At 34.0% G+C, this 57,671-nt stretch carries 38 protein-coding genes (1 of these 38 running past the window's edge); 12 read left to right on the forward strand and 26 right to left on the reverse strand.

Going from position 1 to position 57,671, the window contains the following annotated elements:
• On the forward strand, positions 1-137 hold a 137-nt coding region (locus E0F98_RS09505; RefSeq protein WP_165929304.1), incomplete at its 5' end, for an ATP-binding protein.
• Between the two features lie 108 nt (positions 138-245).
• On the opposite strand, the gene E0F98_RS09510 is transcribed toward E0F98_RS09505, so the two are convergent.
• The 9 genes from E0F98_RS09510 to E0F98_RS09545 form a co-directional block, all read right to left on the reverse strand.
• A complete protein-coding gene (locus E0F98_RS09510; protein ID WP_132110837.1) occupies positions 246-1,205 on the reverse strand; it encodes a hypothetical protein in 960 nt (319 codons plus the stop codon).
• Positions 1,198-1,413, reverse strand: coding sequence for a hypothetical protein (locus tag E0F98_RS09515; protein ID WP_132110839.1), 216 nt, complete (start codon positions 1,411-1,413; stop codon positions 1,198-1,200). The genes E0F98_RS09510 and E0F98_RS09515 overlap by 8 nt, the downstream gene beginning before the upstream one ends.
• Complete coding sequence (locus E0F98_RS09520) at positions 1,403-2,371, reverse strand: ATP-grasp domain-containing protein (RefSeq protein ID WP_132110841.1); 969 nt, start codon at positions 2,369-2,371, stop codon at positions 1,403-1,405. Before E0F98_RS09520 ends, E0F98_RS09515 begins: the two co-directional genes overlap by 11 nt.
• A gap of 2 nt (positions 2,372-2,373) precedes the next feature.
• Positions 2,374-2,547, reverse strand: a complete 174-nt coding sequence (locus tag E0F98_RS16030) for a hypothetical protein (protein ID WP_165929305.1) — start codon at positions 2,545-2,547, stop codon at positions 2,374-2,376.
• A 50-nt stretch (positions 2,548-2,597) separates the two neighbouring features.
• A complete protein-coding gene (locus E0F98_RS09525; protein WP_132110843.1) occupies positions 2,598-2,807 on the reverse strand; it encodes a hypothetical protein in 210 nt (69 codons plus the stop codon).
• 568 nt (positions 2,808-3,375) lie between these two features.
• The gene (locus E0F98_RS16035; RefSeq protein ID WP_165929306.1) at positions 3,376-3,516 is read right to left on the reverse strand and encodes a hypothetical protein; all 141 of its coding nucleotides are present in this window, start codon (positions 3,514-3,516) and stop codon (positions 3,376-3,378) included.
• Between the two features lie 142 nt (positions 3,517-3,658).
• Positions 3,659-6,055: an outer membrane beta-barrel family protein gene (locus E0F98_RS09530; RefSeq protein WP_132110845.1), complete on the reverse strand. Its 2,397-nt coding sequence runs from the start codon at positions 6,053-6,055 to the stop codon at positions 3,659-3,661.
• A gap of 1,703 nt (positions 6,056-7,758) precedes the next feature.
• Entirely contained in the window at positions 7,759-9,768 is a 2,010-nt protein-coding gene (locus E0F98_RS09540) for a tetratricopeptide repeat-containing sensor histidine kinase (protein WP_243699225.1), read from the reverse strand.
• Positions 9,769-9,877: 109 nt separating this feature from the next.
• Complete coding sequence (locus E0F98_RS09545; RefSeq protein WP_132110847.1) at positions 9,878-10,108, reverse strand: hypothetical protein; 231 nt, start codon at positions 10,106-10,108, stop codon at positions 9,878-9,880.
• A 110-nt stretch (positions 10,109-10,218) separates the two neighbouring features.
• Here E0F98_RS09545 and E0F98_RS09550 point away from each other — a divergent pair, with 110 nt between their 5' ends.
• Complete coding sequence (locus E0F98_RS09550; protein WP_243699226.1) at positions 10,219-10,893, forward strand: response regulator; 675 nt, start codon at positions 10,219-10,221, stop codon at positions 10,891-10,893.
• Between the two features lie 224 nt (positions 10,894-11,117).
• On the opposite strand, the gene E0F98_RS09555 is transcribed toward E0F98_RS09550, so the two are convergent.
• Complete coding sequence (locus E0F98_RS09555) at positions 11,118-11,417, reverse strand: transposase (protein WP_132110849.1); 300 nt, start codon at positions 11,415-11,417, stop codon at positions 11,118-11,120.
• A gap of 125 nt (positions 11,418-11,542) precedes the next feature.
• On the opposite strand from E0F98_RS09555, the gene E0F98_RS09560 reads away from it, so the two are divergent.
• From E0F98_RS09560 to E0F98_RS09565, 3 genes are all read left to right on the forward strand, one after another.
• Positions 11,543-11,860: a hypothetical protein gene (locus tag E0F98_RS09560; protein WP_132110851.1), complete on the forward strand. Its 318-nt coding sequence runs from the start codon at positions 11,543-11,545 to the stop codon at positions 11,858-11,860.
• A 1-nt stretch (position 11,861) separates the two neighbouring features.
• A complete protein-coding gene (locus E0F98_RS16040; protein WP_165929307.1) occupies positions 11,862-12,038 on the forward strand; it encodes a hypothetical protein in 177 nt (58 codons plus the stop codon).
• Between the two features lie 535 nt (positions 12,039-12,573).
• On the forward strand, positions 12,574-14,253 hold the full coding sequence (locus E0F98_RS09565; protein WP_132110853.1) for a T9SS type A sorting domain-containing protein: 1,680 nt from the start codon (positions 12,574-12,576) through the stop codon (positions 14,251-14,253).
• A 169-nt stretch (positions 14,254-14,422) separates the two neighbouring features.
• Here the strand turns inward: E0F98_RS09565 and E0F98_RS16255 are convergent, their stop codons facing one another.
• Complete coding sequence (locus E0F98_RS16255) at positions 14,423-14,551, reverse strand: hypothetical protein (protein WP_262708996.1); 129 nt, start codon at positions 14,549-14,551, stop codon at positions 14,423-14,425.
• A 53-nt stretch (positions 14,552-14,604) separates the two neighbouring features.
• On the opposite strand from E0F98_RS16255, the gene E0F98_RS09570 reads away from it, so the two are divergent.
• From E0F98_RS09570 to E0F98_RS09595, 7 genes are all read left to right on the forward strand, one after another.
• Positions 14,605-17,898 carry an RHS repeat protein gene (locus E0F98_RS09570; protein ID WP_132110855.1) on the forward strand — a complete coding sequence of 1,098 codons (3,294 nt, stop codon included), beginning with the start codon at positions 14,605-14,607 and terminating at the stop codon, positions 17,896-17,898.
• Positions 17,899-17,908: 10 nt separating this feature from the next.
• Complete coding sequence (locus E0F98_RS09575) at positions 17,909-23,782, forward strand: DUF6443 domain-containing protein (RefSeq protein WP_165929308.1); 5,874 nt, start codon at positions 17,909-17,911, stop codon at positions 23,780-23,782.
• Entirely contained in the window at positions 23,779-24,264 is a 486-nt protein-coding gene (locus tag E0F98_RS09580; RefSeq protein WP_132110859.1) for a hypothetical protein, read from the forward strand. Before E0F98_RS09575 ends, E0F98_RS09580 begins: the two co-directional genes overlap by 4 nt.
• Positions 24,265-24,427: 163 nt before the next feature.
• Positions 24,428-24,583: a hypothetical protein gene (locus E0F98_RS16045; protein WP_165929309.1), complete on the forward strand. Its 156-nt coding sequence runs from the start codon at positions 24,428-24,430 to the stop codon at positions 24,581-24,583.
• 887 nt (positions 24,584-25,470) lie between these two features.
• Positions 25,471-27,096, forward strand: coding sequence for a beta-N-acetylhexosaminidase (locus E0F98_RS09585; protein WP_132110861.1), 1,626 nt, complete (start codon positions 25,471-25,473; stop codon positions 27,094-27,096).
• Positions 27,097-27,131: 35 nt separating this feature from the next.
• Positions 27,132-29,426 carry a family 20 glycosylhydrolase gene (locus tag E0F98_RS09590; RefSeq protein ID WP_132110863.1) on the forward strand — a complete coding sequence of 765 codons (2,295 nt, stop codon included), beginning with the start codon at positions 27,132-27,134 and terminating at the stop codon, positions 29,424-29,426.
• 124 nt (positions 29,427-29,550) lie between these two features.
• Positions 29,551-31,317, forward strand: coding sequence for a DUF4091 domain-containing protein (locus E0F98_RS09595; RefSeq protein WP_132110865.1), 1,767 nt, complete (start codon positions 29,551-29,553; stop codon positions 31,315-31,317).
• 97 nt (positions 31,318-31,414) lie between these two features.
• Here E0F98_RS09595 and E0F98_RS09600 read toward each other — a convergent pair whose 3' ends face one another.
• The 15 genes from E0F98_RS09600 to E0F98_RS09670 all read right to left on the reverse strand — a co-directional run.
• Positions 31,415-33,019: a sulfatase family protein gene (locus tag E0F98_RS09600; protein ID WP_132110867.1), complete on the reverse strand. Its 1,605-nt coding sequence runs from the start codon at positions 33,017-33,019 to the stop codon at positions 31,415-31,417.
• Between the two features lie 6 nt (positions 33,020-33,025).
• Positions 33,026-35,464: a DUF4982 domain-containing protein gene (locus E0F98_RS09605; RefSeq protein WP_132110869.1), complete on the reverse strand. Its 2,439-nt coding sequence runs from the start codon at positions 35,462-35,464 to the stop codon at positions 33,026-33,028.
• 62 nt (positions 35,465-35,526) lie between these two features.
• Positions 35,527-36,774 carry a glycoside hydrolase family 27 protein gene (locus E0F98_RS09610; RefSeq protein WP_132110871.1) on the reverse strand — a complete coding sequence of 416 codons (1,248 nt, stop codon included), beginning with the start codon at positions 36,772-36,774 and terminating at the stop codon, positions 35,527-35,529.
• An 84-nt stretch (positions 36,775-36,858) separates the two neighbouring features.
• Positions 36,859-39,975: a glycoside hydrolase family 2 TIM barrel-domain containing protein gene (locus tag E0F98_RS09615; protein ID WP_132110873.1), complete on the reverse strand. Its 3,117-nt coding sequence runs from the start codon at positions 39,973-39,975 to the stop codon at positions 36,859-36,861.
• A 495-nt stretch (positions 39,976-40,470) separates the two neighbouring features.
• Positions 40,471-41,652, reverse strand: a complete 1,182-nt coding sequence (locus tag E0F98_RS09620; protein ID WP_132110875.1) for a PNGase F N-terminal domain-containing protein — start codon at positions 41,650-41,652, stop codon at positions 40,471-40,473.
• An 83-nt stretch (positions 41,653-41,735) separates the two neighbouring features.
• Entirely contained in the window at positions 41,736-43,961 is a 2,226-nt protein-coding gene (locus E0F98_RS09625) for a GH92 family glycosyl hydrolase (RefSeq protein WP_132110877.1), read from the reverse strand.
• 4 nt (positions 43,962-43,965) lie between these two features.
• Positions 43,966-46,221, reverse strand: coding sequence for a GH92 family glycosyl hydrolase (locus tag E0F98_RS09630; protein WP_243699229.1), 2,256 nt, complete (start codon positions 46,219-46,221; stop codon positions 43,966-43,968).
• 70 nt (positions 46,222-46,291) lie between these two features.
• A complete protein-coding gene (locus tag E0F98_RS09635; protein WP_132110881.1) occupies positions 46,292-47,641 on the reverse strand; it encodes an alpha-L-fucosidase in 1,350 nt (449 codons plus the stop codon).
• A 3-nt stretch (positions 47,642-47,644) separates the two neighbouring features.
• Complete coding sequence (locus E0F98_RS09640) at positions 47,645-49,975, reverse strand: glycoside hydrolase family 20 protein (protein ID WP_132110883.1); 2,331 nt, start codon at positions 49,973-49,975, stop codon at positions 47,645-47,647.
• An 88-nt stretch (positions 49,976-50,063) separates the two neighbouring features.
• A complete protein-coding gene (locus tag E0F98_RS09645) occupies positions 50,064-52,310 on the reverse strand; it encodes a GH92 family glycosyl hydrolase (RefSeq protein ID WP_132110885.1) in 2,247 nt (748 codons plus the stop codon).
• Between the two features lie 86 nt (positions 52,311-52,396).
• The gene (locus E0F98_RS09650) at positions 52,397-53,509 is read right to left on the reverse strand and encodes a putative glycoside hydrolase (RefSeq protein WP_132110887.1); all 1,113 of its coding nucleotides are present in this window, start codon (positions 53,507-53,509) and stop codon (positions 52,397-52,399) included.
• 24 nt (positions 53,510-53,533) lie between these two features.
• A complete protein-coding gene (locus E0F98_RS09655) occupies positions 53,534-54,655 on the reverse strand; it encodes a glycoside hydrolase family 18 protein (RefSeq protein ID WP_132110889.1) in 1,122 nt (373 codons plus the stop codon).
• 41 nt (positions 54,656-54,696) lie between these two features.
• Positions 54,697-55,770, reverse strand: coding sequence for a carbohydrate-binding family 9-like protein (locus tag E0F98_RS09660; RefSeq protein WP_132110891.1), 1,074 nt, complete (start codon positions 55,768-55,770; stop codon positions 54,697-54,699).
• 8 nt (positions 55,771-55,778) lie between these two features.
• The gene (locus E0F98_RS09665) at positions 55,779-56,744 is read right to left on the reverse strand and encodes a glycoside hydrolase family 130 protein (protein WP_132110893.1); all 966 of its coding nucleotides are present in this window, start codon (positions 56,742-56,744) and stop codon (positions 55,779-55,781) included.
• Positions 56,745-56,748: 4 nt separating this feature from the next.
• Positions 56,749-57,671: the 3' portion of a sodium:solute symporter family protein gene (locus E0F98_RS09670; protein WP_132110895.1), read on the reverse strand. 955 nt of this gene lie beyond the right edge of the window; 923 of the gene's 1,878 nt are visible here — the last part of the coding sequence; its start codon lies off the right edge, out of view — the gene reads right to left on this strand; the stop codon is at positions 56,749-56,751.

The following is a 57,671-nucleotide window of genomic DNA, read 5'->3' on the forward strand; positions in this document are numbered from 1 at the left end:
CGGTTCAAGGCTGGTACGACATTATTGGAGAGAAAACCATTGCCGATGCAATTCTGGACCGACTCATCCATAATTCACACAGAATTGAATTATCAGGGGAATCAATGCGTAAAAAAAGAAGTAAAAATATCGGATAAATTTTTAAGTATATTTGAATAAATTATAACATCAGAAAAAAGTAGTTTTTTAATGAAAATTAGGGTGGTCAATTTCAACTGGAATTGCATGGTCACTTTGAACTGGAATTAGGTGCTCACTTTAAACTGGAATGGGGTGGTCAATATAGCTGGAATTTGCACTAATCTGTTATATCTCATTTCGCTAGTACAAATTCCTGAGATTTTGTCATGTGATACGTACCATAACTCTTGAAATGATTTCGTTTCGACTATAGATAGCAATGACGATATATTTATATTTCCAAAAACAGCCTTGTTTTTTATACAATTTTTCACATTGCCTAAATAATTAATACTCACTTTTTTATTATAATATGGATTATGTTTTTGTGCTTCTAAATAATATTCTAAGTCAATTATTATATCTTTTTCATTAAAATTAGAAGTACGAATATCATCCATTATTTTTTTTACAAATACTGTATTATGAGTTTTATATGTCAACTTTTCTTTAGGGGAATTATAAAAAATGAATACTTCAACTTTTTTATATTCTTTAAATTTATGATAAATTTTCGTTACTGTTTTATTGTCAATGTAGGGTAAGAATAACCTCATAGAACGAAAACCGAAATTATTACAATGATTTAGTATTTTTTCTATTTGTAATAATTTTTCGTTATTATAATCTAAAAAACGTATTTCAACAAACTTGCAATTCAAATCATCTAACTGATCTAATACTTCTTCTATTTTATAATTTTCAAAATTATATTCAAGAATTGCATTATTTATAATTTCTGGAGAAACCCAATAATTCTCTATAGGAACAAAATTATCTCTTTCATCAGAAAAAAAAACAAATTTTTCTTTTATCAAAAAATCGACATAGCTTTTAAAGACACTCTTTTGATCATTAAATTCTTCTTTTACCTTTAAGTACTCATTTCCTTGAAGTTTTTTTATCACTTCAACCATAGAGTTAGGAATATATTTAATTGATAATTTTTGGAAATCACAAATTATACTTTGTTCAGTACCATCAACAATTTTGCAAAAAGCAAAAAGATTTAGAAATTTATTCATCTTTCTTAATGATATAGTTAGAAATTGGTTTTGATGAGATATACATTTTATAAGATTTTGAATAGTGCTTTTTACTGTTCGTGAAAACTGATTTTAAATACAATTCACCAACATTCTCTGTTTCCATTTCGTTCATTAATCTATAGGTAAGCGGTAACTCCTCCAATTCCTGTTTACTAAATATAGTTGTCTTCTTTTTATTTATCATTTTTTATTAACCAATTAGCTATTTTCTCTTCTATGTTATAATTACATCTATTACTTGGAGCACTATACTGACCGACTGGATTAATTTCTAGCAAAATATTTTCGTTGTCAGGTGTTAATATCACATCAAATGAACAAGTATTCAGATTAATACTTTGAAAAAAAGCATGCATCTCTTGTTCGTATTTTGTAGGTAACTTATATGGAATCCAATTAATGTCTTTTGATTCAAAACTTAATTTTATATCAGCTTCAGTATTATTATTATTATTATTTATAATTATTGCAGTTGCAAAAAATTCCCCGTCCAAATAAAATACACGTATTTCAAATTTTGATTTTACTTTTTCCTGGAATAATGTAGCTGTGAAATTTTCAGGTAAAGAATTTATGAATTTTTCATCAATTGAATTTGTATATATTGAATATGTATTTTTTTCTTTTATAAAATACCCGCTATGTCTTATTGGCTTTATTATAATTCCTGTTAATGAGTTTTTAAAAAAAGTAATTAAATCATTTTTGTTATTACAAACAACTGTAGTAGGAACTTTTATCTTTGCTTTATTTGCATAATATAAAACATCAAGCTTGTTGACATCTATACCTTTGTAATGAGGCATCCATTTTTTTTCTTTAAAACGAGAAAACAAGAATTTAGTTAATTCTCTAATCTCATGATCAACCTCAAATTCTGCCTGCTTTGATGGAAATTTATCAGATAAATTTAATCTTACATCATCTTCAAATCTTCTAAACCATATTACATTTATATCTTTGCTTATTTCTTTACCATTTATCCAAATTTCTCCAGTATTTATATTTATTTTGCAATTTTCTCTTTTATTCAAAAGGTCTTGAATAGTTATTTTTACAAAATTTGCTTTATGGTATATTAACCAATCAATGACTGGATCTGTGCCTTGCTCGTACCAATCATATGATAAAACTACAATCATTTTTATTTTTTAAAGGAATCATCTTTTTGTGTGTCAGTAGTATCGGAAGAAATGTCGTTTTTTATTGAATCTGAATTCTTCTTTTTCTTCTTTTTCTTTTTACTTTGCCCTCCATTTATTATTAGTAATAAATTATCTGATAATTGCTCTAAATGATTCAATTTTTCTAATTTCATTTTGTTCTTATTTTATTTTAATTACGGAAATCAATTATTGATTTCTGTAATTAAAATGGGTAATAAACTTTTCCCGTAGAATCATGAGAATGACTGTCGGTTGACTCACTATTGTCTCTTGTGTAACTATCTCCACTCGTTGTATTTACATCTGTATTGTCTGATATTATTAATAAAGTTGATGTTCCTGCTACAATCATTTCTAATTCTGAATTTTTTAACGCTACAATATTTAGTTTTGTTAATCTAATTTGTTTCATTTTTTATTAATTTAAATTTATAAATTTTAGTATGGAATTGGTGGTCTTCTAGTCTGTAGGTTCTTCGTAAATCATAAGCACAAGATTCTAATTGTACGTTGACATCAACCAATCGCACTAAATGCAACCATCATAGATTGGAACCACCTATAGTTAATTTATTTCACTTTAGAATTAAGTTCTTCTACAGTTTTTAATTTGATATTTAAACCCCTTGATAAGTATATACACTAGTAAATTCAACATCATCTTTTTAGACACATCGATTAGCAACCCTCTTTTGGTAATTTAATTGGTGTTTAGCTTTACTTATATTTGGAATTAAATTTTCATACTATTGCATATAATTAGTTAATTTTAATGACCTACCTGTAGGTTACAAAATCTACTCCAATAGAATCCGAATCAATTGAACTCACTTCTTTCTTTTGTGAATCTCATGTTAGGCCACCTTTAACTAATTCTAATTTCTTTGAAATCATTATTTTTACTGTTTTTTAAACTTGATAGTTTCTTATTTCTTTTATAAAAGCATACCATCAATTTGATGGTATGCTTAAATTAATAATTATTTATCGTCAGAATAAGAATCACCACTTGTAGAAACGATATCTTTCTTTTTTGAAGAGTCCTCTACTAATCCACCTGAAATTAATTCTACTGATTTAGAATTTAATACTTCTACTGTTTTTAAACTTGATAGTTTCATGTTTTTAAATTTAATTGTTAAAATAAAGTTTTTTTTCTGTACATTATTTAACCGTACGGATGCGGATTCGCTTGCAAGCATTTTATTTAGAATTCTTTATTTCTATATTGTACACTATAGAATTTTAAGAATGATAAATCTGTTAATTAGTTCTTCTTTTTTCTTCTTCGTTTCCAAAATTTCTTTTCTTCACATTAATTTTAGTACTTCCGAATTTGTAGGATAATGAAAGTCTAAAAGATCTAATATCATAATAGTTTTTATATTCTTGTTTGATGTTATTAGTATAAGATATATAAGTAAATCTATTGCTACTAAAAATATCATTTCCAACAACGCTTAATTGTAAATTTTTATTAAAGAAGAAAAATTTCATTGCTACATCTAATTGATTTGATTCAGTTATTTTGTCTAAACCATCCACTCCAGAGGGGCTTATCCAGAAATTTAGATTTAATACAATTGTTTTTTTCCTGTTTAAGTTAAAAGTATTGTTTGTAGAGAAGTAGTAATTAAAACCTTCTCTATTTTGATTAGTTATTAAAATTTTAGATGAAGATTTATTATAACTTAAATCCAAAGAATTTACGCTTTCCCACCACTTTATCTTATCATATATATAAGATTCTGATATGCCAATTATTTCTGTATCAAAAAAATTAATATATTTAGTAGCTTGAATATTTGTGTTTTCATCCAATGTAGTAAGCTGAGAAAATCCATTTTCGGTTTTACTATAATATATTTTATTTTCTAAATTTTGATTGTGAGTAAAACTAAGCTCTATATTATGTGAATAAGAAGGTTGTAAAAAAGGATTCCCTTCAGAATAAGAATAGGGATTGTCATACCATCTAAATGGATTTAAACTATTAAATGATGGTCTGTTTATGCGTTTGCTATAATTTAGAGAAAACGAATTATTATCACTATGATTATATATCAAATATAAAGTTGGGAAAAATTTAACATAATTATTGGTGTTTTTTTCGTTTAATGTTTTTGAAACTCCTACGGTATTAGTTGTTTCCATTCTTAAACCTAATTGTGTTTCCCATAGTTTTCCTATTTTTTTTGTGCCTGAAAAATATAATGCATTTAAATTTTCCTTATAACTAAATTGATTGCTTTGATTTGGGTCATAAATTGGACTACCATTTGTCATATTATAATAAGAAACAGAACTATTATTATTATTAAAAGACATTTTACCACCATAGGATATGGAAGCCCATTTTAAAGGCATTTCAACATCAATTTTCCCCGAAAAATTTGAAAAATCAGTTTTACTACCATTAGTTGCGGATATATGAGAATTCGGAATTGTACTACCATTTACATTTTCTGAATTAGAATCAAATGTTCTATTTTCATTTTTATTATATTTAAAATAATCAATATCAGTAAATATCTTTGTGCCTAATGTATCAACATTATATATTGTATGATAGTTAAATGATTGAGAACTATTTTTTCTTATATTATCTGCATTTGTTCTTATAAAAGAATTTATACTATTGGTATTATTATAAATTGTTGTTAAGTTTTTTTCTTCAATGTTTGGTTTTGAATTTCCACCGAGATATTGAATACCCATAACCAATTTATTCGTTATCTGATAGTCAATACCTATTCTACCTCCCATTAAATTAGTAAAATCCTTTCTTACACTATTGTTCGCCCAAAGTTGATTTGGATAATACATTTTTGATGTTTCAATAGGTGAAGATGTTCCTTTTGCTATGTTTGTACTTGAAAAAATAGAAATTTTATCTTTTTGATAATTAAAATTACCCCCTGAATTACCTGCAAGATAAGTGGCTTGTCTATAAGCAGTATTAACTGATGCATTCCAGCTATCTTTTTTAGCTTTTTTTAATTTGATATTAACCAACCCACTATTACCCTCGGCACTATATTTTGAAGGTGGAGTAGTAATAACTTCAATACTTTTTATATTTTCAGAAGAAAGTGTTCTTAAAAAACTCATTAAATCATCCCCTGAAAGTTGGATTAATCTATCGTCAATCATAACTACCATACCACTTTTGCCTATCATAGAAATAGCGTTATTTTGCACTCTAATTCCAGGTGTTATTTTTAATGCATCAATAGCATCTCCCCCACTTGCCCCAATAGAATTCTCAACATTGAATACTAATCGGTCTACTTTTCTTTCTATAAGTTTCTTTTTTGAAGTTACTACTACTTCGTTAAGTTGTTCTTGCTTTTCTGTTACTTGTATCACACCTAAATTTAAATCTTGCTTTGTGTCAATTTTTTGTTTGTATAAAATAGCTCCTACTTGTTCTACCAACAATAGGTATTCCCCTTTTTCCGCTAAAATCGTGAATTTACCATCGGCGGTAGTTAATCCACTATCTGTTATTGTAGAATCAATATTCTGTAAGTAAACCTCCATAAATTCAACTGGTTTGTTATTTTGATTTACAACTTGACCACTAATGCTTACTTGTGAAAAAACATTGCTTGAAATGAAAATAAATGTTATAAATAAAAAGAATTTTGTTTTAGTCATTTCGCTTTTATACATTAAAATATTTATATGCTTTACGCTTGTTTATTTCCCCTTTTAAATTTTCTTTTGCTGATAAAAACATTTAATAAATATATCAGCGATTGACTACAAAAAATAATAAGCTATTTCTTGGGTACTCTTTACAGTTATTTAATAAAAATTAGTCGAATCAATTTCATTGCCATTAGTCATCATTACATGATCATATACTAATTAATTTTCATGTAGACTCATCATTTTGTCAAAAGTAAGAACAACGTTCTTTTGAGAATTACGGTTTTTTTTTAAAAAAATTACGGACTTTTTTACTGAAATCTAAAATACTGTCTGTTTTAGGGTGTTCTGAAGTATAGTGAACACCTTACCTAGTTTTAAACTTAAAATAAACTACGTACTAAAACCGCTAGACATAATTACTTTCCATAACTTTAGTGTTGCATATTACAATGTATCACCAGTAATGTAAAAGTTCAGAAAATTCAAAAGCTTATTAAAGGAGTCAACTAACTTTTATACGAGGCCAGATATTCAAGTAGCCGGATCTACAGTTAAAATTACTTGTAGAAGAAGGATATCCTTATCTATATGTTCTCAAGGTATTTGGTTGACTAAGTCAAAAACGTCGACAATGTTGTAAAGCTAGAAAAGAGCTCTGATAGTGGTTCAATATCAAATGATAGTAATTCTTGTAAAGAGTATTTACAGCCTTCAAAAAACTGCATATAGGTGTTTATGGTATTATTGTGAGAAATACCTAATGTACTTCCTGTTTTACGATTGCTATGACCGCCCAAATGTAAAGTAATGTTTTTTTTAAGTCCATAGGATCAAGTTTATTAGCCATATCGTATTGTTTTTAGATAACAACAAGATAATAGCTGATTTTGATCTTTCAAAGTGGCACAAATCGAACCGGAATACTATGGCTTATTAACCCAAGTGGCACGGTCCGACCGAAATCACTGGCACAAATCGAACCGAAATATCCAATTGGGTATGTTGCTATTTGTTTTGGCCCCGATAAAACAATAAGTAATTTCATAGAATATCTATTTGAGATGGGAATCGACAATCGTTTGATCGCAACTGAAAAGGCAATAGTAAAGTATATTGAAAATCACAAACATCAACAGAAGAAGTATAAACCGAATAACTACATGGATTATTATTTTTTATTCTATTTTTCTTTTTAAAAACCCATAAAAAACAACTTCACTAAATAATTCTAAATAAACACATATGTTTATGCTGTTTCGGCTAAGTTACCTTTAGAAGCCTGAGGCAAGGTCTTTTGGATTTTAATAAGTTTGGAGCAAATACTAAAGCAAGTATGCAATCACAACTCGCTTTCCTTTGATGAATCGTAGCGGGGTCGTATAATGTGAATTTATTTGAATGTCTTTTTTGGAAGCTAACTCGAATGGATTGAAAAATTATATTAGTCACAAAAAAAGGAAACAAAATTATTTTTTCAAGAGTTCAGATCCTACTGATCTAACTGGAAAGAATAGTAAAAGTTGAATTTTTAAAGCCAGGATAAAGCATGCATCGGAAATACTATTTAAAAACAATTACATGAGATTAGAAAATGAAATTGAAAAACCGATTTGAAGTTTAAAATATCGAAAGAAATATCAATGAAGCGTAACTATTGTAAATTTCTAAAAACCAACTTCAATCTGATCATTTTTGAATAACCCTTTTTAAGATAATGTCTGAAAATTAAACATAACTTCAATTTTTGTTCCTTCTCCAATTTTTGATTCGATATTAAATTGACCTTTTAAAGAATTCGCTCTTTCTTTCATATTACTTAATCCAATACCATTATTTTTCTTTTTAAGATCAAATCCGTCTCCATCGTCGGTAATACTTAGTTTTAAAAGATTGTCTTTCTTTTTCTGAATTCTTATTTCACAATTTTTTGCATTGGCATATTTATTAATATTTAAAATTGCCTCTTGAATTATACGATATAAATTTATCTTGTATATATTTTGAATAGTTGCCCATGCAAACGTTTCATCATTTAGATATTTAAACTGAGTACTACTTATATCTTTTTGATTTTCAATTAAACTTGATAGTAATACATTAAAATCATTGCCTTCAAAGAAAGAACCTCGACTTAAGTCATGTGATATCGTCCTAATCTCATTTTCAATATTTTGCAATTCAAAAATATATTCCTTTCTTTTTTCAATTATTTTTGCGTCAATTTTAGAATTGAAAAAACCTAAATTCATTCGAACACCATAAATTTTATTCATTACGCCATCATGCAATTCTTTTGCTATTTTAGCTTTCTCATTCTCTTTTGCAACATTTATTTTTTCATGTTGCTCAGTTAACAGTTGGTATATTTCTTCATTAGCTTCTTGCTGTTTCTTTAAAAACTGTAACTTTTTATTTTTATATTTTAAATATCGCATAACAATAATTGTTACCAATAATAAAATTAATCCAAATGATATAATTAAAATGTAAAAGTTCTTTTTTGTCAAAACTTTATTTTCATCCTCTATCCTTGAAGTTTCATATTCAATTCTGGCATACTTATTATGAGTATTTTTTTGAACTATATTAATACTATCACTTACTTTAATATATTCATTTGTATAAAACAAACTTTTCTTTTTATCTATTTTGGAAAGTAATTTTAATGAAGTTAAAATTTCATTACTGCTTTTAATTTTAATTGCTAATTGATTCGCTTCTTTTAAACTTTCAATTGATTTTATAGTATCCTTCTGAGTTAAAAAATATTCTCCAATATGTATCTTTTTGTATAAAATATCAGGCTCTATTCCAATACTATCAACAATTTTTAAGGATTCAAAAAACATTGACTCTACATTTTCATAGTCTCCATTTCTCATCTTGGAATAAGCCAAATTGCTTAAAACATTGGCATATAATCTAGTCCATTTTTTTTTTAACTCTTCTGAGAGCAAAGCTTGCAATTTTTTTATAGACTTCGGAAATTCGCCTTTTAAATCATGTAAATTACAAATATTAATAATAGAAGTTACATTATAATTATTTATTTCATTTTTATCATTATCATTAATTTTCATTTTTTCTAAATCACTTAATGCCATCTTGTGATACCATAATGCCTTATCGTAATTAACCAATTTCTCTAAACAATTACCCATTAATGTATTACAAGAATAAATCAACTGGTGATTTGTAGATTTTTTTAAATACTGCAATGCTTTAGAAATTTCAACTTCGCATTCTACATAATTTCCATCATAAAATAAAACATATGCTTTATTGAATAGCATTCTACCAACATTATCATTGTCCTGAATTTTTTCGTATACTTTTTGAGCTTTTAAATAATAAAAATAAGCTGTATCTTTTTTTGAATTTTCATAACAATCACCCACATAATATAGTGATTTTGCAATTCTAATACTATCATTTGAGTCCTTTGATAATTGCAAAGATTTCAAACTTACATCTAAAGATTTTTTAGGATTATTGATATAGTAATATTCAGCGGCTATCTTTAAATATATATCTCTGACAGTAGCATCATTTTTTTTAGATTTTAATGAACCTACTAAAGAATCTAAATATTTCTCTTTTCTATTTCCAGATAAGCCATCAAAATGACTTTTATCAAATAAAACGGTTGTACTTTTTTTACAAGAAAAAATAAAAAAAATTAGAAATAAACAAAAAAATTTAGTTCGAGTAATCAAAATATAATTATTATTTTAAAATTTCAAATATAGTATTTTGAAATAAAGAAGACTATGTAATTCATAAATAAATCTCATAGTCTTTCTTTAATTAATTATAATTAAATAGTTAATTTTTTGGTGGTTTTGGATTACTTGGATCTCCTTCCACAGCGCTTTCCTCTACATTAAAAATTGTGGTAGCTGAATCAATTGTTTTTTCATTTAATTCATTTTTCAAATCAGCCTGTGGTGTAATTTTTAAATCATTACTTTTAACTTCATAACCATCATCATTAGAACATGAATAAGTTAATAAAGAAATGGAAACAAGACCAACAATGTATAATTTGCTTTTCATAAAAATTAATTTAGATTAATATCATTTAGCACAAAAAAACATCTTCGATTTGTTTCAATTTTACGGTATATCCGTAATATTTAATTAGCTTTGGGATAAATTGAATAAAAATGAATATTAGTCTTAATATTTTGATAGTTGATGATCACCCTATGACAGTTGATAGCTATATTAACCTTTTATCCGACACCGATTTTCAAAAAAAAGAACCGAATTTTATAAAGAGTTATAATTGTGAAGATGCATATAACAAAATAAATTTTCATCTAAAACAAAACACAAATATTGATTTGGCATTATTAGATATTAGTCTTCCTCCTTATAAAGAATTTAATATTAATAATGGTATTGATTTGGCTTTGCTGATTAGAAAAAAAATTTCAAATTGTAAAATAATTCTTCTTACAATGCATAGCGAACCCTTAACTGTAGATAAAATCATTAAAGAGATAAACCCAGCAGGTTTCATTTCAAAAAGTGATATTAACTTTGAATTATTTCCAATCATTTGTAAAAAGATTCTAGATGGAGAGATGTTCCGAAGTCGCACTATTATTGAATCTCAAAGAGAATTATTTAAAAGAAATATTAATTGGGATAATCATGACAATCAAATTTTAACATTAATTTCTCAAGGAGTTAAAACTGTTAATCTTCCAAACTACATTCCTCTGTCAATGAGTGCAATAGAAAAAAGGAAAGCAAACATAAAAGATCAACTTTTAAAAGGAAAAGGCAGTGATAAGGATCTAGTTGCTAAAGCTAAAAAAATAGGGATATTGTAGCCGCCCGCTATTCGAGGTCTCCTGACCTCGAATTATACTAGTACTTATCTTAAAGCTAATAACGTCGAATTGCATTCACTGAATATGCAAACAAAAAGTAGAGAAAAAGTTAAAGTAGTTTTTTCCTAACCCAGTCTTCGTTTTTCTTAGTATATCCACTTGTAGAACTTTGCACATTTTTTCAATCGGGAATAGTTGTTCATTGCTTTTTATGAAACTATAAATCATCGACCGCTCTTGGAAAAAATGCCGATTGCTTTTTTTAATATATCACGTTCTAACTCGGCATCTTTGAGTATTTTCTCCAGTTCGTGGATTTTATCTTGCTCGGGAGTTAGTTTTAAATTTCCTTTCCCAGGAAAACTTCCTTCTCCAAATTCCTCGAACTCTTTACGCCATTTATACAACTGTGGTGCTGTGACTCCCAACTCTCTGGCGAGTTCTGATACATTTGTTCTATCATAACTCAATTGAACGGCTTTATCTTTAAAAGCTTTGTCATAAATTTTGCGGACTTCTTTCATAGGCTAAAATTAAGATTATTTCTTAACTTTCTCTGATGGCTAAATTAGCATGTCCACTAATTGGTAGAAAATAATTCTAAATACAGATAAAAGATTAGTAAAAAAAAGAACCTTTTTTAATAATTATGATAATAAAAATCTACACCGATAATCCTGGAGATTTAAACAAGCTGATAAATAAAAAAATCAATGACGGAGATTTAAAAACTTGGGACATCATCAAAAATGATAAAGGAGAAATTCTTTATACCCATACTCCGGACCAGTGGAATGAAAAAGCAATGCCAAAACCGTCTATCAAATCAGATCATATTGCCTTTGAAATAAGATGGTGGAATAAAAACGAGCCCGATTATACTACAAAAGGATACATTACCGGAAGATTTATTGAAATTTTGATGGTTCATTTTCGGAAACATTTTACTTATTTAGAAATCAAATAAAATGGACACAGTTATTGCAATCTGGCATACGGGAGGAAAAGGAAAATCAGGAACTATCCTTGCGCTAGCTAATTTATTAGTATGTCAGTACCCCAATATTAATAACATCATGTTCTACAAACTACTATTTTGTAAACCTCGAAGAGGATACACCAATTTATCAAAATACAAGAAATGATAGCGAATTAATTACTTCAATTCCAAAAGGGTATAGTGCATTTATAGTATTTGGCACCAAAAAACATAGAAAAGTTAAATGGAAAAATTATACAGGCTGGGTAATAAATCCAGTATATAGCTTACCGGTAAGTCCTAGTAGTTATTCTACTAAGACAATTTCATCAAGTACAAATTATAATAACTCATCAACAAAAAACTCGTCTGGAGGAGCTGTGCAAGTGAAAGGATATACGAGAAAAGATGGAACTTATGTAAGACCACATACTAGGAGTGCCCCAAAAAGGAAATAAGTATTAAGCACGGTGATCGTTGGAAGGATGGAAAGGAGATGCTGAGGTGTCTTTTTTTGTTTTATGGTGGTATTGAATCTGGAGAAAGTTATCTAATAATTTAAATATCACTAAAAGTGGGTATTGCGAAAACAAAAAAAAAATCATAATATTGTGCAATTACATTAAAATTTAACATATTTTTAATATTAATTTTATGTGATTAACTAAAAATAGATTATTGTTTCTGTCTAATATCATTCTATGAAAAAAAAAATACTTCTACTATTACTTTTTTATTCTTGTCTTATCCAGTCCCAAGATATCCTTTGGGAAAAATCATACGGAGGACTCCATGCCGATTACCTTTTTGATGCACAACCCACAGCCGATTATGGTTTTATATTGGCCGGAAGTTCTTTGTCGGATAAAACGGGAAATAAAACCAACAATAATCATGGTGATTTAGATTATTGGGTCTGGAAAATGGATGAAAAAGGGAATCTTGATTGGCAGAAAAGCTTTGGAGGCAGTGGTTTTGATTTGCTACAAAGCATCAAAAACACAAGAGACGGTGGTTTTATATTGGCGGGAACTTCCAATAGCCCTATTACCCCAGAGGGCGGAGTTGGCAATAAAAAAGACGATTGCAAAGGGCTTACTGATTTTTGGGTCATAAAACTAGATGCCAAGGGTGAAGAACAATGGCAAAAAACAATTGGCGGTAGTGGTCAGGATGAATTATTGTGTGCTTTTCAGACCAAGGATGGTGGCTATATGTTGGGCGGGTCATCCAGTAGCTCAATAATTAATAACAATGACATTAGGAATAGCAATGAGAATAAAGTATTCGATGCAAAACCAGACTTGTATGGTAAATCCGAAAAATGCCGTGGTAACATGGATTATTGGATTGTAAAACTCGATAAGACAGGAACGGTACAATGGCAAAAAACATATGGAGGAGAATACGCCGATGTACTCCGAAGTATGGAACAAACCAAAGACGGTGGCTATATTTTGGGAGGCTATTCTAATTCGCCAAGATCTGGAGATAAAACCGAAGCCAATTCAGGAATTGGAGATTATTGGATTGTAAAAGTTAGCGATATAGGAACCATCGAATGGCAGAAAACGTATGGTGGTAATGGAGATAACCAATTATATGTCATTCAGCAAACAGAAGAAGGCGGTTACATAGCGGGAGGTAATTCGAATAGTACCAATCCTCTTACTCCGTTGGGAGGAATGGTAAATACAGGCACCGATTATTGGCTACTGAAGTTGAATGAAAAAGGAGAAGTAATTTGGAGTAAAACTTACGATTTTGGAAAAACAGATATATTGACCTCTTTGGTAGAAAACAAAGACCATACGTATTTGATAGGCGGTTATGCTCAGAGTGAGAGTATCCAAGTTCCAAAAGGAGGGCCAAATATGTTGAAAGTAAATGCTGATATGGAAGGAATCAACGATTATATTGCCTTGAAAATAAGCGATACTGGCGAGGAACTTTGGAACAAAACAGTAGGAAGTAAAGGAGAAGACATTTTGCGAAAACTTATAGAAACCAGAGATGGTGGTTATTTATTGGCAGGAACTTCTAACGCTAAATCATCCAGGGACAAAAACTCGAATATTGGCAGTAATGATTTTTGGGTAGTAAAATTAAAAGATAAAACTAAACTTGAGAAAGCAAAAGTGAGTGTGGAAGTCATTCCTAATCCTGCGATAACATATACCAATATCATTATAGGCTATGAATTTGAGACCGGTACTGCAACCTTAGTTGATATGGCAGGCCGTATTTTGCAACAATTTAGCATTACAAGAAGAACTGTACCTATTGATTTAAGCCGTTATCCTGATGGGGTGTATGTGGTCAACATTAAGACAAATGTGCAGAGTGATGGAGTGAAGGTGATAAAAGGAACAAATAATTAAATATTTTAAGTAACTATGTCTAAATTAATTTTAAAGAACGCTATTACGTTTTTATGTTGCTTATTGTTTGTTTTTCTTCGATGAAAACAGCTGCTTAAGATGATGGTAAACCAAGCAGCTATTTCCCCACAATTGCACCTATAGCACCAAATATCACTAGTTTAAGACTTTACGAACAAGTACTCATACGCCAGTTTACAGGAAATGTAAATGTTTCAATTCCATTATTGGAATTGAAATCAAACAATAGACCCATAGCTGTCGAACTGGGGAACATTCCAGAAGGGATATATATCATTAATTTTAAAACAATAACTGCGAGGATGCTGTTAAAATAATTAAAAAGTAAAAATGAATATCAATTTAAGAAAAATAACAGTTATTTTTTTATTTCTTTTTGAAATGAGTATTGCACAAACCGGGGGGACTAATTCGCCTTTACAAGAACAGATACCTGTTTCTCCAAATGCTGCAGAACTTGGGAAGTACGGTCAAGTACCGGTTGGGTTGTTTACAGGAACAATACAATATTCTATACCGATTTATGAAATAAAGGTCGGTAAATATTCCTTGCCAATAGATATCTCCTATAGTTCAAACGGAGTAAATGTTGACAAATATCCTTCGTCTATTGGTATAGATTGGGCTTTAAACGCCGGTGGTGTAGTTAACAGAATTTTAGCAGATGATCCAGATGAAAGTTGTAGAGTAAACTTCCCGCCACCGCCTTATTATGTTAATAATTCGGCCTTGTTGACCATAATTAATAATGATTGTGCTGATACTCAGCCCGACATATTTACTTTTAGTGTTGGTGGACATTCAGGGAAATTTTATTTGGATCAGAATATGCTGCCTAAGCATATAGAACCATCTGCTGTTAAAATTGAAATTCTGGAGAATTTTTTTGGAACGGGTGATATAACAAATCCTGATATGATTATTACAACCCCAGACGGGACAAAATATTGGTTTGGAGGGAATAATGGTGCAGAAGAATCATTTTCAAGAATGGATCAAATTTTGGGAGGAGGATCCTCTCCACCATCAATACCAGCCAAAATGTCATGGTATCTGTCTAAAATTCAAACAATAGACAATAAAGAAATAATTTTTAATTACTCTAAAACCAATTTTGTAAGAAACACAGGTGTGTCACAAACAGTGAAAGCAACTGCTGCAACTGGTGGATTGGTATATACTGGAGCACAACATGAATATCCAATTATATCAAAGACTTACTCCAATGAGAGTTTCTTAAGGAATATTACTTGGGATAACGGTTTAATTGAATTTGAAGGTAGTGATCTTGTTACAGGGATTAATATTAAAAATAGTTACAATCAAATAATTAAAAAGTATGGTTTGAATTATTTAACAGCAACAACCGGTTCAACGTTTAAAAACCCCGAATGCAGCTATTGCGATGTAACTTCTTCAAGACCTTTTCTGATTGAATTGCTTGAATTAAATCCAAGTAATAGTAATGATGTAAAAAAGCATGCTTTTGAATACCATGATCCAAGCGGTTTACCGCCAAGATTAACTTATGCGAGAGATCATTGGGGATATTTTAACGGAAAGAATAATCAATATTTAGTCCCCAATGATGTATCTCAATTCGTACCTACTGATTATACCAGTACAGGCAGTGAGTCATTCAGCTATGATAAGATACAGGAATTATTCAGAAATATAGGAGGTAATCGAAATGCAGATCCTCAATATGGAATTAAAGGGTTATTAAAAAAGGTTACATTTCCTACTAAAGGTTTTAATGAATTTATTTATGAGCCCCATTCAATTTACGGTGATGTTCCTTATAAAACCACTCAAAACGAGAATATTAGTGTCAATACAATGTCTAAATTTTCAAATAGCAATAGTATTATAGTTTCAAGTCCTATCGATCAGGATGTCTACCTGCGAACAAGTGTACGCTTAATTAATCAAATCCATCAGACGGAAGGTGAAATATGCGATCCCACATCTTACCCGACACAATGGATTAGGGGTACCATTAGTGTTGTAGATTTAACCACAAATACAGCGGTGGTCATTTATCAAAAAACACAAGGATTGACTGTTGAATTTTCGGGTGTTATAGTAGAAAATACAATATATGATAATCTTTATGTTAAGTTATTAAAGGACCACAATTATTCTTTTAAAATATCATTAGTAAAGCCCTGCTTAGACATGGCTTTAGGATTTACTTATAATAATACTCACACTATAGTCAAAGAGAATATAGCTGTCGGGGGTATGCGAATAAAATCTGTAGTCTCCAATGATGGTAATGGACATGTATATACTGAAGATTATAAATACGGGGATTTTAATTGCTTAGATTGTTCTTCGGGTGTTATGGAAACCATAAAACCGGCTATTTCATTTTATGTATCGGGAGCTAATTCATTTGGAAATCCAGAAATAAGAGATTGTCGTTTGGGGTCTTCTTCTTTAAATAGTCTTTATTTTTCACAATCATATCATATTGCTTATCCCGTAGTTATTAAAAAATTTAATAATGCTAATGGTAAAGGATCTACGAGGAGTCTTTTTGATGTTGTATTTGATTCCCCTCCTTTCTTAACTCAGGGTGATTGGATTCCAGGGACTCCATATACTAATAGTTTTGGGAACGGAAGTCTTTTGAAAGAAGAGGTTTTTGATGAGAATTTGGTAAGAAAGAGTGAAAAGAGCCATGTGTATTCTTTTGATGACTCTTTTGATTCTGAAATTGAAGGACATAGTTTCTCATCGAGCAACCATATTAATATAGCTAATAACATGGGTAATTCATATTCCTTTACATCTTTCATGGTAAATAAATATAAAATAAAAACCAAAAGAAGAACACTTTCATCAACAATCCAAAAAGATTATTTTTCTAATGGAAGTTATATAGAATCAGTTGTTAACTACTCTTATAGTAATCCATCCCATTTACAGTTAACTTCACAAACTTCAACAACATCAAATACTGGAGAAGTTTTAGAAACTAAATATCTCTATGCACCAGATGGGGAAATGGAAAATGAACCATTCAGAAATGAGTTAATAGCAAGTAATATGATCGGAATTCCTATAAGCACTCAAACTTTTAAGAGTACTGTAAAACTATCGGAACAGAAAACAGTTTACGAGAAAGGGACAACAACAAGTAATTTATTGCTACCTAAAAATATACTAGCGGCTAAATTCCCTAATGCTACAAACGGATTAGAAAATAAGATTACTTACAATCAATATGATTATAAAGGCAACTTATTACAATACACTCTTGATAGTGGTATATCAGTAGTGCTAATATGGGGTTATAATCAAACCCAGCCTATAGCTAAGATAGAAAATGCAACATATAATTTAGTAACATCATATGTTAGCAATATACATACGCTTTCAAACACAGGTACAGAAGCTGGTTTACTCGTTGCTTTAGATAATCTGCGGAATGCTTCTGGACTGGCTGGTGCCGTAGTAACGACTTATACCTATAAACCTCTTATTGGTGTTAGTACTATTACTGATTCTAAAGGATACAGAACATTTTACGAATACGATGAATTTAATCGACTGAAGCTCGTTAAAGATGCACAAGGAAATATCTTGTCGGAAAATGAATATCATTATAAAAACTAATTTTAAAGAGATGAAAAAATATTTAATTAGTTTCACTTTAGTGATGATTGTTTCATTGGGTTATTCTCAAAAAAAAGAAATTGCCCTAATGGCAGCTCCCCCAGGAGGAGAGGATTGTATTTATTGTTATAAATGGAACAGAGACGTGGATCATGATGGTTTTGGTGATCCTTCGGATTTTGTTTACAGGGACACAAAACCTGCGGGCTATGTTGCAAATCAATCAGATTTAGATGATGCTAATCCAAAAATCACCAATATTCCTCCTCAAACTTTTTATCAGGATGCTGATAATGATACTTTCGGGAATCCAAGTGCGACAGTTTATTATAGTGTGAAACCTGCAGGTTATGTAACTAATAATAGTGATTGTAACGATGGGGATGCTTCACTTACCCCCAACACGGTTTGGTATCGCGATGCTGACGGGGATGGCTTTGGAACTAGTGCAACGACGCTTGCCCAATGTAGCCAACCCGTCGGTTATGTTCGGAATTCAAGTGATTACAATGATACGACAGTAAATATTACCAATATTGCGCCTCAAACTTTTTATCAGGATGCTGATAATGATACTTTCGGGAATCCGAGTGCGACACTTTATTATAGTGTGAAACCTGCGGGTTATGTAGCTAATAATGGTGATTGTAACGATTCGGATACATCTCTGAACCCTAACACGGTTTGGTATCGCGATGCTGACGGGGATGGTTTTGGAACTAGTGCAACGACGCTTGCCCAATGTAGCCAACCTGCAGGCTATGTCCGAAATGCCAGTGATTATAATGATAGTACAGGAAATATTACCAATATTGCGCCTCAAACTTTTTATCAGGATACTGATAATGATACTTTCGGGAATCCGAGTGCGACACTTTATTATAGTGTGAAACCTGCGGGTTATGTAGCTAATAATGGTGATTGTAACGATTCGGATACATCTCTGAACCCTAACACGGTTTGGTATCGCGATGCTGACGGGGATGGTTTTGGAACTAGTGCAACGACGCTTGCCCAATGTAGCCAACCTGCAGGCTATGTCCGAAATGCCAGTGATTATAATGATAGTACAGGAAATATTACCAATATTGCGCCTCAAACTTTTTATCAGGATGCCGATAATGATACTTTCGGAAATCCAAGTGCGACAGTTTATTATAGTGTGAAACCTGCAGGTTATGTAACTAATAATAGTGATTGTAACGATTCGGATGGAGCACTGAACCCCAACACTGTTTGGTATCGCGATGCTGACGGAGATGGCTTTGGAACTAGTGCAACGACGCTTGCCCAATGTAGCCAACCCGCTGGCTATGTTCGGAATTCAAGTGATTACAATGATACGACAATAAATATTACCAATATCGCCCCTCAAACCTTTTACAGAGATGCCGATAATGATACTTTCGGGAATCCGAGTGCGACAGTTTATTATAGTGTGAAACCTGCGGGTTATGTAGCTAATAATGGTGATTGTAACGATTCGGATACATCTCTGAACCCTAACACGGTCTGGTATCGAGATGCTGATGGGGATACTTTCGGAGTTAGTACACCCACGCTTGTTCAATGTACTCAGCCCGCTGGTTATGTTCGGAATTCGAGTGATTATAACGACACAACGGTAAATATTACTAACATCGCCCCTCAAACCTTTTACAGGGATTCCGATGCGGATACTTTTGGAACTTCAAGTGTAACGGTTTATTACAGTGTTAAACCAGCCGGCTACGTAACCAATAGTACGGATTGCAACGACACGGATGCTACATTAAACCCCAATACGGTCTGGTATCGCGATGCTGATGGGGATACTTTTGGAGTAAGTACACCCGCGCTTGTCCAATGTACCCAGCCCGCCGGTTATGTTCGAAATTCAAGTGATTACAATGATACCACCGTAAATATTACCAACATCGCCCCTCAAACTTTTTATAGAGATGCCGATGCGGATACTTTTGGAACTTCAAGTGTAACGGTTTATTACAGTGTAAAACCAGCTGGCTATGTAACCAATAGTACGGATTGCAACGACACGGATGCTACATTAAACCCCAATACGGTCTGGTATCGCGATGCTGATGGGGATACTTTTGGAGTAAGTACACCCGCGCTTGTCCAATGTAGCCAACCTACAGGCTATGTCCGAAATGCCAGTGATTATAATGATAGTACAGGAAACATTACCAATATAGCTCCACAGTTTTTTTATGAGGATGCTGATGGTGATACTTATGGAAATCCAAGTGAAAGCAAAATCTATAGTGTCAAACCAGCAGGCTATGTTTCTAATAATACGGATTGTAACGATGCAGATGCCACACTTAATCCCAATACCAAATGGTATGCCGATAATGATGTTGATGGACTTGGGAACCCCTCCAGTTTTATACAGCAATGTACAAAACCGGGCGGGAATTATGTGAGTGATAATACGGATAATTGTCCTTTTATAAGAGGTTCAGCTACAGATTGCGAGAACGTAAAAGCGCCTTCATTAGACCAAAACTACATCATAACAACTACCTACAAAGAACCCACAACAACAGTTTTTGTAAACCCATCTCCTCTTAAAGCTCAAGTAAATATTACCTATTTTGACGGACTGGGCAGACCCATGCAACAAATAGCCAACCAGCAATCGGGATCAGGGAAAGATATAATAACACATATTGGGTATGATGATTTTGGGCGGCAAACTCTGGATTATTTGCCTTTTGCAAGTACAACAACCAATATGGTATATGATCAAAATGCGTCTGCCAATACCCTGACTTTTTATAACACCTTAAAATACGAAAATATCGCTAACCCTTTCTCTGAAAAAAAATTAGAATCTTCGCCACTTAGCAGGGTCTTAAAACAAGCCGCTCCCGGAACTGACTGGGTTATGGATGGTGGTCATGAAATCAAACTAGAGTATCAAACCAATACAGATACAGAGGTGAGACTTTACAAAGCGACGGTTACGTGGAATACTGGATCCGGGTTATACGATATTGCGTTTTCGGATAACGGGGATTACAGTGAGAATCAATTGTACAAAAACCTTAATTATGACGAGAACACCGCGGCAAGTCCAACCGAATCTGCAGGTTCAACAGTAGAATTTAAAAACAAGGAAGGCCAGGTAGTTTTAAAAAGAACGTATGAAGCAGGAGCAAAACACGACACCTATTATGTGTATGACAGCTATGGAAATTTGACTTACGTAATCCCTCCGAAAGCTGATGTTGCGGTTACAACCACTATTTTAAATGATTTGTGTTACCAATACAAGTACGATTACCGCAACCGTCTAGTAGAAAAGAAGCTACCGGGCAAGCAATGGGAGTTTATTGTTTATGACAAACTTGATCGGCCTGTGGCTACGGGACCCTCCTTCTCACCATTCAAAGACGATACGGCGGTAGGTTGGTTAATTACTAAATATGATGCCTTTAGCAGGCCTATTTATACGGGTTGGAACGACACAGTGGCAGATGCATCAACTCGAAAATCCTTACAAGACGCTCAAAATGGTGCGACAGTTTTGTTTGAAACCAAACAAACATCTGGAACCATAGATGGGATTGCGGTTAATTATAGTAATGCGATTGCCCCAACGAGTTTCAAACTCCTTACGGTAAATTATTATGATGATTATGTGTATCCAAATGCTCCTGCTGTTCCTACAACTATCGAAGGACAAACTGTTTTGGTTAATGCAAAAAGTCTGTCTACTGGCTCTTGGACACGAACATTAACGATACCTTCAGCAATGCATGGCGAAACGGCTATTACTTTTTATGATCCAAAAGCACGACCGATACGCAGCTATATCACCAACTATTTGGGTGGTTACACCTATACCGATAGCAAAATTGACTTTACAGGAAAACCACTTTATACACTAACCAAACATAAACGCACTCCTGCCGATGCAGAACTTTCTATAAAAGAGGAGTTTACCTATTCTCCGCAGGATCGTCTGCTGACTCATACTCATCAAATTAATGGAGGTACTGTTCAGCTTATGGCAGCCAATACCTATGACGAACTGGGACAACTAACAAGTAAAAAAGTAGGTAATAACAGCATTGTGCCTTTGCAGAAAGTAGATTACAGTTACAATATTCGTGGTTGGCTTACCGAGATAAACAAAACGGATTACCTTCAGCAAGGGACTGATCCAAAAGATTTGTTTGGTTTTAAGATCAATTACAATACTATAGAGGGCAAAACAAATGTGGCAAATAAACTTTATAATGGCAATATAGCCGAAACGTTTTGGAGTTCTGGTTCGGATGGTACTGGAATTATTCGTGCTTATGGTTATAAATATGACCAGTTAAATCGTTTAAAAGATGCAACTTATCAAACCCCTACCCTCGCAGACAATAAGAATTATTTTGGTGAGAATATGGATTATGACAAAAATGGTAATATTACCAGACTACAACGCAAGTTTATGGCTGGGGTATTGAGTAATCCTTATGATGGCGATATGGATAATTTGGGTTATTTTTATGACACAAATTCAAACCAACTTATGAAAGTAACTGATTCTTCTAATGAAACAGCAGGTTTTAAAGACGATAGTAATGGATTTAATGACACTGTTGATGATTATGGTTACGATATTAACGGAAATATGATCAAAGACGACAACAAGGGAATTTCCCTTATTAGTTACAATCATCTCAATTTACCAAAAAAAATAACATTTGGTGCAACTGGAACTATTGATTATATTTACAATGCAGCAGGACAAAAGTTAGAGAAAATTGTAAATTCTTTGTTGCCGACACCAAGCGTTACCACTACCGATTATTTGGATGGTTTTCAGTATAAAAATACTGTGTTGCAGTTTTTTCCAATGACGGAAGGATATTTTAATCAAAAAACAGGAAGTGCAATAGGTGTTGGAGATTATGTGTTTAATTACACAGATCATTTGGGTAATATACGATTGAGTTATAGCGATACCTCTAAAAACGGTATAGTTGAGAATTCTGAAATTATTGAAGAAAGCAATTATTATCCGTTTGGGTTGAAGCATAAAGGGTATAATGATTATCTTCCTACGAATAATAAGTATAAGTACAATGGGAAGGAGTTCCAAGACGAGAATATTGGAGGAAATCAGCTGAATTTGTATGACTATGGAGCAAGAAATTACGACCCAGCTTTAGGAAGATGGATGACCATTGATCCGAAAGCTGAAAATTCAAGAAGATGGACACCATACAATTACGCTTATAATAGCCCGATGTATTTTGTTGATCCTGATGGAATGCAAGCTACTCCTCCTGATGATCATTTTGATAGCTCTGGAAATTTTTTGTACAAAGATTTTAAAAAGACAAATAACATTGTTATTCATTCAGGTGTTCCCAATTTTTCACAATTGAATGATGAAGTACAATTGAAAGATTTTACATTTAATAAATCAAATTATTCAACTTTATCTAAAATAGCAAATCATTACACTAAAGAAGCAGGAGTAGATTTAGGAAAAGTGCACAATGGTAGTATTTCAGTGTCAGACGCTATTGTTACAGGATATAAAGGAGGTCAACCTGAAGGCTATATAGAGAACCATAATGATGGTGTATATAGCCCTACTGATATATATGGCAGTTCGACAATAATGAATCAATCTGGCTCGACAATAACTGTCAACTTAAACAATGGTAAAGTTGATCCTTTATTAAATGATGCTAATAGTTTTACTGCAACTTTAGATCACGAAGGTGGTTCAATTGGTCATTTAGTAAACCCTGAAAAAAAACATACTGATATATATAAAGATGAAATAAAAAAATATTCTAAAAATGCTACACCTGAATTTAAAAAACATTTATCTGATAATTTAGAATATTATAAAAAAAGAGGAGAATGAAAAAAAAGACGATACTAATTGTTACTATAATTTCTTTATTAGCTTTTCAAAAATGTACTTTTTGGGATTCTAACGGAGATTTTAAAATTGTGAATCAAGAATTAATTTATGACTCAATATCTAAAAAGGCGGGGGAATTTGATGTAAATATATATACAACATTAGAATTTAAAAGACAAATTATCAATAGGAAAGATTATAATGATTTTAATTTAGTAATCAATAAAGATACTTTTCCGCTAATTCCCGAAATAAATATTATAGAAAAGAAAAGTGATAATGGTGTAATTAAGATTAAATATATATCACAAATTAATTTTCAATCAAAAGTTTATGAAAATGATTCTTTATCTAGAATCATCCTTAAACAAAGTAAAATAATTAACACTAAGGGGGAGAGAATTGATAAAAGTTCCACTTATCGTTTTAAATCATTAATCACATTTCATAAAATTAAAGAAGAAGGATTGAGGTATGAATAGAAAAATTTTATTTTTTCTTCTAGATAACTCGGATATGTCTCCGCAACGATAGCAGAATTGAATTCTGTGCCCTGCTTTTCACACGATACTTTTACAAAAAAGAGTTCCTTATAAGGAACTCAATTGAGAATTAATGAGTTAATAGAAATATTGAATTATAGTTATGAAAAAGTCTTCCACTGGATTAGTTCCTGTCGAAAGGCTTTTTTATTTTAGTCATTACATGATTTGCAACAGTCTTAGACCACAATCTCATTCTGGACACGCTACTAATATTCAACAGTTTTATGATGAAACAAGGATTGGTATTAAAAACTGACAGAATTATAGAGGTCTAGTATTCATAGTCTTTTGTAGTAAAATAACTGTAAGTAATAAAAGACAACCTTAATTAGGGTTGTCTTTTTTATTTTTATTATAATTGATTCAAGAAAACGTTTTTAGGACGCTATTGGTAAAAAATATTAAATAACCTTTTTGGGTTACTATAAAATTACTTAATTTTGATTTTCAAAACATGAATTACATCATTAATTTTAAACAAGTTAAATCAATAATCTACTTAAAAAAATGGTTAAATAATTTTCATATTGAGTTTTGTGGCAAAATCGTGGCACATTAGTTTATAAATAGCTGAAAATGCAGTATAGGCATGGGGTCTAGCTTATTGGTTCGAATCCTGCTCTCCCCACAAAATCGCTACAAGCAATTGTAGCGATTTTTTTTTGCCATAGATCCAAATTATATACTAGGTCCGGATCATAACGAAAAGCTGTGGAGTAGAAAAATTAGGCATAAATATTCGTTAGTCTGAAAAGGAAAAACTAAATGTTTCCTACACCTCTAAATTGAGATCTAAACAGAACATATCGAAAACCCGTGCAGCAGTAATCATTGTCTTTTACATTTTTTATCTGCTAGTAATTTCATAAAATTAGTAGAATTAGATATTTTTTAAAATTATCAGAAAATTAACTGGTAGGTACTGGTTCGTATTACATCTAATCTTTTCTATTTTTGAAAAGTATCTCTGTTTTAATTAAAATAGAATGTAAAAAGTATTAATGGTTTTATTATTAAATGAAACATAGTGCTTGTTGGTTAATCAATATGTTTTTGAAATCTCAACATTTTTTACATTTTAAAAAAAAATTACATTTTCTATTATTTGAAATCTAAAATCTAGTCCAACCTAAACTATTAACTATGAAATTTCTCTTATTTGCTTTCCTAGCACTAGCAACATTAACAAATTGTGCCGTAAAGAACAGGACATTTTCTGCTACCGAAGTCGCAATTCTGCCCAAACCAATGTCTATGGATGTAAATGAGGCTTCTTTCGCTTTACAAGAAGGGCAAGCTATTTTTTCAAACCTTGACGAACAACAATCAGCAGCTAAAGATTTACAGAATTACATCGGTACAAAAACAAAATTTAATTTTGACGTAAGCAATGACAAGCAGGCAGCTATTGTTTTCGAAAAAAAAGAAGGATTAGACGCTGAAGCTTATGAGCTATCAGTTACTCCAAAAAAAATAATCATTTCAGCAAGCAGTAAAGCGGGCTATTTTTATGGTGTGCAAACATTAAAACAACTGCTGTCTATTGAAATTTCCAAAGACACACAAAAAACAAGCTACTTAATACCATCAGTTAACATTCAAGATAATCCTCGATTTACGTGGCGCGCATTCATGCTAGATGAATCACGGTATTTTCATGGTGAAGCTTTTGTTAAGCAAATGCTTGACCAAATGGCTTTGTTAAAAATGAACACCTTACACTGGCATTTAATTGATGATGCAGGTTGGCGTATCGAAATTAAAAAATATCCACTTTTAACCAAAGTAGGTGCGTTTCGTTCGGATAGCGAAATTGGTACTTGGAAAAGCGGAAAAACATCTGGCAAACCTCACGGCGGATTCTATACCCAAGAACAAATAAAAGATATTGTTGCTTATGCGACAGCTCGCAACATCAATATAGTGCCTGAATTTGAGATCCCAGGTCATTCAAGTGCGGCTATTGCAGCTTATACTTGGTTAGGAACTGCAGGCGTTGCTATCGATGTACCAGTCAAATTTGGTCGTTTATATGATAATTACGATGTTACAAAACCTGAAGTTATCACATTTATTAAGGATGTTTTGAGTGAGATTTTCGAATTATTCCCTTCTGAGGTAATTCATATTGGTGGTGATGAAGTAGGTTATGAAGTTTGGGAAAACTCTAAATCTGTTCAAAAATACATGAAAGAGCATAACATCAATACGCCAGCAGATTTACAGATCGATTTCACTAATAAGATTTCGAATTATATCGAGTCAAACGGACGCCGAATGATGGGTTGGAACGAAATTTTAGGTAAAAACATCCACTCTGATTTTGCAGAAAAAAAAGCGGATAAAGAGGCAGAAACAGAATTAGCCAAAAACGTAATAGTACATTTCTGGAAAGGCGATATCAAATTGTTAACTGATGCTGCTAAAAAAGGTTATGGCATTGTAAATTCATTGCATGATAGAACATATTTAGATTATAGTCACGAATCTATTTCGCTAGAAAAAGCATATAACTTCAACCCTATTCCGAAGGATCTAGAACAACAATATCATAAAAACATTTATGGTTTAGGTTGCCAAATGTGGAGCGAATGGACCCCAACAAATAAGGACGTAGAGCGACAAGTTTTTCCAAGAATCGCCGCTTACGCTGAAGTGGGTTGGACCGCATCTGAAAATAAAAACTATGACAGTTTTAAAATAGCACTTAAAAAAATGCAAGATCATTGGGATACTTTAGGAATCAATTCCTTCAAAGACGCTAAATAGAAATAGGAAGTTAATAAACGAAAAACAATTAAAAAATGAAATATTACTCGCTAGTCGTATTACTGCTTTCCGTATGCATCGGATGCCAGACTACTTCAAAAACATTTACGGATGCCGAAATATCCATCGTTCCAAAGCCTTCGTCTTTAGTACTTTCTCAAGGTTCTTTTTTGTTTTCGAAAGCAACAACAATTTCGGTTCAGAATGAATCTCAAAAACCCGCTGCTAAATATTTATCAGACTTGTTTCAAAAATCTGCTGGTTTCCCTATTTCCATTTTGGAAAACAAGGGAAATACCGCTATCGTTTTTATAAAAGACGACAGTATTAAACCAGAGGCCTATCATCTAGAAGTGAGTCCGAAAAAAATAAGTATAAAAGCGAGTGATGCTGCAGGTTATTTTTACGGAGTACAAACACTTCGTCAATTGCTTCCTCCTGCTATCGAAACAGCGAATAGTAACAACGCAAATTGGACTGTTCCTAGCATTGTGATTACTGACCAACCTCGTTTTGCTTGGCGTGGTATGCAAATGGATTTTAGCCGTCACTTTTTTAGTATTGATGAGGTGAAAACCTTTTTAGATTACATGGCTTTATACAAACTGAATACCTACCACATGCATCTTACAGATGATCAAGGCTGGCGAATCGAAATCAAAAAATACCCTTTACTGACAGAAAAAGGAGCTTGGCGTGTTGAAAGTTCGCACGACAAAACCTGTAATGAATTAGCAAAAACAGATCCTTCTTTTATCATAGACCCGCAACATTACCACAATCGCGATGGTCAGAGAATGTATGGCGGTTTCTTTACCCAAGTACAAATTAAAGAAATCATAGCCTATGCTGCAGCAAGACAAATTGAGGTTATTCCTGAGATAGACATGCCTGGACATTTAAAATCAGCGATCGATAATTATCCGTATTTATCTTGTACGAATGAAGCGGGATGGGGAGAAATTTTCTCAAGTCCGGCCTGTTTAGGAAAAGAAACTTCCTATGAATTCACAAAGAATATTTTATCTGAAATTGCTGATTTATTTCCTTCAAAATACATTCATATTGGTGGAGACGAAGTGAATATCCAATCATGGAAAGAATGTCCACTTTGTCAAAAAGCGATAAAAGACAACAAACTAAAAAACGAACACGAACTGCAATCATTTTTCAACAGAGATATTGAAGCTTTTCTACATTCTAAAGGAAAACGTCTTTTTGGTTGGGATGAAATTGTTGAAGGTGGCTTGTCTAAAGATGCTACAATGATGTGGTGGAGAAACTGGGCTCCAACGATGAGAGATATTGCCGCTAATAATGGCAATGACATGGTTATAACTCCTTGTTTCGAATACTACTTTGACGCAAAGCACGAGGTTACCCCATTCGAAAAAGTATATAATTACGAACCAGTCCCAGAAAAATTTACAGAAAAACAAGCCACGCATATCTTAGGTATTCAAGCTAACTTATGGTCTGAAATGATCCCGAATTTTAAACGTTTACAGTATCAAGCCTTCCCAAGATTTTTGGCATTAGCCGAAACGGCATGGACTTCGAAAGAAGATAAAAATCATGATGATTTTCAGAAAAGAATGGCAATTCAGTACAATAGATTAGATGCTTTGGGTATTCAATACCACATCCCTGCCGTAACTGGTTTTAAAGATAAAGTAGCCTTCTTAGAAAGGGCTATTATCGAATTAAACGCTCCTATAGATGGTATGACGATTTATTATACGACAGATGGAAGTGTTCCTACGAAGGCTTCTAAAAAGTATACTGGACCGATAGAATTTTCAGAAACCACTACTTTAAACACTATCGCCTACAGAGGCAATGTGGCAAGCGATACAAGAATGGCACTGATTGAAAAGCAAACGTACTTAGAACCTGTAGCTATTAGTCCAAAATCAGGGTCATTAAAACGCTGGACTGCTGTTAAAAAGTTCAAAGTTGTTGATTCTATTTCATTGCCTAAAAACCCCGAATTTACATCGATTAACGAAATTAGTCTTGCTGGAAAAGAGGGCTTGGAACAACTTTCTATGGTTTTCGAAGGTTATTTTTATGCAGCTGAAGAAGGTCTATTTGAATTTGCTACAAAATCAGATGATGGTAGTTTACTTTACATCGGTGATAAATTTGTGGTTAACAATGGTGGAAATCATTCCGCTATCGAAAAAAATGGAATGGTCGCTCTAAAAAAAGGATGGCATCCACTTACAATAAAATACCATGAGGCAACTGGTGGCGGCGCTTTAGATGTTTGGTTTAAAGCTCCAAATGGCACGAAACAAGTTTTAAAGGGCGCTTTTATTGGAGAATAATAGATCCATTTAACGTAACATAAATTATTCTTGAATGTCGAAAGTCATTCAATCTAAAAAAAATAATGCTCCTGTTTAATTGCAGGAGCATTAATTCTTAAAAGTCATAATTAAAACAAATCTAATGAAACTATTCGCTAAGTCTTTTTTAGTTTTTTCTATCTTTTTGCTCTTTGCTTGTCAAAATCAGAAAAGCTTTATAGTTGAGCAAACGTACCAAGAACCTCAAGACCCTACTCCTTCTCAAAGTAAAAACTGGTCAGCAGTTTCAAGAGGATTACAAGCCTCTATCACGACAACTGATATCCGCTTTGTACGAAGTGAAGTTCCAGAAGTAGAACAACAAAACTCATGGACTGGAACCGCTTGGAAAGGCGAGCGCATTTCGTTACAATTAGTTCTCTGGAGTAGCGACTCTATCACAAAAGTAAATACCAAAATCATCGACTTCAAATCAGATTCTGGACATAAATTGCCATCTACAGCTGCAAAAATTAATTTTGTGAAATATGTAATCACTGATGAATTTGCAGCAGGTTGTGGCTACAGAAAACCCGAAGACTTCGCATCTTCATTAGCTGCTGATATTTTGGAACCTGTGAATTCTTATTCGATAAAAGGACAAGAAGCAAGACCTATTTGGATCACAATTGACATCCCCGAAAATGCAGTAGCTGGATCGTACAACAGTGTTTTTACTTTAAACATTGAAGGCCAAGAGAAAAAGCAATTTAATTTGAATATAAAGGTTGTCGATAAAGTTTTACCCGCAGCGACCAACTGGAAGTTCCACTTAGATTTATGGCAAAATCCTTATGCTGTATCTCGTTTCCATGATGTAAAGCCGTGGTCACCGGAACACATTGCTTTGCTAAAACCAATCATGAAGCGCCTTGCTGATGCTGGACAAAAAGTAATTACAGTATCGCTTAACAAGCGTCCTTGGGGCGGTCAAACATTCGATCAATTTGAAGCTATGATTGAATGGAAAAAGAAAAAAAACGGCACTTGGCAATACGACTATAGCATTTTTGACACTTGGGTCCAACTGATGATGGATTTGGGTGTAAAAAACCAAATTAGTTGTTATTCGATGGTTCCTTGGGGTAATGAATTTTACTATTTCGATGAAAAGGAAAACAAAGAAATAAAAATAAAAGCGGTGCCAGGCACTAAGGAATATGAGGATTTATGGATTCCGTTTTTAGAGCAATTTAAAGCGCATTTAGAACAAAAAGGATGGAATAAAATCACGCGCATTGCGATGGACGAACGTGGACCGGAAGAAATGAAAGCAATGCTGCAATTATTAAATAAATATGCGCCTGAATTTGGCGTTTCTTTTGCCGATAATCATAAAAGTTATAAGTTATATCCAAACGACTTAAAAGATATGTCTGTAGCATTTGGACATCCTATGGATGCGGTAGATTTAGAACAAAGGCGAGCTAATGAATACATAAGCACGCATTATGTTTGTTGTTCGGATAGTTTTCCAAATACCTTCACATTTTCACCTCCTGCAGAAGGCGTTTTTATAGGTTGGTACACTATGGCAGCAAACTTTGATGGCTTTCTACGTTGGGCATACAATAGCTGGACCGAAAAGCCATTAGATGACTCCCGTTTTAGAGCTTGGCCAGCTGGCGATACTTACATTGTTTACCCAGATAACCGAACCTCTATTCGCTTTGAAACACTTCGCGAAGGCATTCAAGATGCTGAAAAAATAAGAATTCTTAGAGAGGATCTTTTAAGGGATAATAGATTAGACGACCTACATCTTTTAAACCAAATTGTAGCGCAATTTAATATAACTGCAAAGCCAGAAAATTTAAAAAGCATGCTTAAAGAAGCAAAAAAAGCACTCAATGTGTTAGCAGAAAAATAATCCTGATCTAGAAATACTTCAATAAAAAAAGTCACCGGATAGATTACTCATCATGAATAATCTATCCGGTGACTTTTTTGCCTAAAAACCAACTATATTACTTTTTGTAAATTTCTATATAGTGATTGTCTAGTTCTTCTGAATCCTTATATTTCTTACGTGTGTCTTTCAATTTTTGTTTCATTTCTTGGACTACTTTGGCATAAGCAGGATCATTAATCACATTATTTACTTCCTGCGGATCTTTCTTTCGATCGTACAACTCCCACTCATTCACATCGTGATAAAAATGGATTATTTTAAACTCTTTAGTAGCGATACCATAATGTCTTTTTACCGCGTGCTCTGCAGGATACTCATAGTAATGATAGTAAATTGCCTCTCTGTCCCAAGTTTCTTTTTTACCAGTTAGTAATGGCACTAAGCTTTTACCTTGCATATCCGTAGGTGCAGTTACACCTGCAGCTTCCAGAAAAGTTTGTGCAAAATCTAAATTTTGTACCATCTCATCTTCGGTAGTTCCAGGAGCTATTTTATTTGGCCATTTAATCAATAATGGCGTTTTAAATGACTCATTATACATAAATCGCTTATCAAACCAGCCGTGTTCTCCTAGGTAAAATCCTTGGTCAGAGGTGTAAACAATAATTGTATTATCGGCTATTTTTTCTTCATCCAAATAATTCAATAACCTTCCCACATTATCATCTACCGAAGCAATAGTTCCTAAATAATCCTGCAAGTACCTTTGGTATTTCCAAACGGTAAGTGTAGAATCATTCATCGTAGGATATCGTTTTTTGAAATCTTCGTTGATAGGTCCATAAACAGCATCCCATTTAGCGCGTTGTTCAGCGGTCATGCGACCTAGACTTTCTCCTAGATTATTCCAATCCTCTAATCCCAATTCTTTCATTGTTTTCGGGGTAAGCTTATTATCATTAACAAGGGACATGTGTTTTAGAATACCCATTTCGGCAGTTCTAGCTGCAGTACCACGTGTGCTGTAATCATCAAAAAGCGTTTCTGGTAAGGGAAATGTTTTTTTGGTAAATTCAGTATAATACTTTTCACTTGGCAACCAGGCGCGATGCGGCGCTTTATGAAGGTACATCAACATAAAAGGTTTGTTTTTATCTCTACGATTTTTCATCCAGTCTAGCGTAAGATCTGTAGTAATATCAGTAACATAACCTTTGATAATGGTATCTCCCTTTTGAGTAATAAAAGTTGGATTATAATATTCGCCTTGACCCGGTAAAATTTTGAATTCATCAAAACCTTTTGGGTTGTTACCAAAGTGTAGTTTTCCAAACATAGCAGTTTGATAACCCGCTTTCTGTAGAATTTGCGGATAAGTTACATTCGTGGTGTCAAACTTACTTAGGTTATCAATTTTCCCGTTGATGTGACTGTGTTTTCCAGTAAGAATAACAGCTCGAGACGGCGCACATATAGAATTGGTTACACTTGCATTAGTAAACAACATTCCTTCCTTAGCAATTCGATCAATGTTAGGAGTATTGATCAGTTTGTCACTATAGGCGCTTATGGCTTGATACGCATGATCATCAGACATGATGAAAATGATATTCGGTTTTTCGGCGGTTTTCTGTTGTACTCTTTTAGTTGTGTTCTTAATTTGGCATCCAAAAAAAGAAGCGGTCAAAATAAGAGCAGCGAAGATTTTAACTTTATTCATATTTATTTAGTTTTTAGTAGTAATTTTTATTTTTGCTGTTTGCAATCCCTTTCCTGTGACCTTTAACTCTATCTCACCAGCTTTGGAAACTGACTGAACCAAAACAACCAGTTTACCACTAAACAATTTCATCGTGGGTAAATGGAACATTTCCAGTGAAGTCGCATCACCATTACAAGCGGCGCGAAAAACACCGTCTCCTTTCACATTAAACTGTAGTTGATTAGTAGCTGTGGGACATGGAATACCGTTTTTATCCACCACAGATACCGTAACAAAAGATAAATCCTTACCATCTGCATCAAGTTGTGTTTTATCAGCTTCTAACACTAATTTATAGGGTTTCCCTGCAGTATTCGTTACTTGTTCAGCAACGGCCTTTCCTTCATCGTCGAATGCCACCACTTTTATAGTTCCTGGTTCATACTTAACATCCATCCACATTAATCGGTATCTGTTTGTAGGCGAACTGTTATTTTTTTTCTGAATACCCATACTCTTTCCATTCACAAAAAGTTCGGCGCTATTATAGCTTGTATAGACAAAAACAGGTGTTACTTCGCCTTCACGTCCTTCCCAGTTCCAATGCGGAAGCATGTGTAAAGTTTTTTCTTTTATATTCCAACGGCTTCGATACAAATAGTAACGGTCTTTTGGCAAACCTGCCAAATCATTGATTCCAAAATAAGAACTTCGCGAAGGCCATTTCGTATCATAAGGTGTAGGTTCGCCCAAATAATCAAATCCTGTCCAGACAAATTCGCCAATTACCCAAGGTTTGTCGTCTTGTAAAACAAAATCTTCATCTGGAATATTCGACCAGCTGCAGGCTTCTAAATCATAAGAAGAGGATTGAAAGTCATCATATTCCTTCATCTTTGCAGCCACAACAGGAAATTTATAAATTCCTCTCGAACTCACCGTCGAAGCAGTTTCGGAACCTAGAATTAGTCCTTGCGGAAAAGCCTTATATGCTTCGTCATATAAATGTACTCGATAATTTAATCCCGGAATATCTAACACTGCACCAAATCCAGATGCCATAGTTGCCTCTACTTGATCCATACCCACGGTTACTGGTCTGGTAGGGTCTTCTCTATGAAAAATATCTTGCAACCATTTAGCACGTTTTGCGCCTTCACTTCCCCATTGATCAGGAACTTCATTTCCAGAACTCCACATGACAATACTAGGGTGATTTCGCGTAGCCTGAACTAGGTTTACAATATCTTTTTCGGCATCTGTTTCAAAATAGCGATGATAGCCATTTTCTACTTTTGGTTTTGCCCATTCATCAAAGCTTTCGGCTAAAAACATAAAGCCCATTTCGTCGCACAATTCAAGTTGTTCCAAAGAAGGCATATTGTGAGAGCTTCGGATGGCATTGGTACCCATATCCTTTAAAATTGTTAGTTGCCTACGCAACGCTGCTTTATTTACTGCAGTACCAATTGGACCTAAATCGTGATGCAAACAAACCCCTTTAAACTTGATAATGGAGTCATTCAAGCTAAATCCTTTATTAGCTTCGTATTTTATTTTTCGAATTCCAAATTTGGTTGAAGTCTCATCTTTTAAAATATTACCAGCGTATAGTCGCGAAACAGAAGTATACAAATATGGCGTTTCGGGACTCCATAAATTTGGATTGTTTACAGCAATATTCTGCTCAAACTCATTGCCATAAATAGCAGCGGTGCTATCAATAGCTACAGTTTTTCCAGAAGCATCTTTAATGCGGCTTACTAGTGTAAGTTGTTCCCCAGAGACTTTGGTTTTGATGTTTACTTTCGCTAATTCAGAAGTAATTAACGGTGTTGTTATAAACGTGCCCCATTGATTAATACTTTCGTTATTTTTAACAATAAGTCGGACATTTCGATACAAACCAGCACCGGGATACCAGCGGGAAGACAACTCTCTATTAGTCAATTTAACCGCTAAAGTATTTTCTGAAGTGCCCAAAATATGTGGTGTTATGTCAAAATAAAAATAGCTATAACCATAATTCCAGCTGCCTATTTTTTTTCCATTTATAAAAACCTCCGGCTCGCTCATCGCACCTTCAAAAAGTAGAATTACCTTTTTATCAGAATTAAAATTTGGTATAGAAAATTCGTTGCGATACCAACCAATGCCAATATAAGGCAATGCTCCAGTTCTACCGGTTTTTTTGGTAGCCACTTCCTCTCCGTTTTGAACAATAGCTACGTTCTGTATATCAATTTCTTTATCGAAAGGGCCTTTTATTGCCCAATCGTGCGGCACCGTTACTTTTTCCCATTTGGAGTCATTTAACGATTTAGAAGAACCATTAGCAACATCTCCGTTATGAAAACGCCAATTTTTTTCTAAAGTCAAAACTTCCCTAGTGGACTGCTGTCCAAAAGTGGATGTTGTAAAAATTAAACCGAATAAAATTGCCGTAATTAGCTTGTACTTCATCAGGTGTTTTTTAATTAATCTTATTTTTATAATCTCCATACCCTTAGATCGCTAATAGTTACTTATTTATTCTGAAAAACATTGAACGGTTTTGCTGTCCCATCAAGAGTTAAAACAACAACTCCATGTTTAGGTACTTCAAAACTCAATGTGCTTTTTTCAGAGCGATCAAAATCTTTTTTAGTCCATAAATCGCGGTAACTGTACCCTTTTGAGGCATCGATACCAACGGTATTTAAGTCTAAACTGATGGTTGCCGTTTTATTCGATCTGTTTAATAGAGTTACGGCAACTTTACCGCTCATAGTTGAAACCAATGGTTTGGCCCATACTTCTAAATCCCCATTATCAACTAATCTTCGGGCTTGATATACCAGTGGATCTTGGTTTAATGCGATAATTTCCTTGTTTGTGAGTATTTCAATAGTCTGCTTAGTCATACTTCTCAAGTCGTTCCCCGCTAAAAGTGGTGAGTTCATCATAGACCACATTGAGAAATGCGTTTTGTCTTCTTCATAGCTCATTCCCCGTCCAACTTGCAGCATATCCATATCGTTCACATGACCTGGAGAGGCATATTTCCATAAATCAGCATTTAAATCGATAATATGTAAAATCGAACTAAATGTATTAGTGATGTCTCCAGAAATCCTCCAAGAATCAGCGATTTGAAGTGCCCATTTTCCTGGAAATTCCCATCTACAAATGTTATAGACTGTATTGGGTTTAATTTCTTTGATGACGTTAGCAATTTGAGTATAACGAGTTTCTACATCTAATCCCAACCAATCTCCACCACACCAATCTACTTTTATAAAATCGTAATTCCAATCATTAAGCATCAACTTCAGGTCTTTTCGATCATGACCCATAAGCCCAGAACCTACGCCAATGGTGTCTTTATCCCAATGCGAAGCACAGGTATTGATTCCTGCATCAGCATATATACCAGCTTTCAAACCTTTAGAATGGATGTAATCTGAAATTACTTTCATCCCATTAGGAAAACGCTCTGGATGCACAATTAAATCTCCTTTTTTATCTCTACCCGCAAAAAAACCATCGTCAATATTAACATAAGAATAACCTGCTGCAGCCATACCAGACGAAACCATAAAATCAGCTTGCGCCTTAATTATTTCTTCATTGATGTTAACATGAAAGTTATTCCAACTCGACCATCCCATAATAGGTGTTTGTGGTTTTGTTTCTTCTAAAGATTTTGCAGGATTTAATGCAATTTGCTGTGTTTCTTGAACTTTGCAAGAAGATAAAATTATCAGCGATAATAATAGACAATATTTCACCATTTCGTTTTATTTTAAAAAACAGTATCGACTGATTATGCTTGATAAAAAGTCGATACTGCGGGGTTTTAACAATTATAAAATATTTTATTTTGCTACCGGAATCATCCAATACGAATACGAATAATCTTTGAAAGGCAATCGGTATTGCGGCAATGGCAATGTTCCCCAACTGTTAATACTTCCTAATCCTTGTTGGAATCCATCAATATTTACAAAAACCTCTTTTCTAGGATCTATTTCTCCGGCGTGGTGTTGCCCTTTTTCATCACCTGAATGTAGGTCGTCTTCACTGTAGTTAAGCGCTGAAACTGAAAGTGGTTTTTCACTTATAATTTTAATTCCGGAACCATCTTCTTTAGTAAGAGATACCCAACGCACTTCTAATTTATTTCCAGTCTCTTGCGGACGAATGTATGGAAAATACTGTTCAGCAATGGTTTGTTTATACAAACCTACTTTGGCAGCATGTTGTCTATCAGCATAAGCTTCGAAAGGTCCTTTACCGTAAAAAGTAATATTTTTATAGGCTTCTGGTAAAACTAATTTATTTCCGAATTTATAAAAATCTGGGTGTTTTCCTTTTATTGCTTTCAATTCGTTAGTCACTTTTACAGCACCGTTTCCATCTACTACAAAAGTCTCAATTAATTTAGCGTCTCCACCAAACAAGTCTTTAGTAAAGCTAATTTGAACATCAGTTTTTGAAAGTTGTTTTACAGTAGTAGTTACTTTTTCAGATTTCCCAGCGTCTTTCCACGCTTTATATCTTTTTTGAGTGCCAGCACCATAATCATTATCTACTGGTGCACGCCAGAAGTTCACTTGCGGACCACTTTCTACAAGACTTTTATTCTTAAAATTAAACGTTGTTAAAGTTCCAGTTTTTTGATCAAAAGTAACTTCAAACTCTTTTCCTGTAACACTAATAACGTCTCCTTTTGTTTTATAACTAACAGCATCAATCGCTTTTTGCGGAACCTGAACATTTGCTGCTTGCAATTTAAATTGCTCATAAGCCACTTTGTAATCTGCTTTCAATAAAGGCTCGTCTGTTTTTAAGATCGCAGCAACATTTAAGAAATATTCTACATCCTTTTTAAATGTAGTTGTAAAAGGAATCTTAATTGCTTTTTTCGCTTGTGGTGCAGTCACAATATTGTCTATCGTTCCTGAATCTACAACTTCACCATTGGCAATCACTTCCCAATTTAATTTGTAGTTTGATAAATCTCTAAAGAAATACCAGTTTTTAAGGTCTATAACGCCATTGGCAAGATCATTTTCATAAAATTTTACATCTTGGTGAATGTGTGCTACTTCATAAATATGAGGGTTTGGTTTACGGTCTGGTTGTACTAATCCGTTATTCAAGAAGTTATTATCACTTGGCGTTCCTTCTGGACCATAATCACCACCATAAGCAAAAATCTCTCTACCATTTTTTACGGTTTTTATTCCTTGATCAACGAAATCCCAAATAAAACCACCTTGCAATTTATCGTATTTCTCATATAAATCCCAGTATTCCTTAAATCCTCCCATACTATTTCCCATAGCATGTGCATATTCACATTGTACTAAGGGTTTAGTATTTTTTGGGTTTTTAGCATACGCTTCTACCTGTTCTGGTGTATCATACATTGGTACAAATAAATCTGTATTCCATTCGTGTACGGCACGTTCATATTGTGTTGGTCTAGTCTCATCTAGCTTTTTGGCTAATAAATACGACTCATAAAAGTTATAACCATTTCCTGATTCGTTCCCTAAAGACCAAATAACGATAGATGGATGGTTTTTATCTCTTTCTATCATTCTCTCAACGCGAGATAGATGTGCTTTTAACCAAGCAGGATTGTTAGCCAAAGTTCGATCTAAGGCATATCCCATTCCGTGTGATTCTATATTGGCTTCATCAACCACATAAATACCATACTCGTCACATAACTCATAGAAGTATGGATCGTTAGGATAATGTGCTGTACGCACTGCATTGATATTAAACTCTTTAAATATTTTAATATCTTTTAGCATGTCTTCGCGAGAAATCACGTGACCCGTGTTTGGATCATGCTCGTGCCTGTTAACCCCTTTAAATAAGATTGGTCTACCATTTACTAAAAATTGACCATTCTTTACTTCAGAAGTTCTAAATCCTATTTTCTTCGAAATCGCCTCCAATACATTTCCTTTTTTATCCTTGATAACAATGTTCAATTGATACAAATTCGGTATTTCGGCTGACCAAGTTTTTACCTGTGGAATGCTTTTCTTAAATTTGATTGTATTTGCAGAATTCCCATTTATTTCAAAATCAGAAGAACTACTATAAACGGACTGATTGTCTTTTACAATTTCGACAAAAACACTTCCTTTTTGCTTTCTAGAATCGATACTTTTAAGATCTACTGCTAAATCAAAAACACCATCAGTGTAATTGTTTTCTAAACCTGCTTTCGCAAAATAATCTGCTAACTGTACCTTAGGTCTAGCATACATATATACATCGCGCTCAATTCCTGAAATTCTCCAAAAATCTTGACACTCTAAATAACTACCGTCACTCCAGCGGTACACTTCTAATGCGATGGTATTTTTTCCTGGTTTAACAAACTTCGTTACGTTAAATTCCGCCGGAAGCTTAGAACCTTGGCTGTAGCCCACTTTTTCTCCATTGATCCAAATATAGAAAGCCGATTTTACAGCTCCAAAGTGGATAAACAAATCTTTTCCATTCCAATTAGTTGGAACATCAAAAGTTCTTTTATAAGAACCTACTGGATTGTTCCCATCAGGGATATCTGGCGGATTCAATTCTCCTTTTTGAAAAGGATAAGAAGCATTCACATAAATAGGAATTCCAAAACCTTCTACTTCCCAGTTTGCCGGAACTTTTATTGTACTCCATTTAGAGCTATCGTAATTGTCCTTGTAAAAATCAGTTGGTCTTTGTTCTGGTGAATCAACGTAATTGAACTGCCAAATCCCGTTTAGCAATAAATAATTTTCGGCTTTTGCAAGGTTATCCGCTTTTGCCAATGCAACTGAATTGTAAGGAAAAAAAGTTGCTCGTGCATCTAATTTATTAATTCCTATAACATCTGGATTTTCAATAACAGGGTCAAGCGTTTGGGCTTGAACTACATTTATTCCTATAAACCATAGGAAAAACACTTGCAATAAATGGGTTGTTTGTTTCATTTTTAACTAGTTTAACGTGATTTTATTTTTGATCTATTATAGTTTTACCTCACACCATAAGTACATTCGAAAAATGCCAAATTGATATAAATATTTTTCTTTTAATAGCGATTCTCAAAAATATAACAGTTTTCTTAATTTATACACCAGTACCTACCAGTTTATTTTACGATATCTAAAAAAAACGACTTATTTAAATGAACACTAAATTCGAAGATGTGTTTAGCCTCTTATAGTACACATCGTTCTCAAACATTTTAACCAATGCTATTTTGAAATTTGCCATAAAAAAAGAGCCAGAAACAACCGTTCCGACTCTAAATTTAATTTTAATTTATGCTTTCTAAAATCCTTTAGAAAGCATAATCTGGTATTATACCTTCATTTCCCCTGCTATACATTTCCTTTCAAAAAAGACACATTATCTTTTAGGCAGACACGCTACAGCTTCAGCGAAACAACTTGATTTTACCAAAATAAATATCCTTTCTAATTTTACTCCTCATACGTAAGATATGCCGAAACCAACCAGTGGTTTAGCTTATCACCATCTACAGGAGTTGCTGGAATTTTAATTTTCAAAGCATGTGAACCGGCTTTCAGGTCGCTTAACTTCACCACCATTGGCTCAACTGAAGAACCTGGACACCAGTTTGATCTTGATAAATCTGATGAAGCAATGCGTTCCTCGATTTCTTTGATCTCGTATTTATTCGTTTTAGAATTGATGTAAGAAGCTGAATCTTTTCTTACCCATACACCTGAAGTGGGGTTAAATCGTCTAAACGAAGCACAATCATCGCGCCACGGAATAGTATCTAAAACTAGTTTGTTGTCAAAATAAACACTGTTTTTTAATTTGATAAATTCATCTCCACCACTATGTCCACCGTGTCCAGTAGTGATGTAATGTAATTTTACATTTTTTACATTCTTTTTTAAATTAAAGATTTTCTCCAAATCTTTATGCGCAAAATTATCCGGAATTTGTTGTCCGCCAACGTAAGGAATTGTGTTCACCAATGGTAAAACAGTAACTTTTTGTTGCTTTCTGTTCGAATAAATTAATTCTAAATCGAAGTCATATCCTTCTGCAGTCCAGGAATCAATCCATACACCTACATAAAATGTACCCGTCACCAAGCTTTCTAAAGCAGTGATATCGTGTTCCCAAACCACTTGTTTTTCCCATGTTGGAATATAAACCGGTCTTCTATTTTTTACTTTGTTATCACTGTAAAACCCAACACCAAAAGGCGTCATAAATCGCATTAATTCTACCGTAGGATTGTAGTTTTCACCAGCAACAAATCCTGCATATTTATCATCTACATAAGAATCTTTTGGAAATTTCCCTTCCTTTTCTGTGATCGAAAGTATGGACAATTTTTTAGGATCAGAAACTACAAAACAAGAACCTGATTTATCCCATCGATCGCCATTAGAGCGTACCGTCAGTTTTACTTTCACATCAGTTCCTTTGCGGAAAGTAGGTACTGTCACTTTTTTATAAGCAAGACGGCCACTCATTAAACTAACAGCTTCAGGATCTGTTCCTTTTTGACCACCAAAATTTATAGGTTGTTTTTTAAAAACCGTATGGCGTATCGGTTCTTGCGCATTTACTGAAACGATAGCAGCAAAAAATAAAGTAAGTAATAATGGAAATGATTTCATTTTAATTGTATTTGTATTTTTATGGTTGGTTGCAGACCTGATCAGGTTTTCAAAACCTGACAGGTCTATTAAGTCGCTATAATTTATTCTAAACTAATTTTTAATGTTTTGGCATTTACTAAATCACTATGATCGATAAAATACTCCTTGTGAGTTTTTCCGTCAACTTCAATTTGTTTGATTTTACCATTTGAATTGGTCTCTTTTTCGATAACCAATTCACTTTTTTTATAATATTTCGAATCTAATTGAATGGTAATTTTATCAAACAAAGGTTTTGTAATGGTATATTTTGGTTCTCCTGGCGCAATTGGATAAAACCCCATCATCGAATAAACTACCCAAGCAGACATGGTTCCCGTATCGTCATTTCCTGGAATCCCAGCTGGCGTATTTTTAAAATGCTTTCGAACTAATTCTTCCACCAACTTCTGGCTGCGCCATTCTTCTCCTTTTACATAATTGAATAAATAAGGATAGGCAATATCAGGTTCGTTCGCCATATCAAATTGATTGGTATCAAAAATATTTTGTAATTGATTGGTAAATCCTTTGTCGCCGCCCATTAATTTTTTTAATCCAATAATATCATGCGGAATCATAAACGCATATTGCCACGCATTTCCTTCAATAAAACCTACGTTTTCGGTGAAATTAGCTCCCGCATTTGGATCAAATGGTTCGTACAAACTCCCGTCTTTGACTCTAGGTCGGAGTAGTTTATAATTTTTATCGAACAATTTTCTATAGGATAAAGAACGATTTTTAAAACGCTTAAAGTCGTCTTTTTTTCCTAACTCGTTTGCTAATAAAGCAATGGCATTATCGGCGGCATTGTACTCTTGTGTCGTAGAAACCGAACCTCCGTTTTCAGTGGTGACAAATCCTTTCTCGATATAATCTTTTAATCCTGGTCGCAACGGATTGTTCTCTATTTGATCAGCGCTTTTCAGCATGGCTTGATACGCTTTTTGCACATCAAAATCACGAATCCCTTTAAGATAAGTGTCCGCGATAACAATGCTTGCAGGATCTCCTACCATGGTAAAAGTTTCGGTGGAATTCAATTCCCATTTGGGCAACCAACCGTTTTCATCATACATATCCAACATGCTTTTTACCATATCAGATTGTTGCTTTGGATACGCTAACGACATCAACTGATGTACATTTCGGTAGGTGTCCCACAACGAAAATACGGTGTAGCGCGTGCCATCAGTCTTAGCTATTTTACCCGTTTTAATTTCAGGATATTCACCATTAAAGTCGTTAAGCGTATTTGGATGAATTAAAGTATGGTACAAAGCAGTGTAAAAAACTGTTTTATCATCTCTCGTTCCACCTTCTACTTTAATTTTCGAAAGCAATTCATTCCATTCGTTATACGTTTCTTTGTAAACTGCATCGAAGGATTTATTACCAGTTTCTTTTTCTAAATTTTCACGAGCATTTTCTATACTTACATAGCTTACACCAATTTTAACTTCGACCGTTTCTGTTTTTTCGAAATTATAACTGAAATAACTCCCGATGCTATCACCCACAACCATTTTTGTGGATTGCTCCATCATCCTATTTTTTCCATTGTACGGCATCCACTGTGCCTCTACTCCTTTATAAGTATCTGGTTTTTTCCAAACTCCAAAACGATCAGCTGGTTTAGAAAATTTAGCTACAAAATAAACTGGATAAGCCGCTTCGGGACTGTTGTAACAAAAGGTTCCGACAGAACGCATTCCTTGAATTTCTGTTGAAGAAACCACTTGAACCATCGCTCCTTGCTCGTTTGTCAATCCTAATCCTAAATTCAATAGCACATTTGCCTGTCCTTTTGGAAAAGTAAATTTGCTTACACCTACCCGTTTCGAAGCTGTAAATTCCCCTTTAACATTGTATTTGTCAATTTGCGTGCTGTAATAACCCGCTTTTGCTACTTCGTTGGTGTAAGTCGAACCGTATCTTAAATGATTGGTTTCTAGATTTCCTGTGGTTGGCATTAGCAATATAACGCCTAATTCTGGACAACCAACACCACTTAAATTGACTTGACTGAACCCTGTTAAAAACGTATTTTCATGTACGTATGGATTGGAAAGCCATTGACTGTCTTTCTCTAATTTATTTGGAGCTCCCGCCACATTAAACGGACTAATACTTGCCATACCTCTGGGGGCAATAGGTCCCGGGAAAGTAGCTCCATAGTTAGATGTCCCAATAAATGGATTTACAAAATCGGCAGGCTGTTGTGCAAAAACTATAGATTGATTGCAAAAAATTACAAAAAGAACGATTAATTTCAACTGTCTCATTACTTTATTTTTTTGAAGTGCTTAAGGAATACGGCACACTTTCGGCAGTGCTTCCCCAATTTTTATTTGGTTTATCGCCCATATTAAATTCTAAAAGGCCTCCTTTTTGAAGGGTATCAAATTTCAAAAAAGTCTTGTTATGCGATTTTCCATTTAGCTGGGCTCCTTGGATATAAAAGTTCGATTTTGAATTATTTTTCGAATTAATTTCAAAAGTATTTCCATTTTCTAAATGAAGTTTTGCTTTCTTAAACAACGGACTTCCTATTACATATTCATCCACCCCTGGTGTAACTGGATAAAATCCTAAGGAGCTAAAAACGTACCAGGCCGATGTTTGTCCGTTGTCTTCGTCACCACAATAACCATCTGGCGTTGCTGAATATAATTTGGTCAACACATCTCTAACTTTTTCTTGCGCTTTATAAGGTTTATTAGCATAATTATACAAATAAATCATGTGCTGAATCGGTTGGTTTCCGTGTGCATAATTCCCCATATTTACAATTTGCATTTCTCTAATTTCGTGAATGGTAAACCCATAATAAGAAGCATCAAATTTTGGAGGCATCTCAAAAACTTCGTCTAATTTTGAAGCAAACTGTTCTTTACCACCCATTAAATCAATTAATCCTTGAACATCATGAAATACAGACCAGGTGTAATGTAAACTATTTCCTTCTGTAAATGCATCACCCCATTTTAAAGGATTAAACGGCGTTTGAAAACGGCCATCTTTATTTTTGCCGCGCATCCAATTAGTCGAAGGATCAAACATGTTTTTATAGTTCATGGACTGCTTATAATACTTTTTAGCAATCGCTTTTTTACCTAACTTATCCGCCATCTGTGCAATGGTAAAATCGGCGTAAGCATATTCTAAAGTTCGAGCGGCATTTTCATTGATCTTGACATCATAAGGAACGTATCCTAATTTATTATAATACTCTAATCCTTCTCTACCTACAGAATTTACTGGTCTTCCTTCGGCTACTGTTGCATTTTTTAGCATGGCTTCAAGCAATAATTCTGCGTCCATGCCTTTGGCTCCTTTTAAAAAGGCATCTGCAATAATAGGCGCCGAATTAGATCCAATCATCACATCGCGATGACCGGGACTTGCCCATTCTGGCAACCAACCTGATTCTTTGTAAGTGTTTGCCAAACCTTGCATAATTTTGCCGTTTAGCTCTGGATACATCATATTAAAAAATGGGAAAACCGCTCTAAAAGTGTCCCAAAAACCATTATCAGTAAACATGTAACCTGGCAATACTTTACCATTATACGGACTGTAATGCACCACTTCGTTAGCGGCATCAAACTCGTAAAACTTCCTTGGAAACAATAAAACACGGTACAAACTAGAATAGAAAGTTCTTAAGTTATCGATATTATCATCTTCAATTTCGATTCTGCTTAATTCTGTTTCCCAAGCTTTTTTTGCTTTTTCTTTAGTTACTTCAAAACTATCTGTGCCTATTTCTCTCGAAAGATTTAGCTGTGCTTGTTCGTGACTAATAAACGAAGACGCTACTTTTACATGAACCGTTTCTCCTTTTTTGGTTTTAAAACCAATGATAGCCCCCACATGTTGGCCTTCACTATTTGTAGAGTTTTCGACTAATTGCCATCCATCTTTCCAAGTATGGTTTAGTTCGAAATCTTTATCGAATTCTGCGACAAAGTAGTTGTGAAAATTGTCTGGAACACCGCCACTATTATTACGACAATAACCAATAATTTTTCGTTCTTTCGGCAAAATTTTTACCATCGATCCTTTGTAAAAAGCATCGAGTATAATATAAGACTTCTCCGATTCTGGAAAAGTAAATTTAAAATGCGCTGCTCTTTCTGTTGGAGAAACCTCTGCCACTACATCATAATCCGCTAAATAAACAGAATAATGATGCGGTTTAACCGTTTCTGCCTTATGCGAAAACCAAGATTCTCTTTCGTCCTCTTGAAATTTCAGCTCGCCTGTAACCGCCATTAATGAAAACGCCGCATAATCGTTGACCCAAGGACTAGGTTGATGCGTTTGCTTGATGCCTCTAATTTTATTTTCATCGTATTTGTAAGTCCAACCATCTCCCATTTTTGAGGTCATAGGTGTCCAAAAATTCATCGCCCAAGGTGTTGCAATGGCAGGATAGGTATTCCCATTTGATAAATCGAACGAAGAATCGGTGCCCATTAGTGGATTGACGTAATCGACTAAAGAACTATTTTTTTCTTTTTGCGACTTTTGTCCCGCCATGTTGAACGTGGCAATAAAAAAAGCAACGGCGAGGAAATACGTATATTTTGAAATAAGGTTTTGCATTTTGTTATTTGTTTAATTCAACAGCATTTCCATGACCACGGTATAAAACCAGAGCATCTTCTAATGTAACTTCAATAAGGGTAGTATTTGCGTCTAAATTCTTTTCTTGTGGAATTTCGATTCTTAAAATCCCAGGAATATTGTTCCATTCAGCACCACCATTTCTTTCGAAACTTAACTCTTGATTCGTTCCCACTACTTTTATAGATTTCACTTTATTTTGGATCCCCTTTAATAAAATATAGTTTTTAGGATTGTCAAATAATGCTAAATAAATTTTAGTTTCGTCCTTACTCAATAAGGTTGGACCAAAGAAATGACCGTAAGGCAAACCGGCTTTAGAATTAAAAACTGCCGACTCATGTTTACTAATCCATTCTCCTAATGCTTCTAGACGTTCTACTTGCTCTGGAGCAATAGTTCCATCAGGTTTTGGACCGATATTTAATAAAAGGTTTCCTCCTGAAGAGATTACTTCTACAAAAGTTCTGATGATTTGCGACACTGGTTTGTAGTTTGTATCCGAAGGGAAATAACCCCAATTGTCATTCATAGTCATACAAAATTCCCAAGCACCTTCAGGTCTAACTACTGGTACGCCTTGCTCTGGCGTGCTGTAATCTCCATATGATTTAAGACGAGAATTTACAATCACTTTTGGATTCCAAGATAACAACGAATCTTTCAAAGACTGTGCTTGCCATTGTTCGCTTGACTTTTCCCAATCTCCATCAAACCAATATAAATCTGGATTGAAAGTCGTGCTTAACTCTTTTAGCTGACCATCATTGAATTTAAGAAAACGCTGCCACGGTGACAATTGATTTTGATTCTTTTGAGGGTAATTCTTTCTTGTATCAGGACGTGGAAAAACCACATCATAATCAGGATGTGACCAGTCGATTATAGAATAATACAAACCTACTTTTAAGTTTTCTTTTCGAAGGGCATCGACAAAAGGTGCTACTAAATCACGTTTGGCAGGTGTTTTTTGTACGACATTTAATTTACTAAATTTGGTATCCCACAATGCTACACCATCATGATGTTTAGTAGTTAATACTGCATAACGAGCGCCTGCTTTTTTGAACAATTTTGCCCAAGCCTCAGGATCGTAATTTTTGGCTGTAAATTCTTTGCCTTGCGCCATATAATCATCATACGAAATACGCTTATGATACATCGACCACGATTCACCAATACCTTTTACACCATAATATCCCCAGTGAATGAAAATACCGAGTTTAGCATCCTGAAACCACTCCAGGCGCTGTTCTTTAGTAAATTTCTCTTGTGCCGACAATTGAAGTGTACACAAGCACACAAAAACAGTTATAATTTTTAAATACTTCATATCTTATTTAATTAAAATTTCATCAACAAATAACCAAGCTTTTCCACCATTAGGTAGTGTTTTTAAAGCCGTAGCAACTACCTTCACATAGCGTACTGATTGCTTCTCAAACGAAATTTTAAAATCTTTTAAATCGAAAGATGGATTTTTAGCAAATGCTCTTTTTTGAACACCTACTTCTTTATAATTTTTACCATCACTAGAAACATATACCGTAACGGCCGTTGGGAAATAAATACCAGGTCCTTGATTCTCTAAAGTTCCTAAGGTTACTTCTTGAATCGAAGTCGTCTCTCCCATGTCAAGTACTGCTTCCATGTCTTTGCCCAACCATGCTTGCCAATGTCCATCAGTAAAGTTTTTTGTACCACGCAAAGTATTTGTCAACCCAAATTCACCTTCCCCTTTGTACTGGTCGCTATAGGATTCTTTGAATGTTACTTTTTTACCTACTGCCTTGTGAAATTCAATAGTTGTATTGAATGAAACTCCCACTGGTTGATTATTCTTAAATAGAGAGGCATGTACCTTAGTTGTTTTATCAATTTTTAACGGTTCCGTATATTTTGTCGCTTGATCTGTTAATTTTTTATCACCCAAAGTATAACGAATGTCTGCATTAGTGAATTCATTTTTCAATGCTAATGAAACCTCTTTAGTTTTCATATCAATTTGTACATCGTGCATAACCAAATAAGCACTTTTTGCGTAATTGATACCTAATAAATCATAACGGCTAAACATACTTTCTATACGATTAGAGAAATCTTCCCAGTTACGAGATTCTTTAGGCGACCATAATGTTTCTGATAAGGCTGCTAATCTTGGGAAAATCATGTATTCAGAATGTGCTTCTGTTTTTATTTGCTCCGACCATAAATTGGCTTGACCACCTAACACATGTTTCGCTTCGGCTGGCGTCATTGTATCTACAACTGGATCAAATGTGTACACTTTACTCAACGGCGTGTAACCTCCCCAAGCCAACGGCTCTTCGTTTTGTGGTCCTTGATAATGGTCAAAATAGCAATGCGTACCTGGAGTCATAATCACATCATGACCTTGTTTAGCAGCTTCGATTCCACCAGCAACACCTCTCCAGCTCATTACAGTAGCTTCTGGAGCAATACCACCTTCTAAGATTTCATCCCAACCAATTAATTTTTTCCCTTTTGAATTGATGAATCGCTCCATTCTTTTAATGAAATAACTCTGCAATTCTTCGGCACTTTTTAAACCTTCTGCCTCCATTCTTTTATTGCAATGTGGACAAACTTTCCAGTTGGTTTTTGTTGCTTCATCACCTCCAACATGAATGTATTTTGATGGAAAAATATCCATCACTTCTGTTAAAACATTTTCTAGGAATTGGAATGTATTTTCTTTTCCAGCACAGTAAATATCTGTAATTGGCCATACTCCACCTGAAGGTACACCTATTGGTCTTTCATGACAAGATAATTCTGGATACGCTGCAATCGCAGACGATACATGCGCAGGCATTTCTATTTCTGGAATAACTTCGATATTTTTAGTAGCGGCATAAGCCACTAATTCTTTTAGCTCTTCTTGTGTATAAAAACCACCATAAGTACCTTTTTCATCGGCAGCGGGAGTATATCTTCCATCCCAATGTTTGTCTTCTTGATCTACTCTCCAAGCACCAATTTCTGTTAGTTTTGGGTATTTTTTAATTTCGATTCTCCAACCTTGATCGTCTACTAAATGAAAATGCAACACATTCATTTTAAGCATTGCCATACGATCAATCGTTTTTTTCACATAATCCATTTTGAAAAAATGACGAGATACATCAAGCATTAATCCTCTGTATTTATAACGAGGTTGATCACTGATGGTTACATTTGGGATAACCCATTCTGCATCAGAAACCTTTGCTGCACTTTCAATACTTGTAGGAAGTAATTGACGAAGTGTTTCTATTGCGTATAAAAAACCAGCATTTCCTTTGGCAATAATAAGTACTCTATCAGAATTGACCTCTAGTTTATAAGCTTCATCAGCTAACTTCTCGTCAATCACAAATTGAACAAAATCTTTCGAGGGCGCTTTATCGGCAACTTCTAAGTTCCATCCTGATGTATTTTTAAATTTATCTGTTAAAATAGAAGTAAGCGCTTTTTGAGAAGCATCTATCACCACAAATTTTGTGTTTTTGCTAAATTTAAAAGAACCTTGTCCCAGTTTTAATTCTGCTGGTTTTGGAATAATAGCAATATCCTTTTCTGTATAAACCTTAGTTTGTTTCACTGTTTGGCAAGAAACTGTGAAAGCAATCAAAGCCAATACCGCAACCTTTTTTAATACATTCATTTTTCTAAATTTTTATTATCAATCTTTATTATTATTCCTTGCAAGACGTTTTTGATGACTCAGCTTCCGCCTGACATTCGTGCTTTTATTACCTATATATTTTTGAAGACGTCGCCATCGTGTTTTTGTTATTTTTATTTGGAGTTTTCCCCATAGTAAACAACAAATTTCCGCCTTCGATAATCTCCTTATGCGTAATGTAATTTCTATTTATTTCTTTTCCATTTAATGTAATGGACTGAATATATATGTTTTCTGAATTATTATTTTTCGCTTTTACGGCAAACGTTTTTCCGTTTTCTAAATGAATCACAGCCGAATCAACCAAAGGTGATCCAAAGGCATACACGCCTTGCGCAGGATTTACTGGATAAAAGCCCAAAGCATTGAATACATACCAAGACGACATTTGTCCGCAGTCTTCGTTTCCACAATGGCCGTTAGCTTCGTTTTTATATTGAGTTTCTAAAATTTCTCGAACAAGCTTTTGTGTTTTCCAAGGTTTTCCAATGTAATTGTACAAATAAGCCACATGATGACTAGGCTCATTTCCATGAGCATACTGCCCAATCATTCCGGTACTAAAAATAGGCAGTTTGTCTCCTGGAAGCGGATTCAAACTAAACATGGTATCTAGTTTTTCCGAAAGTTTTTCGTTTCCGCCGACAATTTCGGTAAGACCTTCTACATCATGCTGAACTGACCAAAAATACTGCCAAGCATTGCTTTCGCAGAAATAAGTCGAATACTCTTTTGGCACAAAATCCTTCAAAAAACTACCATCTGTTAATTTCGGACGCATAAATGTGCTTTGCGAATCGTAAACATTTCGCCAGTTTTCAGAGCGTTTTAAAAAGGTATTGTAATCTTCGGTTTTTCCCAAAGCTTTTGCAAATTGCGCTATACACCAATCGTCATAAGCATATTCTAAAGTTTTAGAAACCGACCAGTTTTCGTGGTGTTCATCCACAGGAACATAGCCTAATTTCATGTAGGTATCAATTTGTCTGGAATGATCGATGGCACTTTTTATACAGGCTTCATAAGCCAACTCAGTATCAAAATTTTCGATTCCTTTAAAATAGGCATCGACAATAACCGGAACCGCGTGGTAACCAATCATCATATTCGTTTCATTGCCTTGCATGGACCATACAGGAAGTAAACCCGTTTCCTTGTAATGTGCTAATAACGAATTCACCATATCTGAAACTCGATTAGGATGAATTATCGTGTACAATGGATGCGCCGCTCTGTAAGTATCCCACAATGAAAAAGTATCGTATCTATCGAATCCTTTTGCGTTCATGGTTTTATCATTAGCCCCTTTATAATTTCCATCGTGGTCGCTTAATAAAGTGGGGGCTAACATGGACTGATACAACATAGTGTAAAAAATCTTCTTTTTCGTCTCGTCGGCTATTGTAATATCAATTTTACCAAGCTGCTTTTCCCATTTGTTTTCTGCTTCTTTTTTCAATGCGTCGAAATCAAAACTAGGGGCTTCTATTTCTAAAGATTTATAAGCACCTTCGATACTAGCCGTTGAAATTCCTGTTTTTAAAACAATTTGTTCCTTTTCTGAAGTACTATAATTCAGAATAATTTTCGTGTTTTTGTCGGTAACTGGTGAAGTTGTTTCGGTATTATTCTTAAATACTTGGTAACTCTTAAATGGTTTCGATAATTTGATAACAAAATAAACCCTTTGGTCTTTTGCCCAGCCAGATGATTTTCGATACCCTTCAATAGTATTATTGTCAATCACTTTTAAATGGGTTTCTGTAGGACTGTCCCAATTTAAAGCATACCCTAAATCGATATGAATTTGGCTGTTATCGTCTTTTGGAAAAGTATATCTATGAATACCCGTTCTTTCGGTCGCAGTAAGTTCTGCTTTGATGTTATAATCCAACAAATCCACTGCATAATATCCTGGAGATGCCGTTTCTTTTTCATGCGAAAAGCTAGAGAATGGTTTGAAACTATTAGCTGCTATTCTTTTTGAAAATTGGCTATTAGTTGGCATTACTAAAATATCGTACAAGTCTCCAGCTCCTGTTCCCGATAAATGCAGGTGAGAAAACCCAGAAATAATGGAGTCTTGGTAAAAGTAACCAGCAATCCTATCCCAACCTGGAATACCAATATCAGGACTTAATTGCACCATCCCAAAAGGAACCGTAGCTCCAGGATAAGTATTTCCTGGTCCATCTGTTCCAATAAAAGGGTTTACAAAAGTTGTTAATTTAACTTGGCTGATCGCTTCTTTTGCTCCTTGACAATTAATCAAGAAAACAGAACAAAATAGAATTATGAAACCAAATTTTTTCATTACTTTTTATTTAAAATATTTATTAAATACGAAATCACAGTCAATACATTGTTGCAAATTCATTTTTATAATTAGTTGAAAACGAATTATTTCTTAAAGCTTTCTTTAGTTTCTTTAATTGCTTTCAAATATTCATCTGTTAATGTGGGACCGTCAAAAAACGTAACTCCTTTGGCTCCATTTTCTTTTGCATAACGAATGGCTTGTTTCAATTCGTCAGCAGATTTAAATGGTGGAATGTAAATTCCAGTATTCACGCCAATGTTTTTTGAAGCGACATCCTCCACTCCTTGCTTAGTAGCGAAACCTATCCAGTCAATTTCTTCATTATAAAATCCATGATAAATCATTGGATACACTTCGTCAATATCCCATTTATCCCAACGCTGACGCACCATGTGATCTGCCATTTCTGGATAAGGAAATACAGCCGCCGTTAATTTTTTGTTGTTATCATGGACAATTTTATAAGCATCAGCAACCAACGCTTTTATAGCATTCAATCTAAATTGCTTCCATTCCATGTCGATAGATGTATTTTTACTATCTCTTGGATTTTTATGATGTTCCTTTTCAAACGCACTTACACATGCATCGCAGTAGCAAAAATCATATTCTGCCATTTCAGTTTCTTGTATTAAATTGTATGTAGGAAGCAAACCGATAGGCAAGAAAATATCTGGAAAACGGATGTAATCTAAATGAACGCTTTCAATACCTTCCACTTTAGCCAAACCTTCGACTAATCCTAAAATATGATTTCTAGATGCTGTTCTTGTTGGACACAACCATTGGTAATAATCTACATAAGGACGGGTATCAAAACAAGATTTACCTTCTCTACTTACCATATACCATTCTGGATGCTGCAATGCAATGGAATCCCCAGGACGATTCACCGCCATAATCCATGCGTGTACTTTTAAACCTTCTTTTTTAGCGATTGGCACTAAACGGGCTAATTCTTTTGGGTCGGTCGATGTGTTGATTAAAACTTCATCAATTCCAGCTGCTTTGTATTTTTTGAATTCAACTGTATACGCTTCCTTCGTTTTATCTTTACTGGAAGTAATCCAAGTACCGAATTTAAAATCTGAACCATCGGTTGCGGCTTCAGAAGCGTCCTTTTTACCTTCTTTTTGGTTGCAAGCTACCACAACAAAAATTGACAATAATGCTAACAGAAATTTTGACTTCATAGGAATGTATTTAATAGTTACAATTTACTTTAAACTCTCAAAAAGTGTATTCAATAGTTCTTGATCTTTATCTAAACTATATTCCCAAAACATAGCCCCTCCAAGTTCTTTTTCTTTAATATATTCTGCTTTTAACTTGATATCTTTTGGTGTTTCCCAAGACACAAAAATTTTATCTGTAGCATTCCAGAGATAGGACGCTTTTGCAGACTCATCATACCTTTTTTCGTACTTACCAGATTTTAATTTATCCAGAATTTCCCAATAAGATACAATAATACCTCCTTCATTTGCAGATCCGTATAAAACCGCATCTGCAGACGCTACTTTCTCCCATTGTCTTCCATAAAAAGGAATTCCCATCACCAATTTATTTACAGGAACACCCGCTTTTATATGCCTGTCAATAGCCTCCACACCACTATTTCCGCCATACTTTTCTTTGTTCGAAGGATACAAATTTGCATGATGTCCAGTTTGGTACATCCATCCTTGGTAAAAATCGTAGCACATTACATTAATAAAATCAAGATATTTGTGCGCTTGCCCTAAATCAGTATGGTCAATATAGACCTGATCTGCTCCAGTAGCAATCGTCAGTAAATAGTGTGTTTTATCTTTCTGTCCTTGAGCATCTAAGGCTTTACGTATATCTGCCAATAGCAAGGTAAAATTATCTTTATCTGATGGACGAAAAACATTGTCTTCTGCACGTTGTCCTGGATATTCCCAATCTAAATCGACCCCATCAAAACCGTGTTCTAATAGTAGCTCCACACAGCTTGCTGCAAATTTCTTTCTAGTACTTTCATAAGCCGCCATACTTGAAAATTGATCAGACCAAACCCAACCACCAACAGAATACAGCACTTTTAAGTTTGGATTTTGCTTTTTAAGCGTCATCAAAGTTGCAATTTTTGCAGCGTCAGTTTCCAACTCAAATTTTGCCTTTCCTTCTACAATGTTTGCAAAAGCAAAATTGATATGTGTCAGTTTCGTTGCATCAATTAGCGAAAAATCATATTTCTCATACCCTGCGGCATAGCCAATGATCTTCCTATCTGTATTCGACTTTACTTGTTTATCGATTGCACTACCACAAGAAATAATCAAGGGTAAAAGAAAAATTAATTTTATCAATTTCATAATAGGTCTGTTTTCAAAGCTTTTAGATCTTTCTCTACAATTTATCTAGTTTCAAATTCACCACCTTCGTTGATAATCAACAATTTATTTGAAAACGGACTTTTAACTGAAATTGTCCATCCAAAACTATGATTTTCAAGGATTGGCTTTATTGTTTTACCTTCTATAGTTATTGGCGCTACCGCGAAAGAACTAATCGAAGTAAACCAGGTGTTTTTTTTGTCAAAATGAGATTTCTGAGCGCGATACAATTCGAATAATTTCCATTTGATTTTCTCATCATTCGGAATTTCAAAAGTATCCTTCGCTCCTACTTCTTTCGAAGAAAAATAAACATAACCCCATTTCTCTGGTTCGTGCATGTTCACTACACCTTGTGGCGACCAAACCCAGTTGTATTCTGGAAGATAGGCACCTTTAGCATCTTTTTTTCTTTCGTATTTGCCATTGTTAAGTTGAAAATCCCAGTTAACTCTCGAAAAATTTACGCGCCAAAATTTATTTTTAGGAACGTTTTTATGGAAATAAGACGTTTTATAAACACTCCAAGGAATCGCTAACTCAACTACCCAGCCTTTATCTACATCAGTAGGATTGTTTAAAGTACCGTCAATTTTTATTGCTGACTTTAGTCCTGTTGCTGTCCAATTATTTAAAGCGACATTGTTTTTTTCGCGATAGGGTTTTGAAATAAACAAATCCCAAATAGAATTGATCGCATTGACTTCTAATTCGTAATAATTTTGAGCATCACCACTTGGATCTACAAAAACTTCGAAATCATTATTGTGAAAAATGATCGCGTCGTGCTCTGTAATATCTGCCCAAACGTGTGGCTCCTCCATTTTGGCTAAGATGTAAAAATAAGTATCATCCCATAGCATTTTTACCTGCGTTTTATAGGTTGGTTTCTGAACACCTTCGATATCAATAAAGGGATCTGACCAATTTACCTTACTCCAAGAAACATCGGCATCGCTACCATCAACAACTATGCTCTCTGAAGTGTGGTAGGCGATATAACTTTCAGGAATAGCGCCCTTTTTTGATTGCGCACAAACCATCATTGATACACCTAAACACAAAATCGCCAAATATTTATATTTCGAATTCATACTTAATTTTATAAACTATTATCTTTTGTAAACTGGATCACTTCGCTCAATCTACCAAATGCGATAGCCACAGAAGTGTCTGCTGCTCCGTAATATACGACTAATTTATCTTCCTTTTCGTCGTGTAATGCCGCACATGGAAACACCACATTTGGTACATCTCCTGTTGTTTCATAAATTTCTGCAGGACCTAATAAATAGGGTTGCGTTCTGTATTTGACCTTATCAGGTTGATTTTCATCTAGCAATGCTGCTCCCATTGCATAACGGAAACCATTACATGTATTTATAACACCGTGATAAATCATTAGCCATCCTTCTTTTGTTAAAATAGGAATTGGTCCAGCTCCAATTTTGGTACATTGCCACGCACTATCTACAAAAGGAGTTGCTTTCATAACGCAACGGTGCTCTCCCCAATATTTCATATCCGGGCTATAGCTGATGTAAATATCTCCAAAAGGAGTATGACCATTATCACTTGGACGACTTAACATCGCGAATTTTCCATTTATTTTCTGTGGAAACAAAACTCCGTTTCTGTTGAAAGGTAGAAAGGCATTTTCACACTGAAAAAATTCTTTAAAGTCGAAAGTATACCCAATTCCGATTGTTGGTCCGTGGTATCCATTGCACCATGTAATCCAATAGCGGTCTTCGATAAAAACCACACGTGGATCATATTTATAATCAGACTCAATCATTTCAGTATTCCCAGCTTGCATGACGATAGGATCGTGATTAATGTCCCAGTTGATTCCGTCTTTACTGAAACCAGCAAAAATATTCATTTGGACTGCTTTGTTATCGCATCGAAACACACCTGCAAAACCGTCTCCAAAAGGCACAACTGCACTATTAAAAATACTGTTTGATGATGGAATATCATATCTGTTTATGATAGGATTTTCAGTATAGCGCCACATCACATCTTGACAATTATCGGGCTTGTCTTGCCATGGAATTGTATTCATCGTTTTAATCTTTATATTTTTTAACTTTATCGAACCAAGTGAATTTTAAAATAACTGTAGTTATTATAAAAACCAATAACACCAACCACATTTTTGGATAATCTCTTATCAAGAAATAAATGGGTAACAAAATCATGCTGGATTGCCATACCACTCCTACCACACAATTTAACATATCACTCACAAAATCAGTGTTTTTATCAACCGTATTGTCATCTTTGTGCAACGCTTTATAAACTGGCCCCCAAAATCCCCAAGGTCTCACGTTTTTATAAAACTCTTTTAAGGTTTCCATTGAGGTTGCCGGAGTTAGTAATGTTCCTAGAAACGAACCTAACAAGGACACTATGAATATGAACGGGAACATATAAATTGCCGGAATTTGTGATACCTCATACAGCCAAGATCCTGGCTCGAAACTACCTTTATTATTATCTAATAAAAATTGAAGCGTTGCTATAAATAAACCGGCGGTCATTCCCCAGAAATAACCCCATCCATTAAAACGCCACCAAATCCACTTTAAAAAATTTGCTGCTACATAACCGCCATAAAGCGCACTAGTAATCCATAAAGTTATCGAGTTAATAGATCCCGCAAAGAATCCCATAATAACTCCCAAAATAACAATAGCAAACGAGGCAATATGACTTGCTTTTATATAATGCTTGTCTGTCGCTTCTGGTTTAAAATATTTTTTATAAATATCGTTTACAATATAAGCAGGACCTGAATTTACAAAGGCTGAAAACGTAGACATAAATGCCGCTAAAAGCCCTGCTAATAATAATCCTTTTAGACCTACAGGCACATATTCATTAATTACTTTTGGCAAAATAATTTCTAAATCGGCTAAACTCAAGGTATTTGAGGCTGCCATTTCTGGCGCTAAATGCACTAGCGCAAGAACTACAACACCACCAATTA

This window comes from Flavobacterium hiemivividum (assembly GCF_004349145.1).
Classification (GTDB): Bacteria; Bacteroidota; Bacteroidia; order Flavobacteriales; family Flavobacteriaceae; genus Flavobacterium; species Flavobacterium hiemivividum.

Bases quoted from the DNA above. Each gene is read 5' to 3' on its own strand.
- E0F98_RS09595 (WP_132110865.1), top strand. From the start codon at position 29,551: ATGAAACTATTCGCTAAGTCTTTTTTAGTTTTTTCTATCTTTTTGCTC.
- E0F98_RS09620 (WP_132110875.1), bottom strand. From the start codon at position 41,652: ATGAAATCATTTCCATTATTACTTACTTTATTTTTTGCTGCTATCGTT.
- E0F98_RS09635 (WP_132110881.1), bottom strand. From the start codon at position 47,641: ATGAAGTATTTAAAAATTATAACTGTTTTTGTGTGCTTGTGTACACTT.
- E0F98_RS09650 (WP_132110887.1), bottom strand. From the start codon at position 53,509: ATGAAGTCAAAATTTCTGTTAGCATTATTGTCAATTTTTGTTGTGGTA.
- E0F98_RS09520 (WP_132110841.1), bottom strand. From the start codon at position 2,371: ATGATTGTAGTTTTATCATATGATTGGTACGAGCAAGGCACAGATCCA.
- E0F98_RS16035 (WP_165929306.1), bottom strand. From the start codon at position 3,516: ATGAAACTATCAAGTTTAAAAACAGTAGAAGTATTAAATTCTAAATCA.
- E0F98_RS09580 (WP_132110859.1), top strand. From the start codon at position 23,779: ATGAAAAAAAAGACGATACTAATTGTTACTATAATTTCTTTATTAGCT.
- E0F98_RS16045 (WP_165929309.1), top strand. From the start codon at position 24,428: ATGAAAAAGTCTTCCACTGGATTAGTTCCTGTCGAAAGGCTTTTTTAT.
- E0F98_RS09545 (WP_132110847.1), bottom strand. From the start codon at position 10,108: ATGAAAAGCAAATTATACATTGTTGGTCTTGTTTCCATTTCTTTATTA.
- E0F98_RS09565 (WP_132110853.1), top strand. From the start codon at position 12,574: ATGAAAAAAAAAATACTTCTACTATTACTTTTTTATTCTTGTCTTATC.
- E0F98_RS09585 (WP_132110861.1), top strand. From the start codon at position 25,471: ATGAAATTTCTCTTATTTGCTTTCCTAGCACTAGCAACATTAACAAAT.
- E0F98_RS09600 (WP_132110867.1), bottom strand. From the start codon at position 33,019: ATGAATAAAGTTAAAATCTTCGCTGCTCTTATTTTGACCGCTTCTTTT.
- E0F98_RS09555 (WP_132110849.1), bottom strand. From the start codon at position 11,417: ATGAAAGAAGTCCGCAAAATTTATGACAAAGCTTTTAAAGATAAAGCC.
- E0F98_RS16030 (WP_165929305.1), bottom strand. From the start codon at position 2,547: ATGAAATTAGAAAAATTGAATCATTTAGAGCAATTATCAGATAATTTA.
- E0F98_RS09655 (WP_132110889.1), bottom strand. From the start codon at position 54,655: ATGAAATTGATAAAATTAATTTTTCTTTTACCCTTGATTATTTCTTGT.
- E0F98_RS09570 (WP_132110855.1), top strand. From the start codon at position 14,605: ATGAATATCAATTTAAGAAAAATAACAGTTATTTTTTTATTTCTTTTT.
- E0F98_RS09615 (WP_132110873.1), bottom strand. From the start codon at position 39,975: ATGAAACAAACAACCCATTTATTGCAAGTGTTTTTCCTATGGTTTATA.
- E0F98_RS09640 (WP_132110883.1), bottom strand. From the start codon at position 49,975: ATGAATGTATTAAAAAAGGTTGCGGTATTGGCTTTGATTGCTTTCACA.
- E0F98_RS09515 (WP_132110839.1), bottom strand. From the start codon at position 1,413: ATGATAAATAAAAAGAAGACAACTATATTTAGTAAACAGGAATTGGAG.
- E0F98_RS09530 (WP_132110845.1), bottom strand. From the start codon at position 6,055: ATGACTAAAACAAAATTCTTTTTATTTATAACATTTATTTTCATTTCA.
- E0F98_RS09510 (WP_132110837.1), bottom strand. From the start codon at position 1,205: ATGAATAAATTTCTAAATCTTTTTGCTTTTTGCAAAATTGTTGATGGT.
- E0F98_RS16040 (WP_165929307.1), top strand. From the start codon at position 11,862: ATGGACACAGTTATTGCAATCTGGCATACGGGAGGAAAAGGAAAATCA.
- E0F98_RS09630 (WP_243699229.1), bottom strand. From the start codon at position 46,221: ATGGCGGGACAAAAGTCGCAAAAAGAAAAAAATAGTTCTTTAGTCGAT.
- E0F98_RS16255 (WP_262708996.1), bottom strand. From the start codon at position 14,551: ATGATATATATCCCTTCTGGAATGTTCCCCAGTTCGACAGCTATGGGT.
- E0F98_RS09590 (WP_132110863.1), top strand. From the start codon at position 27,132: ATGAAATATTACTCGCTAGTCGTATTACTGCTTTCCGTATGCATCGGA.
- E0F98_RS09665 (WP_132110893.1), bottom strand. From the start codon at position 56,744: ATGAATACAATTCCATGGCAAGACAAGCCCGATAATTGTCAAGATGTG.
- E0F98_RS09625 (WP_132110877.1), bottom strand. From the start codon at position 43,961: ATGAGACAGTTGAAATTAATCGTTCTTTTTGTAATTTTTTGCAATCAA.
- E0F98_RS09660 (WP_132110891.1), bottom strand. From the start codon at position 55,770: ATGAATTCGAAATATAAATATTTGGCGATTTTGTGTTTAGGTGTATCA.
- E0F98_RS09550 (WP_243699226.1), top strand. From the start codon at position 10,219: ATGAATATTAGTCTTAATATTTTGATAGTTGATGATCACCCTATGACA.
- E0F98_RS09610 (WP_132110871.1), bottom strand. From the start codon at position 36,774: ATGGTGAAATATTGTCTATTATTATCGCTGATAATTTTATCTTCTTGC.
- E0F98_RS09560 (WP_132110851.1), top strand. From the start codon at position 11,543: ATGATAATAAAAATCTACACCGATAATCCTGGAGATTTAAACAAGCTG.
- E0F98_RS09575 (WP_165929308.1), top strand. From the start codon at position 17,909: ATGAAAAAATATTTAATTAGTTTCACTTTAGTGATGATTGTTTCATTG.
- E0F98_RS09605 (WP_132110869.1), bottom strand. From the start codon at position 35,464: ATGAAGTACAAGCTAATTACGGCAATTTTATTCGGTTTAATTTTTACA.
- E0F98_RS09525 (WP_132110843.1), bottom strand. From the start codon at position 2,807: ATGAAACAAATTAGATTAACAAAACTAAATATTGTAGCGTTAAAAAAT.
- E0F98_RS09645 (WP_132110885.1), bottom strand. From the start codon at position 52,310: ATGAAAAAATTTGGTTTCATAATTCTATTTTGTTCTGTTTTCTTGATT.